The organism is Paenibacillus mesophilus (genome assembly GCF_005938385.1).
GTDB classification, from domain to species: Bacteria; Bacillota; Bacilli; order Paenibacillales; family NBRC-103111; genus Paenibacillus_AB; species Paenibacillus_AB mesophilus.
This window is the reverse complement of sequence record NZ_VCRA01000005.1, coordinates 345,369-402,620: the sequence shown is the minus strand read 5'-3', so window position 1 is coordinate 402,620 and position 57,252 is coordinate 345,369. Positions and strand designations below refer to the sequence as shown.

The 57,252-nt window shown below is 54.3% G+C and carries 60 protein-coding genes, 1 pseudogene and 1 riboswitch (2 of these 62 running past the window's edge); of the genes and pseudogenes, 51 read left to right on the top strand and 10 right to left on the bottom strand.

Features of this window, described 5'->3' with window-relative positions; translation table 11 throughout:
- Positions 1-522, top strand: the 3' portion of a protein-coding gene (locus FE783_RS11820) for a GDSL-type esterase/lipase family protein (RefSeq protein WP_138879547.1). 129 nt of this gene lie to the left of the window's left edge; 522 of the gene's 651 nt are visible here — the last part of the coding sequence; its start codon lies beyond the left edge, outside the window; its stop codon occupies positions 520-522.
- Here FE783_RS11820 and FE783_RS11815 read toward each other — a convergent pair.
- Entirely contained in the window at positions 497-1,492 is a 996-nt protein-coding gene (locus FE783_RS11815; RefSeq protein WP_138879546.1) for an electron transfer flavoprotein subunit alpha/FixB family protein, read from the bottom strand. The genes FE783_RS11820 and FE783_RS11815 overlap by 26 nt on opposite strands.
- A 130-nt stretch (positions 1,493-1,622) precedes the next feature.
- Positions 1,623-2,393, bottom strand: coding sequence for an electron transfer flavoprotein subunit beta/FixA family protein (locus tag FE783_RS11810; protein WP_138879545.1), 771 nt, complete (start codon positions 2,391-2,393; stop codon positions 1,623-1,625).
- Between the two features lie 218 nt (positions 2,394-2,611).
- Between FE783_RS11810 and FE783_RS11805 the strand changes: the two genes are divergently transcribed.
- The 22 genes and pseudogenes from FE783_RS11805 (at position 2,612) to FE783_RS11710 (ending at position 26,049) form a co-directional block, all read left to right on the top strand.
- Positions 2,612-4,801 (top strand): heterodisulfide reductase-related iron-sulfur binding cluster, encoded by a 2,190-nt coding sequence (locus FE783_RS11805; protein WP_238402996.1) that lies wholly within the window; start codon positions 2,612-2,614, stop codon positions 4,799-4,801.
- Positions 4,798-7,191, top strand: coding sequence for a 3-hydroxyacyl-CoA dehydrogenase/enoyl-CoA hydratase family protein (locus FE783_RS11800; RefSeq protein ID WP_138879544.1), 2,394 nt, complete (start codon positions 4,798-4,800; stop codon positions 7,189-7,191). The genes FE783_RS11805 and FE783_RS11800 overlap by 4 nt, the downstream gene beginning before the upstream one ends.
- A gap of 13 nt (positions 7,192-7,204) precedes the next feature.
- Positions 7,205-8,389, top strand: a complete 1,185-nt coding sequence (locus FE783_RS11795; protein ID WP_138879543.1) for an acetyl-CoA C-acyltransferase — start codon at positions 7,205-7,207, stop codon at positions 8,387-8,389.
- Between the two features lie 15 nt (positions 8,390-8,404).
- On the top strand, positions 8,405-10,180 hold the full coding sequence (locus tag FE783_RS11790) for an acyl-CoA dehydrogenase family protein (protein ID WP_138879542.1): 1,776 nt from the start codon (positions 8,405-8,407) through the stop codon (positions 10,178-10,180).
- A 57-nt stretch (positions 10,181-10,237) separates the two neighbouring features.
- A complete protein-coding gene (locus FE783_RS11785; protein ID WP_138879541.1) occupies positions 10,238-10,654 on the top strand; it encodes a PaaI family thioesterase in 417 nt (138 codons plus the stop codon).
- Between the two features lie 90 nt (positions 10,655-10,744).
- Entirely contained in the window at positions 10,745-11,086 is a 342-nt protein-coding gene (locus FE783_RS11780) for a hypothetical protein (RefSeq protein ID WP_138879540.1), read from the top strand.
- 374 nt (positions 11,087-11,460) lie between these two features.
- The gene (yhfH, locus tag FE783_RS38815) at positions 11,461-11,643 is read left to right on the top strand and encodes a protein YhfH (RefSeq protein ID WP_338015841.1); all 183 of its coding nucleotides are present in this window, start codon (positions 11,461-11,463) and stop codon (positions 11,641-11,643) included.
- A 229-nt stretch (positions 11,644-11,872) separates the two neighbouring features.
- Positions 11,873-13,570, top strand: a complete 1,698-nt coding sequence (locus FE783_RS11770; protein ID WP_138879539.1) for a polysaccharide deacetylase family protein — start codon at positions 11,873-11,875, stop codon at positions 13,568-13,570.
- A gap of 170 nt (positions 13,571-13,740) precedes the next feature.
- On the top strand, positions 13,741-14,706 hold the full coding sequence (locus FE783_RS11765; protein WP_338015840.1) for an ABC transporter permease: 966 nt from the start codon (positions 13,741-13,743) through the stop codon (positions 14,704-14,706).
- A 12-nt stretch (positions 14,707-14,718) separates the two neighbouring features.
- Positions 14,719-15,606: a carbohydrate ABC transporter permease gene (locus FE783_RS11760; protein WP_138879538.1), complete on the top strand. Its 888-nt coding sequence runs from the start codon at positions 14,719-14,721 to the stop codon at positions 15,604-15,606.
- 239 nt (positions 15,607-15,845) lie between these two features.
- Positions 15,846-16,937, top strand: a complete 1,092-nt coding sequence (locus FE783_RS11755) for an alanine racemase (RefSeq protein WP_138879537.1) — start codon at positions 15,846-15,848, stop codon at positions 16,935-16,937.
- Positions 16,938-16,962: 25 nt separating this feature from the next.
- Positions 16,963-17,355, top strand: a complete 393-nt coding sequence (locus tag FE783_RS11750) for a RidA family protein (protein WP_138879536.1) — start codon at positions 16,963-16,965, stop codon at positions 17,353-17,355.
- Positions 17,355-18,668 carry a M20 family metallopeptidase gene (locus FE783_RS11745; RefSeq protein ID WP_138879535.1) on the top strand — a complete coding sequence of 438 codons (1,314 nt, stop codon included), beginning with the start codon at positions 17,355-17,357 and terminating at the stop codon, positions 18,666-18,668. Before FE783_RS11750 ends, FE783_RS11745 begins: the two co-directional genes overlap by 1 nt.
- Before the next feature lie 4 nt (positions 18,669-18,672).
- Positions 18,673-20,157 (top strand): M81 family metallopeptidase, encoded by a 1,485-nt coding sequence (locus FE783_RS11740; protein WP_138879534.1) that lies wholly within the window; start codon positions 18,673-18,675, stop codon positions 20,155-20,157.
- Between the two features lie 24 nt (positions 20,158-20,181).
- Entirely contained in the window at positions 20,182-21,501 is a 1,320-nt protein-coding gene (locus FE783_RS11735) for an aspartate aminotransferase family protein (RefSeq protein ID WP_138879533.1), read from the top strand.
- A complete protein-coding gene (locus FE783_RS11730; RefSeq protein WP_138879532.1) occupies positions 21,502-22,260 on the top strand; it encodes an SDR family NAD(P)-dependent oxidoreductase in 759 nt (252 codons plus the stop codon).
- A gap of 76 nt (positions 22,261-22,336) precedes the next feature.
- On the top strand, positions 22,337-23,116 hold the full coding sequence (locus FE783_RS11725) for an IclR family transcriptional regulator (RefSeq protein WP_138879531.1): 780 nt from the start codon (positions 22,337-22,339) through the stop codon (positions 23,114-23,116).
- 129 nt (positions 23,117-23,245) lie between these two features.
- Positions 23,246-23,989, top strand: coding sequence for an amidohydrolase family protein (locus FE783_RS11720; RefSeq protein ID WP_138879530.1), 744 nt, complete (start codon positions 23,246-23,248; stop codon positions 23,987-23,989).
- 75 nt (positions 23,990-24,064) lie between these two features.
- On the top strand, positions 24,065-24,958 hold the full coding sequence (locus tag FE783_RS11715; protein WP_138879529.1) for a fumarylacetoacetate hydrolase family protein: 894 nt from the start codon (positions 24,065-24,067) through the stop codon (positions 24,956-24,958).
- A gap of 186 nt (positions 24,959-25,144) precedes the next feature.
- The gene (locus FE783_RS37485; protein ID WP_158301753.1) at positions 25,145-25,303 is read left to right on the top strand and encodes a hypothetical protein; all 159 of its coding nucleotides are present in this window, start codon (positions 25,145-25,147) and stop codon (positions 25,301-25,303) included.
- A 191-nt stretch (positions 25,304-25,494) separates the two neighbouring features.
- A pseudogene (locus FE783_RS38960) lies at positions 25,495-25,623 on the top strand (zinc ribbon domain-containing protein); the annotation flags it as partial.
- 39 nt (positions 25,624-25,662) lie between these two features.
- A complete protein-coding gene (locus tag FE783_RS11710; RefSeq protein ID WP_274381441.1) occupies positions 25,663-26,049 on the top strand; it encodes an NUDIX hydrolase in 387 nt (128 codons plus the stop codon).
- 91 nt (positions 26,050-26,140) lie between these two features.
- Here the strand turns inward: FE783_RS11710 and trhA are convergent, their stop codons facing one another.
- Positions 26,141-26,788 carry a PAQR family membrane homeostasis protein TrhA gene (gene trhA / locus FE783_RS11705; RefSeq protein ID WP_138879527.1) on the bottom strand — a complete coding sequence of 216 codons (648 nt, stop codon included), beginning with the start codon at positions 26,786-26,788 and terminating at the stop codon, positions 26,141-26,143.
- A gap of 82 nt (positions 26,789-26,870) precedes the next feature.
- On the opposite strand from trhA, the gene FE783_RS11700 reads away from it, so the two are divergent.
- Positions 26,871-27,809, top strand: a complete 939-nt coding sequence (locus FE783_RS11700; protein ID WP_238402995.1) for an MBL fold metallo-hydrolase — start codon at positions 26,871-26,873, stop codon at positions 27,807-27,809.
- A 64-nt stretch (positions 27,810-27,873) separates the two neighbouring features.
- On the opposite strand, the gene FE783_RS11695 is transcribed toward FE783_RS11700, so the two are convergent.
- Entirely contained in the window at positions 27,874-30,090 is a 2,217-nt protein-coding gene (locus tag FE783_RS11695) for a HelD family protein (RefSeq protein ID WP_138879681.1), read from the bottom strand.
- A gap of 147 nt (positions 30,091-30,237) precedes the next feature.
- Here FE783_RS11695 and FE783_RS11690 point away from each other — a divergent pair, with 147 nt between their 5' ends.
- The 3 genes from FE783_RS11690 to FE783_RS11680 all read left to right on the top strand — a co-directional run bounded on the left by FE783_RS11690 (position 30,238) and on the right by FE783_RS11680 (position 33,316).
- A complete protein-coding gene (locus FE783_RS11690; RefSeq protein WP_238402994.1) occupies positions 30,238-31,482 on the top strand; it encodes an MFS transporter in 1,245 nt (414 codons plus the stop codon).
- A gap of 85 nt (positions 31,483-31,567) precedes the next feature.
- Positions 31,568-32,431, top strand: a complete 864-nt coding sequence (locus tag FE783_RS11685) for a sugar phosphate isomerase/epimerase family protein (protein WP_138879525.1) — start codon at positions 31,568-31,570, stop codon at positions 32,429-32,431.
- 18 nt (positions 32,432-32,449) lie between these two features.
- Positions 32,450-33,316 (top strand): MurR/RpiR family transcriptional regulator, encoded by an 867-nt coding sequence (locus FE783_RS11680; RefSeq protein WP_138879524.1) that lies wholly within the window; start codon positions 32,450-32,452, stop codon positions 33,314-33,316.
- A 72-nt stretch (positions 33,317-33,388) separates the two neighbouring features.
- Here FE783_RS11680 and FE783_RS11675 read toward each other — a convergent pair whose 3' ends face one another.
- Positions 33,389-34,288: an AraC family transcriptional regulator gene (locus FE783_RS11675; RefSeq protein WP_158301751.1), complete on the bottom strand. Its 900-nt coding sequence runs from the start codon at positions 34,286-34,288 to the stop codon at positions 33,389-33,391.
- Positions 34,289-34,491: 203 nt separating this feature from the next.
- Here FE783_RS11675 and FE783_RS11670 point away from each other — a divergent pair, with 203 nt between their 5' ends.
- From FE783_RS11670 to FE783_RS38660, 4 genes are all read left to right on the top strand, one after another.
- A complete protein-coding gene (locus FE783_RS11670; RefSeq protein WP_158301750.1) occupies positions 34,492-35,316 on the top strand; it encodes a M55 family metallopeptidase in 825 nt (274 codons plus the stop codon).
- A 33-nt stretch (positions 35,317-35,349) separates the two neighbouring features.
- On the top strand, positions 35,350-36,684 hold the full coding sequence (locus FE783_RS11665; protein ID WP_138879521.1) for a DegT/DnrJ/EryC1/StrS family aminotransferase: 1,335 nt from the start codon (positions 35,350-35,352) through the stop codon (positions 36,682-36,684).
- 137 nt (positions 36,685-36,821) lie between these two features.
- On the top strand, positions 36,822-36,947 hold the full coding sequence (locus FE783_RS11660; RefSeq protein ID WP_138879520.1) for a DUF4023 domain-containing protein: 126 nt from the start codon (positions 36,822-36,824) through the stop codon (positions 36,945-36,947).
- Between the two features lie 31 nt (positions 36,948-36,978).
- Positions 36,979-37,113 carry a hypothetical protein gene (locus tag FE783_RS38660; protein ID WP_274381440.1) on the top strand — a complete coding sequence of 45 codons (135 nt, stop codon included), beginning with the start codon at positions 36,979-36,981 and terminating at the stop codon, positions 37,111-37,113.
- A 91-nt stretch (positions 37,114-37,204) separates the two neighbouring features.
- Here the strand turns inward: FE783_RS38660 and FE783_RS38290 are convergent, their stop codons facing one another.
- On the bottom strand, positions 37,205-37,321 hold the full coding sequence (locus FE783_RS38290; protein WP_238402993.1) for a DUF6254 family protein: 117 nt from the start codon (positions 37,319-37,321) through the stop codon (positions 37,205-37,207).
- Between the two features lie 98 nt (positions 37,322-37,419).
- Here FE783_RS38290 and FE783_RS11655 point away from each other — a divergent pair, with 98 nt between their 5' ends.
- The 11 genes from FE783_RS11655 (at position 37,420) to FE783_RS11605 (ending at position 48,200) form a co-directional block, all read left to right on the top strand.
- Entirely contained in the window at positions 37,420-38,103 is a 684-nt protein-coding gene (locus tag FE783_RS11655) for a metal-dependent hydrolase (protein WP_138879519.1), read from the top strand.
- A gap of 152 nt (positions 38,104-38,255) precedes the next feature.
- The gene (locus tag FE783_RS11650; RefSeq protein ID WP_138879518.1) at positions 38,256-39,821 is read left to right on the top strand and encodes a copper amine oxidase N-terminal domain-containing protein; all 1,566 of its coding nucleotides are present in this window, start codon (positions 38,256-38,258) and stop codon (positions 39,819-39,821) included.
- Positions 39,822-39,923: 102 nt separating this feature from the next.
- On the top strand, positions 39,924-40,655 hold the full coding sequence (locus FE783_RS11645; protein WP_138879517.1) for a phosphonate ABC transporter ATP-binding protein: 732 nt from the start codon (positions 39,924-39,926) through the stop codon (positions 40,653-40,655).
- Between the two features lie 28 nt (positions 40,656-40,683).
- The gene (locus FE783_RS11640) at positions 40,684-41,472 is read left to right on the top strand and encodes an SDR family oxidoreductase (protein ID WP_138879516.1); all 789 of its coding nucleotides are present in this window, start codon (positions 40,684-40,686) and stop codon (positions 41,470-41,472) included.
- Positions 41,473-41,605: 133 nt separating this feature from the next.
- Positions 41,606-42,211, top strand: coding sequence for a hypothetical protein (locus FE783_RS11635; protein WP_138879515.1), 606 nt, complete (start codon positions 41,606-41,608; stop codon positions 42,209-42,211).
- A gap of 76 nt (positions 42,212-42,287) precedes the next feature.
- The gene (locus FE783_RS11630) at positions 42,288-42,782 is read left to right on the top strand and encodes a cysteine dioxygenase (protein ID WP_138879514.1); all 495 of its coding nucleotides are present in this window, start codon (positions 42,288-42,290) and stop codon (positions 42,780-42,782) included.
- 306 nt (positions 42,783-43,088) lie between these two features.
- Positions 43,089-43,289, top strand: a riboswitch (cobalamin riboswitch).
- A gap of 144 nt (positions 43,290-43,433) precedes the next feature.
- The gene (nrdI, locus tag FE783_RS11625; protein WP_138879513.1) at positions 43,434-43,793 is read left to right on the top strand and encodes a class Ib ribonucleoside-diphosphate reductase assembly flavoprotein NrdI; all 360 of its coding nucleotides are present in this window, start codon (positions 43,434-43,436) and stop codon (positions 43,791-43,793) included.
- Positions 43,780-45,864, top strand: coding sequence for a class 1b ribonucleoside-diphosphate reductase subunit alpha (gene nrdE / locus FE783_RS11620; RefSeq protein ID WP_138879512.1), 2,085 nt, complete (start codon positions 43,780-43,782; stop codon positions 45,862-45,864). The genes nrdI and nrdE overlap by 14 nt, the downstream gene beginning before the upstream one ends.
- Before the next feature lie 57 nt (positions 45,865-45,921).
- On the top strand, positions 45,922-46,872 hold the full coding sequence (gene nrdF, locus FE783_RS11615) for a class 1b ribonucleoside-diphosphate reductase subunit beta (protein WP_138879680.1): 951 nt from the start codon (positions 45,922-45,924) through the stop codon (positions 46,870-46,872).
- 198 nt (positions 46,873-47,070) lie between these two features.
- Positions 47,071-47,592 (top strand): GNAT family N-acetyltransferase, encoded by a 522-nt coding sequence (locus FE783_RS11610; protein WP_138879511.1) that lies wholly within the window; start codon positions 47,071-47,073, stop codon positions 47,590-47,592.
- Between the two features lie 182 nt (positions 47,593-47,774).
- Entirely contained in the window at positions 47,775-48,200 is a 426-nt protein-coding gene (locus FE783_RS11605; RefSeq protein ID WP_138879679.1) for a VOC family protein, read from the top strand.
- A gap of 51 nt (positions 48,201-48,251) precedes the next feature.
- Here the strand turns inward: FE783_RS11605 and FE783_RS11600 are convergent, their stop codons facing one another.
- A complete protein-coding gene (locus FE783_RS11600) occupies positions 48,252-48,671 on the bottom strand; it encodes a CBS domain-containing protein (RefSeq protein ID WP_138879510.1) in 420 nt (139 codons plus the stop codon).
- A 173-nt stretch (positions 48,672-48,844) separates the two neighbouring features.
- Here FE783_RS11600 and FE783_RS11595 point away from each other — a divergent pair, with 173 nt between their 5' ends.
- From FE783_RS11595 to FE783_RS11560, 8 genes are all read left to right on the top strand, one after another.
- Complete coding sequence (locus FE783_RS11595) at positions 48,845-49,135, top strand: alpha/beta-type small acid-soluble spore protein (RefSeq protein WP_138879509.1); 291 nt, start codon at positions 48,845-48,847, stop codon at positions 49,133-49,135.
- A 172-nt stretch (positions 49,136-49,307) separates the two neighbouring features.
- Positions 49,308-50,510, top strand: a complete 1,203-nt coding sequence (locus FE783_RS11590; RefSeq protein ID WP_138879508.1) for a DegT/DnrJ/EryC1/StrS family aminotransferase — start codon at positions 49,308-49,310, stop codon at positions 50,508-50,510.
- A gap of 146 nt (positions 50,511-50,656) precedes the next feature.
- On the top strand, positions 50,657-51,550 hold the full coding sequence (locus FE783_RS11585) for a sugar phosphate isomerase/epimerase family protein (RefSeq protein ID WP_138879507.1): 894 nt from the start codon (positions 50,657-50,659) through the stop codon (positions 51,548-51,550).
- Positions 51,551-51,721: 171 nt separating this feature from the next.
- Positions 51,722-51,952: an FAD-dependent thymidylate synthase gene (locus tag FE783_RS11580; RefSeq protein WP_420799732.1), complete on the top strand. Its 231-nt coding sequence runs from the start codon at positions 51,722-51,724 to the stop codon at positions 51,950-51,952.
- A 282-nt stretch (positions 51,953-52,234) separates the two neighbouring features.
- Positions 52,235-52,711, top strand: a complete 477-nt coding sequence (locus tag FE783_RS11575; RefSeq protein WP_138879506.1) for an FAD-dependent thymidylate synthase — start codon at positions 52,235-52,237, stop codon at positions 52,709-52,711.
- 144 nt (positions 52,712-52,855) lie between these two features.
- Entirely contained in the window at positions 52,856-53,038 is a 183-nt protein-coding gene (locus tag FE783_RS11570) for a hypothetical protein (protein ID WP_138879505.1), read from the top strand.
- A 114-nt stretch (positions 53,039-53,152) separates the two neighbouring features.
- Entirely contained in the window at positions 53,153-53,650 is a 498-nt protein-coding gene (locus FE783_RS11565) for an NUDIX domain-containing protein (protein WP_138879504.1), read from the top strand.
- A gap of 55 nt (positions 53,651-53,705) precedes the next feature.
- Positions 53,706-54,014 carry a hypothetical protein gene (locus tag FE783_RS11560; RefSeq protein WP_138879503.1) on the top strand — a complete coding sequence of 103 codons (309 nt, stop codon included), beginning with the start codon at positions 53,706-53,708 and terminating at the stop codon, positions 54,012-54,014.
- Positions 54,015-54,128: 114 nt separating this feature from the next.
- Here FE783_RS11560 and FE783_RS11555 read toward each other — a convergent pair whose 3' ends face one another.
- The 3 genes from FE783_RS11555 to FE783_RS11545 form a co-directional block, all read right to left on the bottom strand.
- Positions 54,129-55,799 carry an ABC1 kinase family protein gene (locus tag FE783_RS11555; protein WP_138879502.1) on the bottom strand — a complete coding sequence of 557 codons (1,671 nt, stop codon included), beginning with the start codon at positions 55,797-55,799 and terminating at the stop codon, positions 54,129-54,131.
- A gap of 22 nt (positions 55,800-55,821) precedes the next feature.
- On the bottom strand, positions 55,822-56,124 hold the full coding sequence (locus FE783_RS11550) for a phasin family protein (RefSeq protein ID WP_138879501.1): 303 nt from the start codon (positions 56,122-56,124) through the stop codon (positions 55,822-55,824).
- 182 nt (positions 56,125-56,306) lie between these two features.
- On the bottom strand, positions 56,307-56,771 hold the full coding sequence (locus FE783_RS11545) for a PilZ domain-containing protein (protein WP_158301749.1): 465 nt from the start codon (positions 56,769-56,771) through the stop codon (positions 56,307-56,309).
- Positions 56,772-56,922: 151 nt separating this feature from the next.
- Between FE783_RS11545 and hrpB the strand changes: the two genes are divergently transcribed.
- On the top strand, positions 56,923-57,252 hold the beginning of the coding sequence (gene hrpB, locus FE783_RS11540) for an ATP-dependent helicase HrpB (RefSeq protein ID WP_138879499.1). 2,178 nt of this gene lie beyond the right edge of the window; 330 of the gene's 2,508 nt are visible here — the first part of the coding sequence; the start codon lies at positions 56,923-56,925; its stop codon lies beyond the right edge, outside the window.

The window sequence follows — 57,252 nt, the reverse complement described above, 5'->3', positions numbered from 1 at the left end:
GTGAGCAATGCTGGGAGGAGCGGGGCGACAACCGAGCAAATCCTGCAAGTGATCCGCAAGGACGGAAAGGTGCGGGAGGCTGCCGAACGGTCCGCCGTAATAACGCTTACAGCGGGCGGCAACGATTTGATCCAAGCGGCGAAAAAGTTTTATTTCAACCATGACCACCGCCTGCTGATGTCCGCACTGAGGCAATATCAACGCAATATGGGACATATTCTCGATGAGATACAACGGCTGAAGTCCGGGAGCGGCATGTACGCCGTCAGAGTGCTCGGTCTGTACAATCCGCTCCCCGAGTTCGAGGAAGCCGTCTTTTGGGTGAACAAATTCAATGAGCATCTGCGTTCGTTCCAATCCGGATGCATTCAGATCGTCAATGTGTACGACGATTTTCTGGGCAAGGAAGACGATTATTTATCCGACGACCGGTTCCACCCGAACGCCGAAGGGTACCGCGTCATCGCGGAGCGCGTCCATTCGGCGGGATTCGATCCTATTGAACCGGCGGCAGACGTTTGATTTCCTCAGTCAATAACGGCACGATCTCGAACAAATCCCCTACCAATCCGTAATCCGCGATTTTGAAAATAGGGGCCTCCGGGTCTTTGTTGATCGCTACGATGACCCGCGAGCCGCTCATGCCGGCCAAATGCTGAATGGCGCCGCTGATGCCGCAGGCGATATACAGCTCCGGTGTCACGACTTTGCCTGTTTGGCCGATTTGCATCGAATAATCGCAATAACCGGCATCGCATGCTCCGCGCGAAGCTCCTACCGCGCCTCCTAACGCTTCGGCCAGCTCGGCAAGCGGCTTGAAGCCGTCCGCGCTACGGACTCCGCGACCGCCGGAGACGATGATCTTAGCTTCGGACAAGTCGGTCTTTCCCGCCGCCCTCTTGACGACATCTTTCACGATAGAGCGTAAATCGGGCTGTTCATGCGGTATGGATTGCATGACGGAGGAATCGAGCGTCCGGATGGCGGCGGCATCGCCGGCAAACGGCTGGAAATTGTTCGGGCGGATCGTAATGACCCAAGTCTCCCGGCGGAACAGCCGTTTCTCGAACGCTTTGCCGGCGTAAATCGGGCGGGTGAACGCGAATGAATCTCCATAAGGCTCAATGGCGATTACATCGGAAATTTGTCCCGTATCCATCTTCACGGCCAGTCTCGGAGCGATATCTTTGCCGAAAGCGGTATGGCCCAGTACGACGGCAGCAGGCTGCTCCCGCGCAATAACGGCGGAAACGGTTTGGAATACGGTTTCAGAATCCGTCCTGATCGCTTGTTCCGATTCGGCGGATAGTATACGGTCCGCTCCCGAAGCAAGAAGTCTCGCGGCGTGCTGCTCATTGTCGGTGCCGGATAAGAAAGCGGCGACGGTTCCTGCATCACCGGCGAGCAATCTTGCCGCCGCGATCGCTTCCAACGATACTTGACGTAACATTCCATCGCGCTGTTCGGTTATGACCAGTATGTATCGGTTCATCGGTTGCCTCCTTCAATGATTAATGGGGTTAAATAACTTTAACGGAATAACGTACCTGCGCTTTGACGGCCGGGACATGCCGGTCCACAACGCCCGGTCGTCAGTCAGGGCGGTAATCCCGCTAAAGTTCCTAAATAAGTTTGGCTTCTTCGCGAAGCGCGCGAACAAGCTCCCGGGCTTTGGCGGCGGCGTCTCCATCGATAAGACGCCCGGCTTGCCGCGGCGGCGGGGGAGATAAAGAGATCGCTTCCGTATCCGGTGCCAGCTGTGCGTCGGACAAGCCAAGACCGGCCGAACTGATGCGGGAGAACGGCTTTTTCTTGGCCTTCATAATACCCGGCAGCGTAGGATAGCGGGGTTCGTTCAGCCCTTGCTGAGCTGTGAAACAAGCGGGAAGAGACGCTTCGACGGTCACCTCGTCCCCTTCCGCATCCCGGACCGCGACTGCCGTTCCGCCTGCCGGATCGACCGTCAGCCGCGTAACGGCTCCAACATGTGGGATGTCGAGCAGCTGGGCGATTCGGAGCGCGACTTGACCGGAGCCGCGGTCGACGGAGAAGTGGCCTCCGAGCAAGACGTCGAACGGTTTGCCTTTCAAATAAGCCGCCAACAATTTGGCGAGTACGCCTTCGTCCGCTTGAGCCGGCTCCTCGATCAAAACCGCTTCGTCCGCCCCCATCGCCAGGGCGGTGCGCAGTGCCTCCGAGCTCCGCTCCGTACCGACGGTTACGGCCGTCACCTGGCCGCCGTGTCGTTCCCGAAGCCTGAGCGCTTCCTCCACGGCGTATTCGTCATATGGATTGATAACCAGCTTCGCGCCTTCCTCGTCGATTTTCCCGTCGTGAATTCTTATTTTTTCCTCCGTATCGAACGTTTGCTTCATCAATACGAACATATTCATAGGCGCTTACTCCTTTCAAGAATCAGCGTGTTGGATGGTCTTAGTCATATCTGCGGCATGTTCCTGACGAGCATTTTTGTCATGGGACCACCCTTATCGTTAATACAATGCAAGTAACACGAATAAGCTTGCTGCGGTTACGGCTGTATAGATGTATATGACGCGACTCGCCGGATTATCCGGCGGGCGGAGCTTGAGGCGGAAAGGAGCGGGCGGCTTTGAGCTGGAAAATCGTCCATATCGTTCTGTTTCTATGTGCGGTTGGCTGCGGCGCGTTCTGGTTCTGGAAAGCGGTCAGCCATCGTGCCGCGTATGTCATGCTCGGACAAAGCGAACGACCGGCGGGGTTCGACCGTCATCGTCTGCGCGAATGGTCCGGGCAGCTGTTCGGGCATAAGAAGCTGCTCAAGGACCGGAGGAGCGGCATTATGCATTTGGCGATTTTCTACGGCTTCATCGTGCTTCAGTTGGGTGCGCTGGACATTGTGCTGAAAGGGTTGTTCGGAATCCGGATTCCGGTGCCGGCTTACGAATGGTTCGTTTTATCGCAGGAAATCGCCGTAACGGTCGTATTACTGGCCGTCTTGTATGCCGGTTTTCGCCGGTATGTCGAGAAGCTGCGTAGATTGAAGCGGGATTGGAAGCCAAGCATCGTTTTGTTTTTTATCGGTGGATTAATGATCTCGGTGCTGTTCGTATCCGCATTCGAGCGCATTTGGAAGGAAGAGCCGTTTTCCGCATTGTCGCCGATCGGATCGGCGATGGCCCGGGCTATGGAAGGGTTTGTTGGCATTGCAGCGGGGGAAGCGTTATATTATGCCGCTTGGTGGGCGCACCTGCTTATATTGCTCGCGTTCCTCGTATATGTGCCGCAATCCAAACATTTTCACCTTCTGACCGCTCCCGTTAATTTGGCCCTGGCGCGCAGCGGTCCTCCCGGAAAGCTCCGCACGCTCGATCTGGAGGATGAGGACGCGGAATCGTTCGGAGTGGGCGAGGTCGAGCAATTTACGCGAAAGCAGCTCCTTGATCTGTACGCCTGCGTCGAATGTGGACGGTGCACGAACGTTTGCCCGGCGGCCGGAACCGGCAAGCTGCTGTCGCCGATGCATCTGATCGTCAAGCTGCGCGATCATTTGACCGAGAAAGGTGCGGCCGTTACGTCCAAAACGCCGTGGGTGCCCGCATTCGCATTCCCAGGAGCTGGAAAGGCGGTATCCGTTTTCCGGCCGGATGACGAGCATTCCCGTTCTTCATGGCAAGGGGAGGGCATCACCGACATCGGTCCTACGATGAAACGGCAGAAGGACAGCTGGGTCCGCGCGGATGGGAACGATGAGGCTGGGATTACGGAGGAAACGAATCTAATCGGCGATGTGATGACCCCGGAGGAGCTGTGGGCTTGTACGACCTGCCGTAACTGCGAGGATCAATGTCCGGTCGGCAACGAGCACGTTGATAAAATTATCGACATGCGCCGGTATTTGGTATTGACCGAAGGGAATGTGCCGGCCGACGGCCAGCGCGCGCTGCAGAACATCGAACGGCAAGGTAATCCTTGGGGGATCAGCCGGAGCGACCGCGCGAAATGGCTGGACGATCTTGAGGGGGTATGGGTGCCGACCGTACGCGAGCAGCCGGATTTTGACTATTTGTTTTTCGTTGGGTCTATGGGCTCCTACGATATCAGAACCCGAAAGGTAACGATCGCGACCGTCAAGCTGATGGCACACGCCGGCGTCCGCTTCGCCATTCTCGGCACGGAGGAGAAAAATTCAGGCGACACGCCGCGGCGAATGGGCAATGAGCTGCTGTTTCGCGAGTGCTGCGACGAGAATATAGCGCTGTTCCGCAAATACAATGTCCGCAAAATCGTAACCGCTTGTCCGCATACGTACAATACGCTCAAAAACGAATATCCCGAATTCGGACTGAAAGCGGAAGTCGTTCACCATACCGAGCTGCTGGCGGAGCTGCTGCGGGAGCGGAAGCTCGTGCCGGCTTATCCGGTCCGGGAGAAGGCCACGTACCACGATTCATGCTATTTGGGCCGGTACAACGGAGGCTATGATGCTCCGCGGGCGATTCTCCAAGCGATACCGGAACTGGCGCTAGCGGAGATGGAACGGTCCGGCGCCAATGCGATGTGCTGCGGAGCGGGAGGCGGCCTGATGTGGCTGGAGGAATCAGCGGGAAAAAGAATCAACGTGGCCCGAGTGGAGCAAGCGATGGCGACGGCACCGACCGTAATCGCGAGCGCCTGCCCGTATTGTCTGACGATGATGGAGGACGGGACGAAGATGCTCGGGAGCGATGACCGGATATCTGCCAAAGACGTAGCGGAGCTGCTCGCGGCGTCAGTGTTCGGACCGCACGCGGCCGATGTGAAGGAGGGAGCTGCTCGATGAAAACGATCCGAACGGCGGCAGTGATCGGTTCCGGAGTCATGGGGGCCGGAATAGCCGCGCTTCTGGCGAACGCCGGCATTCGAGTCCGATTGCTGGACAGAGTGCCGGACCGATTGACGCCGCAGGAAGAAGCGGCCGGGAAAAGCCTCGACCAGCCGGATGTCCGGAACCGGCTCGCGTCCGATGCTTTGATCAGGCTGAAGAAAACGAACCCGGCTCCATTTTACGACGATAGGTATGCCGAGCGGATTATTCCCGGAAATGTAGAGGATGATTTCGCGCGGCTCGGGGAAGCCGATTGGATCATCGAAGCGATCACCGAGCGGCTCGATTGGAAGAAGGAGCTGCTGACCCGCATTGCAGCCGTATGGTCTCCCGGTACGGTCGTAAGCTCCAATACGTCCGGCATTTCGATCGCGGCCATGGCGGAAGCGATCGGTGCTCCGATGAAGGAATCCTTTCTCGGAACGCATTTTTTCAATCCTCCCCGCTATATGCCTCTCGTGGAGCTGATACCGGGCCTGTTCACGAGTTCCTCCGTCGTCTCGGGTATGCGACATGTGCTGGAACGCCGACTCGGGAAAGGGGTCGTAGTCGCCAAAGATACGCCGAACTTCATAGCGAACCGGATCGGCACCTACGGACTGCTCGTCACCCTGAAGCTGATGGAGGAGCATGGGTATACGGTGGAAGATATCGATGCGGTTACCGGACCCGCGCTTGGGAGGCCGAAAAGCGCCACGTTCCGTACTCTGGATCTTGTCGGACTCGATACGTTCGTTCATGTGGCGAACAACGTTTTCGAGCATGTGGAAGATCCCGAGGAAAAGGAAGCTTTCGCGGTTCCCGGGATGTTGACGGACATGGTGCGGCGCGGCTGGCTCGGCGAGAAGAGCGGGCAAGGGTTTTACAAAAAAATCAAAACGGATCAAGGCAGCCGTATTTTGGCTTTAAATATCGGGACGATGGACTATGCAGCCTCGGGTACCGTCAAATCGGCATCGCTGGATGCAGCTAGATCGGCCAAAGGGGCAGCCGGAAAGTGCAGAGCGCTCCTATCCGGAGAAGACAAATATTCCGAAATGGCATGGAGGGTGCTCAAGCCCGTACTTTTATACGCGGCGAATAAAGCATTCGAAATCGCGGATACGGTTGCCGATGTAGACAAGGCGATGCGGCTCGGCTTCAATTGGGAGCTCGGGCCATTCGAGATATGGGACGCCATCGGGCTGGCGAACTCCGCGGCAAGGATGGAAGCCGAAGGACACGTACTGCCGGAATGGGTCCGCGAGTGGATCGCGTCGGGCAACGAATCGTTCTATAAGCGCCAGGATTCCACTACGTTTCATGTTCACCATGGGCGTTTTATCGAACAGGCGGTGCCCCCCGACCATATTTCGCTCAAAGCGTTGAAAGCGGCGGGCCGAACGATTGTATCGAACAGCGGGGCCAGTTTGATCGATATCGGCGAAGAGGTGGCCTGCCTCGAATTCCATTCACCGAACAATGCGATCGCCGCCGACATATTAACGATGATACGCAAAAGCGCGGAGGAGGTTCGCCGCAACTACAGAGGCCTTGTCATCGCGAACGAAGGACGCAACTTCTGCGTCGGCGCCAACCTGATGCTGCTGCTCATGGAAGCCCAGGAGGAAGAGTGGGATGAAGTCGACCGGATTATCCGGATGTTCCAAAATGCGATGCTCGAGCTGAAATGGCTGGAGAAGCCCGTTGTAGCGGCCCCGCACCGGATGACGTTAGGCGGCGGAGTGGAAGTATGTATGGCGGCGGACATGGTGTGCGCGTACGCCGAGACGTATTACGGGCTGGTCGAAGCCGGAGTGGGGTTAATCCCAGCAGGCGGGGGCTCCAAGGAAATGGCATCCCGTGCCGCCGATTCGGTTGAAGATCCGGACGGCGATCTGCAGCCAGCGTTGAACCGGGCGTTCGAAACGATCGGGATGGCGAAAGTGTCGGGCAGCGCGCCTGAAGCCGTCAGGCTGGGCCTGATGAGGAGTTCGGACCGTATGGTCATGAATCGGGAGCTGCATCTGTTCGAAGCGAGACTTGCCGTTGTCGAGCTGGAACGCAACGGTATCATCGCACACGGCGGGAAGCCGGTCAAAGTCGCAGGCCGTAACGCAAAAGTGGTCATGCAGCTTGGAGCGCGCACGATGCTGGAAGGAGGATACATTTCGCCGCACGACTATAAAATCGCCTCCAAGCTGGCCCACGTGTTGTCCGGAGGCGACGTTCCCGCCGGAACGCTCGTATCGGAGCAATATTTGCTCGACCTGGAGCGCGAAGCGTTTCTCAGCTTATGCGGCGAGCCGAAGACGAGGGCGAGAATGCAGCATATGCTGGCAACCGGGAAACCGCTGCGAAATTAAGGAGGTGATCCGTATGGAAGAGGCGGTCATCGTTTCGGCCGTCCGCACCGCTGTCGGCAGGGGCCGCAAAGGCGCGCTCGCGCAAGTCCGGGCGGAGGATTTGGGGAAGACGGTGCTGCAGGCAGCCGTTGACCGGGCTCCGGGCTTGACCAAGGAACAAGTCGACGACATCATTATCGGCTGCGCTATGCCCGAAGGGGAGCAAGGACTCAACTTCGCACGGGCTATGGCGCTGTATGCCGGTTTCCCGGTATCCGTTCCGGCGGTAACCGTCAACCGGTTCTGCTCCTCCGGCCTGCAGGCGATTGCGTTTGCAGCGGAGCGCATTATGTTGGGATATGCCGATACCGTTATCGCGGGAGGGGTCGAGAGTATGAGCCACGTCCCGATGACGGGCTTCAAGCTATCGCCTCATCCGGACATTTTCGAGCAAAGGCCGGAAGCTTATATGAGCATGGGACATACGGCGGAGAAAGTGGCGGCACGGTACGGCATAACGCGCGAGGAGCAGGATCGGTTCGCGCTTGGGAGTCATCGGAAAGCGGCCGAGGCGCAGTCGTCCGGCAAATTTGCCGATGAAATCGTTCCGGTCCGCACATCTATACACGGATACGATCCGGATAAAGGAGCATGGAGCAAACCGATCGAGTTCGATACCGACGAGTGCGTCAGAGCCGATACGACGCTGGAAGCTCTGTCCAAGCTGAAACCCGCCTTCTCGGCCGGAGGCACGGTGACGGCCGGCAACGCCTCGCCTGTCAGCGACGGTGCCGCCGCAGTTGCCGTTATGAGCCGCACCGAAGCGGAGCGGCTCGGGTTGAAGCCGCTCGCGGCATTCCGCGCATTCGCCGTCGCGGGGGTTGAGCCGGAAGTGATGGGTATAGGTCCCGTCGAGGCGATCCCGAAAGCTCTGCGTATGGCGGGCTTGAGCAAAGAGGACATCGCCTTATTCGAAATCAATGAGGCTTTTGCATCGCAGTGCATTCAAGTCATACGGGCGCTCGAGCTGGACGAAGCGAAGGTGAACGTGAACGGCGGAGCGATCGCGCTGGGACATCCGCTCGGCTGCACGGGAGCGAAGCTGACGGCTACGCTCATTCGGGAGCTCGGACGCCGGGGCGGCGGACACGGAATCGTATCGATGTGCATCGGAGGCGGTATGGGTGCCGCAGCAGTGTTCGAAGTTTATGCCGATTGAAGGGAGGCGGATGGAATGGCGGCGATTGTGAAGGGCGGCAGCTTCGTTATCGAATCGGCTTCCTGGGAGAGCGTTACGACACCGGAGGATTTGACGGAGGAGCAGACGCTTATTGCGGAAGCGGCGGAGCATTTTATCGAGCACGAGGTGCTTCCTCACGATGGGGAGCTGGAGAAGCTGGATTACGAGCTTACGGTGCAGTTGATCCGCAAGGCGGGGGAGCTCGGCCTGCTTGGAGTCGACGTTCCGGAAAGGTACGGAGGGCTCGGGCTGGATAAAATCAGCTCGACGCTGATCAGCGAGAAGCTGGCCAAAGGGTCTTCGTTCGCCTTGTCGGTCGGCGCCCATGTCGGAATCGGCACGCTGCCGATCGTCTTCTTCGGCACGCCGGAGCAGAAACGCAAATATTTGCCCGACTTGGCGGACGGATCGAAAATCGCCGCATATTGCTTGACCGAACCTTCCTCGGGCTCAGACGCGCTAGGCGCGAAGACGACGGCTAAGCTGTCCGATGACAGGACTCATTATGTTTTGAACGGAGCGAAGCAATTTATTACGAATGCGGGGTTCGCCGATCTGTTCATCGTTTATGCGAAAATCGACGGCAAGCATTTCTCGGCCTTTATCGTGGAGCGGACGATGGAAGGGGTGAGCATCGGACCGGAAGAAAAGAAAATGGGCATTAAAGGTTCCTCTACATGTCCGCTCATCCTGGATCAAGTCCGGGTTCCCGCCGACAATTTGTTGGGCGAGCCGGGGAAAGGGCATGTGATCGCCTTCAACATTTTGAACATCGGTCGGTTCAAGCTCGGCGCGGGCTGCGTCGGAGGGGCCAAGGAGGCGATATCGCTAAGCGCGGCTTACGCCAAGCAGCGAAGCCAGTTCGGCAAACCGATTGCTTCGTTTCCGCTTATCGGCGAGAAGCTTGCCGACATGAATATTGCGACGTTCGTTCTCGAAAGCATGGTGTACCGGACAGGTGGACTGATCGACAACGTTTTGCGAAATATCGATCACGGGAGCGAACAGGCCGGCGTACAATCGGCGAAAGGAATAGCGGAATACGCGCTGGAATGTTCGATCAATAAAGTGTTCGGTACGGAAGCGCTCGATTACGTAGCCGACGAAGGCGTCCAAATTCACGGCGGTTACGGCTTTATCCAGGAATATAAAATCGAGCGCATTTATCGCGATTCCCGGATCAACCGGATTTTCGAAGGGACGAATGAAATCAATCGGCTGCTCATCCCCGGAACGCTGCTGAAGAAAGCGATGAAGGGCGAGCTTCCGCTTATGGAGCATGCGCAAAGCGTACAGGAAAAGATGCTGGAGCCTGCGGAGCGGGGCGATTCCGACGAACGATTCGCCCAGGAGAAACGGCTGCTCGCCACCGCAAAGCAAATCTTTTTGCTGGTCGGAGGGCAGGCTGTCCAAACGTACGGTCTCGAGCTGGAAGAGCAGCAGGAGGTGCTGTCGCGGCTGGCCGATATGATGATCGGCATATACGCTATGGAAAGCGCGCTGCTGCGGGCGGAGAAAATTACGGCAAAGTCCGGAGAGTCGCGCGGAGAGCTGGCTTCCGCCATGGCATCCGTTTATACGTACGAGGCGTTCGCCCGTATCGAGCTCGCGGCCAAACAGTCGATTGCGGCAATGGCGTCGGGCGACCTGTTGTCGCTGCAGCTGTCGGTGCTCCGCAAATGGACCCGTCATACTCCGCCGGATACGATCCGACTGAAGCGGCAAATAGCCGAGAAAGTAAAAGATGCGGAGCGTTATGTCGTCTTTTGATTGGAAAGGGCTTGGGTCCGCTCGCGATGGTGAATAAGCATTGGAGGTATTCGACTCTTGGACGGCAACCTGGAACAGATCGTTCGCAAGCTGGAGGAAGCGGCCAAAGGAACGTTTTGGGAACAGCTGGGCTGCGTATTGGAACATGCGGAGCTTGGCAAAACGATTGTAACGCTTGAGGTGGAGGAACGTCATCTGAATGGAATCGGCATATTGCATGGCGGCGTTCATGCCTCTTTGCTGGACAACGCGATGGGAATTACCGCGATGGTTGCAAGACCCGGCGACAAGGTCGTAACGACGAACCTGAACGTACACTACTTGTCGTCCTTGAAAAAGGGGAAGGTAACGGTGACGGCGGAGCTGATCCATCAGTCGCGCAAGATGATAACCGTATACGGTAAAATCGAAGACGACCAAGGAATACTAGGCTCATGGGGGAGCGGATCGTTTCGGATATTGACGGATAATTAAGAATTAAATACCATAATTTAACAATTGTGTTATTCCTTCGCGGCGCCTGCTATGGTACAATCATTCCATAGTGAGGGTAGGTGTATCGCGGTGGAAGAAACATTAAATCTTATATTGGCAGAGTTGCGATCGATTAAATCCGAATTGAAAGAGTTCAAGACGGAAATAACAGGGTTTAAGAGTGAAATGTATGACTTTAAATCCTCGACCGAAAGCCGTTTTGACCGACTGGAGAAACAAATGTCGGATCTTAGCTCCAAACTCGACTCCTACCAAGCCGAAAACATCTCGGCGGACGAGAAGCTGCTGGAGGAAATTAAAGCGACCGGTGGCCGAGTGGAACATTTGAGACAAGATATCGAGTATTCGGTTCGCGAACAGTCCATATTTAAGCTTGAATTGGATCGGATGAAGCGTCAAGCTTTCGAATAGGCTGTATACCAAAATGATCAACCCAATCGTACCGTTCCGGTACGATTTTTTGTTGCTTGGATACTCGCACTCGGATGTACGCGCATAAGTGCATCTAGAAATGGTTGAGTTGTCCGGTGTTTTTTGCGGCTCACGTGCATTTGTGCAGATAGATTTCCTAGTTTTCCGCCATGTTCAACAGGTATGGCGGAATGTAACTGCGCTTTCTTTTGTACGTAAACCGAGCAATTACCGATACAGACTACTACAGATTTTCATTCCAGCTTTTAAAAAAGGTGACGTACAATAAAAAAACAGCTCGCAAACCATTCAATTGTGTTATATAATAATGATACAAATAATAATCTGTAATAGTACAAATTGAGGCGAAAGGTGTGGAATTCCGAATGTTGCACCCGGTCAACCAATTTTTCGATTCGCTCCCCAAGAAACAATGCTCCAAATGCGGTTCCGTAATGGAGGAGCAATCCGAATGCTACACGCACGTCTGCGATGAATGCAGCGGGAAATCCGTATACCCGCTCACATTCAAGCCCGATCCGAAGTACCAGCCCTGATTCAACTAACTTCATTTAGCGGTCAACCCGGCAGTGGAAGAGCGGACTACTCTTCCGCTGTTTTCGTTTTTCCGACCTCTCTCCCAAAACTTCTGCATTGCCGATCTTTAAGCAATGTGGTACCATCGGAGTTGTTCTTCTTTGCATACATGTATAATACAGATTCGCTTTGTGCGGTTTGGAAATAGGGTCCGAAGCGCGCGGTGAAATCGAAGAGGAGAGGATTTGGATGACGAGTTTAGCGAAGATTGCCGTATTGCGTGACCGGAAAGCCGCATTATTACGCCAATCATACGGGTTGAATGCGTTTGGACTGTATGCCGGGGAAGTGCTTGCTCATGCGGGAATAAGCTACGAAGAGCTGCACGATGCCGACGATATAGGTACTAGCGGATGCGATGTCATTATTGCGGCGGCATATGCCGAAGACGACCGGACAGCCAAGCAATTGACCGCATTCATGGAACGAGGCGGCATCGTAATCAATTGCGCGGGGTTAAATAAGCTCGGAGCAAAGCTCGGCTATGCAAAAGCGGAGGATATCCAGGTCGGCTACGCCGAGTTGAACCGTTCCGGCGATGAGAATACGCCATTGCGTTTTTTGGGGGCGACTCCATGGCGGCTTTACCAGGATAGTGCTGTCGCTCCATTGGAAGAGAAAGGCTCGATCGCTCGCGATCGTCCGGACGGGACTAAGGAAGGCCCTGCGCTTCAAGTGTTTTCTGTCGGGGACGGACGCTTGTATCGTTGGACTGTCGATATTTGGAGCACGATCGTTATGCTTCAGCAAGGAAAAGGACCGGTATTGGAAGACGGTGCTCCGGCTCCCGACGGAACGGGGGCGTTGAACGACAACATCTTGAAGGCCGACGATCAGGCCGCCGTCGACTGGGAACTCGACCGCAAAATTACGGAAACCGGCATGCCTTATTTCGCTTATCCTTACGCGGACCTGTGGCGGGAAGCCTTTATCGGCACGCTGCTTGAGGCGATCGTTGCAAATGGCAAAACGCTGCCGTTCATCGGCTATTATCCGGACGGAGTATCCCATGTGCTGATGGTGTCGCATGACAGCGACCAGAATAAGGACGCATACGCGGAAGCTACGCTTGAGCTGCTGGCCGAAGTCGGACTGAACACGACTTGGTGCATGCTGGAACCCGGTTATGGAAAGCCTATTTATGAAAAGGTTAAAGCTGCCGGCCACGAGCTTGCCTTCCATTACAACGGTCTGGAAAGCCAAAAAGGAATTTGGTCGGAAGAGGAGTTCGCCCGGCAGCTGCAATGGCTGAAGGATGCAGCCGACTTAGAGTCGGTTACCTCGAACAAAAACCACTATACCCGCTTCGAAGGATGGGGCGAGCTGTTCGAGTGGTGCGAGCGAAATGGAATCGCGGCCGATCAGACGCGGGGTCCGAGCAAGAAGGGGAACGTCGGTATGCTTTTCGGCACGTGCCACCCGTACTTTCCGATCGCTTGGGCAGGTGACGGGAACCGGATGTATGACGTTCTCGAAACGAGCTTCCTTACACAGGATTTGGAACTTTCGACATTATCCGACAATAGCGTAATACGTCCGTTTCTCGAGCAAGTGAAAAGAGTGCGCGGCGTAGCTCATTTTCTATATCACCAGGTTCACATTCACAACTGGGAAGCCGTGCGGAATTCGATCCGGAAATTGGTGGCCGAAGCGCGTCAACTCGGTTTCGAATTTTGGACAGGAAAAAAAGTGAACGACTGGGAGCGATATCGCAGAACGTTGAAAGCAGGTGTTGCCGAAGATGGAAATATTCGTTTGGAAGGTCCTTCATCCTCATATGACATCGTCGTGTATACACCCGTAGTTTCAAGCGGCACAAGCGATTTCGGTTCCGAGACGGTAGAGGTGTTCGGGATCGCCTGCTACAGAAAGACATTGCGTATTTGAATTCGATGCGTTCGTTAACGATTGCGTAATAAAGACCTTTTAAAGACATAATTTGCGTCATGCAAGCCTTGTATTCGGAAATCATTACGAATATGATGGAGGTATGGGGTAGTCTTGTAAACGCTTTACCGTTTCGACATGGAACGCATCAAAACAGGAGGAGTGCAAGAGTGAAGACAGATCATGTTGCGAAAGGGAGCGTAGACGAATCAACCGGCATCAAGCAAAGGTTCCAATTGCTCGGAAGAGCGCTTGTCCGCTACAAGTATTTTTACTTGATGATGCTGCCAGGCGTGCTGTACTACATCATTTATCATTACATTCCGATGGGCGGCTTGATGATCGCGTTCCAGAAATACAGCCTGAGTAAAGGGATTTTCGGCAGTGATTGGGTAGGTTTCGACAATTTCCGCACCGTATTCACTTCGCCGGATTTTCCAGACTTGATTCGCAATACGCTACTGATCAGCATGTACAGGATCCTTTTCAATATGATTCCCGACGTTCTGCTCGCGCTCATATTGAACGAGATCCGGCTTCAATGGTTCAAGCGCATCATTCAAACGGTTACTTACGGTCCGTACTTCCTTTCCTGGATTATCGTGTACGGTCTCGTTTTCTCGTTCCTGGCACCTGACGCGGGCTTGATCAGCACTTGGTGGCGGGATAATACGGGAGAAACGCTCAACCTGCTCACCGACAAAGACTGGTTCCGTCCGATCCTCATTCTGACAGACATTTGGAAGAGCACCGGCTACGGCGCCATTATTTACTTGGCGGCGCTTGCGACGATCAACAACGAGCTGTACGAGGCTGCGGTTGTTGACGGGGCCGGGCGATGGAGACAAATGTGGCACATTACGCTGCCGGGCATCCGAGAAGTATTTATCCTGCTGCTCATTTTGCGTATCGGTCATATTTTGGACGCAGGCTTCGAGCAAGTTTACATTTTCTTGAACGCACGTGTGTATGAGGTCGGGGACATTATCGATACTTGGGTTTTCCGGCGAGGGATCGAAAGCTTGGATTTCAGCGTCGCCTCCGCGGTCGGTTTCTTCAAATCGGTCATCGGATTTTTGCTGGTCGTAGCTGCGAACAAGGTTTCGAAAAAACTCGGCGGGTCCGGGATCTGGTAGGAGGTCGCATCGATGTCATTCATACTCAAAAGGACCAAATCCGATTATGTTATCGACTTTTTCATTTACTTGTCCATGACATTGTTCGGTTTTGCCACATTGTTCCCTTTATACTACGTCATTGTCATGTCCATCACGCCAATCGCGGAAGTGCTGCGTAACGGCGGATTCGTCATATGGCCGAACGATATCACAATGGATGCGTACAAATACATTTTCAGCAGCAACCGGATCCCGAACGCGTTATGGGTGACGATCAGGGTCACGGTAATAGGTACGTTCTGCAACCTGCTGATTACGACATTTTTGGCGTATCCGCTCTCCAAACGGTTTTTGCCGGGACGCAATATCGTGCTTATGGGCATCGTCTTTACGATGCTGTTCTCCGGAGGCTTGATCCCGCTGTATATCGTCGTCAAGGCGACGGGGCTGCTGAACTCGATATGGGCGCTGATCATTCCGGGCCTCGTGTCATCGTTTAACTTGCTGATCATGAAAACATATTTCGAGAACTTGCCCGGCGAGATCGAGGAAGCGGCCAAGGTGGACGGCTGCAGCGATATGCAGACGCTGTTCCGGATCGTGCTGCCGCTCTCGATGCCGATTATGGCGACGCTCGGCTTGTTCTACGGTGTAGGCCACTGGAACGCGTACTTCGGCGGTATTATGTACTTGACCGATAAGGACTTGATGCCGATACAAGTCGTACTGCGAAATATGATCGTTTCGCCGAGCGTCAGCTCGGAGCTCAATGTCAATGCCAGCGATTTGCAGACGCTGCCGCCCGAGACGATCAAGATGGCGACGGTCGTCGTCGCGATCATACCGATTTTGATCGTTTATCCGTTTTTGCAAAAATATTTTGTTAAAGGGATGCTGCTCGGCTCCATCAAAGGGTGACCGCTGCAAGCATGTCCGGAGGAAGGAGCAGCCGCTCCTTTTTTCCGTTTCGCCGACGAACATCGTAAAGGGAAGACCTGTTGTGAAACGATCCGTTTCGCAGCGGGTCTTTTTTTCTATTTAGAAAAAGTTTTTCTTGATGTGAAAGTTGGCCTGTGTTACGATGATCGCGAAAAGCGTTTAGCGGCTCGCGCGAGTCCGGGAAACGCGGGAAACCATTCGGGGAGTGGATCGAAGCCATGGAGCAGTGGGATACTCCATCCGTCCAGATCGATTTGGACGTCTTGGACCGGAATTTACGGGAAACGGCGAATGCCGCAGCCAGAGCGGGAGTGAAGCTGCGACCGCACACGAAGACGCACAAAAGCGTCTGGATCGCCAAGGAACAGCTCCGGTACGGGGCGTCCGGCATTACCGTGGCGAAGCTCGGCGAAGCGGAAGTAATGGCGGAAGCGGGTATTGACGATATATTGATCGCGTTTCCCGTTATTGGAGCGCCGAAGCTGGAACGGCTCGGGAAGCTGATGGAGAAAGCGAAGATTACGCTCAGCACGGACGATCTCGAAGTGGCGCGCCAATGGTCGTCGTTCGGCAGAAGCTTGAATCGGGAAATACCGCTGTATATCGATGTGAATACGGGATTGAACCGTTGCGGCAAGGAACCGGGAGAAGAAACGGCGGAGCTGGTGAAACGGATATCCGAGCTTCCGCATATTCGGGTAACCGGATTGATGACGCATTCCGGCCACGCATACGGCTTCAACAACAGCGATGCGGTCAGGGAAATTGCCAAGCAGGAAGCCGAAAGCCTGCTGATGACGAATCGGAAGCTCGAGGAATCGGGAATTTCCATCCAAGAAATTAGCGTCGGTTCGACACCTACATCGAAATTTGTCGCCGACATCGCCGGTCTCGGCGTGACGGAAATGCGTCCGGGGGCTTACGTATTCGGTGATGGAGGGCAGTGGGCAATGGGGCTGATCGGCCAAGAGCAGCTTGCGATGACGATCGTAGCGACTGTCGTTGGCCGTCCGAGACCGGGCACGATCATTATAGACGCCGGCTCCAAGACGCTCAGCAGCGACGTAAGCAAATACCATCCCGGCTATGGCATCATTTTGGGCCATTCCGGAGCAGTGATCGAACGACTCAGTGAAGAGCACGGCATCGTAAAAGTTGCTGACAGCAATACGTTCGAGATCGGCCAGCAAATCAGAATCGTACCCAACCATTGCTGCGTCGTGACGAATCTTCAGGACCGGCTGACCGGAGTACGCAACGGACGTTTCGAGAAGTGGCTCCCTGTCGATACAAGAGGACAAATCCGTTAATCTTACTAATGAGAGGATGTTAACCATGTCTATCGAAATTAAAGCACCTAACGCTCCACAGTTTCCGCTTCCATTCTCCCATGCGCTTCGCGCGGGCGATTTCGTGTACGTATCCGGACAAGTCGGCGTCGACCCGGAGACGCGCATCGTCGCAGGTGATACGATCGAAGCGCAAACCGAGCAGTGCGTGCGCAATCTCGAGACGATTTTGAAGGCGGCAGGCTTGACGCTTGATCATGTCATTAAAGTTAACACGCATGTGACCAACCTGACCGACATCCCGGCCTATAATAAAGTATACGAAAACTTGTTCAGCAAGCCTTACCCGACCAGAACGACCGTTCAGAGCGGTCTCGGCAACTACTTGATCGAGATCGACGTGATCGCGTACGCTCCGACCCGCAGAGGAGAAGGCTGATGGACAGAAACGCGATATCGGCGCGCATCGCGCAATGGATCGAAGGACATAAGGCGGAATCGGCCGCCTTGGCCTCGGAGCTGGTCCGCATACCGAGCGTGAACCATCCGCCAAATGGAAATGAAGCCGCTTACCAGTCGTTTTTTGCCGATCAGCTCCGATCGCTCGGTGCCGAAGTGACGATGTACGAGCTGGACACCGTCCCGGGACTGAAGGAGCACCCGGCTTATATGAACACCCGCAACTATGCCGGCCGCCCCAATGTGCACGGCTTGTTCCCGGGATCTGGCCAAGGCCGCTCGCTCGTATTCTCTGGTCATGCCGATACGGTTTATGAGGGCGTCGAGCCATGGCAGGACGGACCTTTTACGGGAACGATCCGGGACGGCAAACTGTTTGGCCGCGGTTCCTACGACATGAAAGGCGGAATGGCAGCCGCGCTCGAAGCCGTCAGATGTTTGCAGCAATCGGGTATACGGTTGGCAGGTAATGTATATATCGAAAGCGTCGTCGATGAAGAGCATGGCGGTGCGAACGGGACGCTCGCCGGCAGGCTAATGGGCGTGAACCCGGATATGGCGATTATTCCCGAACCGACCAATCTCGTTCCTTATCCCGGGCATTTGGGCGGCGGCATTTGGAAGGCGGAGTTTTCCGGCAAGAGCGGCATCGGCTTCAATGGAGAAGAGTTGATCAGCGCGTTGGATGCCACGGTGGCGTTCGCGACTCTGCTGCAAAAATTCAAAGTACGCCTGAACGAGCTCGTGAAGCCGCATCCGCTCTGGAGCCATACGGACCGCGGGATTGATGTGGTAGTCCTGTCCATCCTGTCCGGCGACACGAAGCGAGAGCTGCAGGAGAAGCTGCCGGCCGACGGCAAGCTGAACTTCTGGATCGAAGGATATCCGGGCATGACGGCCGAACAAATACTCGCCATGCTCGACGATTTCTATGAGAGCGAGCTGCCGAACTTCCCGATTCTCGGCAAATGCAGGCCTCGCATCACTCCGCTGATCCGGTATTTGTCAGGCAGCGTGATGCCGGAAGGCGAACAGACCGACCGTTTCCTGGCAAACGTACATAGTGCGGGAACGATTGCGCTGGGGCAAAAGCCGGCTCCCGATCAAGGTTCTCCATTCGCCTGCGACGGGTTTATGTTCAACCTGCACAGCCCGACGCCTGCGCTCGTGCTCGGACCGTCCGGCGCGAACGCGCACGCCGCCGATGAAAACATGGATTTGGACAGCTATTATACATTAATCCGCTGGTATGCCGAGATCATGGTCGATTGGTGCGGAGCGGAAGGGGAATGAATCGATGGAACAAGCGGTAACGAACCGTCCGAAAAAAATCGGGGTAGTCGGAGTGATCCACGAGACGAATACGTTCGCTCCGGGATTGACGGGTCTCGAGGCTTTCAAAAACGAATGGATCGTCGGAACGGATGCTTTTCTCGAACGGTATACCGGAACCAAGACGTCTATGGGCGGCGTGATCGATGCGGCGAACGAGCTCGGTTTGGAGCTGCGTCCCGGCTTCTACACCCAAGCGACTCCAAGCGGGATGGTGACGGACGAAGCTTTCAACGCAATTGCCGACGGAATTGCCGATTCCGCCGATTCGGATATCGACGGGCTTGTCGTCATCTTGCATGGCGCAATGGTAGCCGTCTCGTATCCCGACGCCGAAGGAGACATTTTACGCAGACTGCGGGCGAAGCTCGGTCCGAATTTGCCGGTGGCCGTCACACTCGATCTGCACGGCAATATCAGCCCGGAAATGGTCGATCTGTCTAATATTATCGTCGCCTACGATACGTACCCGCATGTCGATACATACGACAGGGCGGTCGAGGCGGTTCACTTGCTGAACAGCCAACTGAACGGCCATATCAAGCCGGTCCAACGGCTTGTCCACACGCGGATGCTCGTAGCTCCTCAAGCGATGCTGACCGCATCCGGGGTTATGAAGGAAATAATGGACCTCGCGTTCGAGCTGGAGAAGCGGCCGGGTGTACTCAATATATCCGTCGCGGGAGGCTTTCCGTATAGCGATGTCGAGGATGCGGGCATGACGTTCGTTGTGACAGTAGATAATGACCCGGCTCTCGCCGAACGCTGCTGCGAACAGCTTCGCGCGGCCACATGGGAGCGCCGGGAAAGGTTCGCCGTACGGCAGCTCGAGCCGGCGGAAGCGGTCGCGACGGCGGTTCGTCATCCGGAAGGCCCGGTTATTTTGATCGAGAGCTCCGACAACGTCGGAGGAGGCTCTCCAGCCGATGCGACGCATATTTTACCGCATCTGCTTGCCGCCCCGAAGAAAAGCTTGATCGTCATCCGCGATCCGGAGGCGGTCCGTATGGCGGCCAAGCTCGGAATCGGGGAGGTGTTGCGCTTCGCGATCGGCGGCAAGAGCGATAATCTGCACGGAGAACCGGTCCCGGTAGAAGGAAAAATTCGTACGCTTTTTGACGGAAATTACCGCCATATAGGTGCCTATATGACCGGTCAATACGCCAAGATGGGGCTGACCGCCGTAATCGAATGCGGCAACGTAACGGTTATTTTGACGGAAGAACGGGTTGCGCCTTGGGATCCGGGACATGTCAAATTTGTCGGTCTCATTCCCGAACAATTCCATATGATCGTAGTCAAGGCGGCCATCGCCTGGAGAACCGCTTTCGGCGATGTCGCGAAGCTGATCATCGAGGTAGATACCCCAGGATGCTGTACGGCCAATATGCACCGGTTTCACTACAAAGCGGTGAAGAGACCGATTTATCCGCTCGATTCGATTGAGTAAGGCCAACCGGAGAGGAGAATGAAGATGAGAACTTTCGAGAAATCCCGCGCCAAGCTGGCGGAAGCGAAGCAAGTATTGGCAGGAGGAGTCGCAAGCACGCTTCGCGGCTCGATGAAACCGACGCCGCTTTATGTCGAATCGGCTTCGGGCGTTACCGTGAGAGACGTTGACGGCAACGAATATATCGATTACCAGTTGGCCTATGGGCCGCTTATTTTGGGTCATGCTCATCCGGGCTTTAACGAGAAGGTGAGCAAGGCGATGGCCAAAGGGATTACGTACGGTCTGCAGCACGATGGAGAGATCGAGCTGGCGCGCCGTCTGACGGAAGTATTGCCGTGCGCCGACAAGGTCGTACTGAGCGGGTCCGGCACGGAAGCGGTCATGCTTGCACTTCGGCTGTCTCGCGCCTACACGGGCAAACGCAAAGTCGTCCGCTTCCACGGACATTATCACGGCTGGTCCGATTCGATCTTTACATCGTTCCCTAGTCCGGATATGATGCAGAAAGCAACATCCGCCGCTGCCGACAGTGTGCCGCCCGGGACGAAAGGACAAAGCGAGCTGAGTCTGCAGGACATCATCCTGCTCCCATGGAACGAGCCCGAGACGCTTGAGGCGACGCTTCGCGCACATGCGCACGAAATCGCCGTCGTCATTTCCGAGCCGGTTATGTGCAACTCCGGCTGCATTATGCCGCTGCCCGGCTATTTGGAGAAAATTCGCGAGCTGACCCGCGAGTTGAATATCGTATTCATTATGGATGAAGTGATAACCGGCTTCCGGTTAAGCCCCGGCGGCGCGCACGGACGTTTCGGCATTAACCCGGATCTCGTAACGGTCGGGAAGGCGCTTGGCGGCGGTATCGCGGTCAGCGCAGTCGGCGGACGCAAGGAACTGTTCGAGCTGATCGATTCGGAGCAGGTAAGCCATCTCGGGACGCTGAACGGCAACGGAGTCGCAACTTCCGCAGGTCTCGCCGTACTGGAGCTGCTGACTGAAAACGATGGAGCGGTTTATGGTAAAATGGAGGGTAATGCGATCAAGCTGGCGGAAGGGATCCGCTCCTTGTTCGAGAAGCACGGCCATCGCGGCGTCGTCAATCAAATCGGCCCGGTATTCCATTTCATGTTCATCGACGAAGATGAAGTAGCCCATTTCGATACGTTCCAAAAGCGCAATTCGGCCAAATATGCCAAATTCGCCGAGCTGATGCTGGATGAAGGCGTGCTTGTGCGCCCGAACGGGCTGTGGTATATTTCGACCGTCCATGAGGCGGAGCATATCGAGACGACGCTTCAAGCGATCGACCGCGTGTTCGTTCGGCTGACGGAGGGGAATTAAATGAGGCTCTCCGGCAAAGTAGCGCTTGTAACAGGCGGTTCTCACGGAATCGGTCAAGCGGTCGTGGTCCGTTTTGCACGAGAAGGGGCGAAAGTGGCGCTGTGCGGCAGAGGGAAAGCGGCTCTGGACGAGACGGTCGCATTGATCCGGGAGCAGGGCGGAGAGGCGCTTGCCTTCGAAACCGACGTGTCCGACAAATCGCATGTCGATCGCATGATCGACAGCATCGTGGAGCAATGGGGCCGGATCGATATTGTAGTCAACAACGCCGGAATTTGCGAAGTCTCCTCGTTTCTCGACATTACCGAGGATCAATGGGACCGCCATATGAACATTAACCTGAAGGGTGCGTTCCTCGTCAGCCAACGTACGGCCCGTGAGATGGTGAGGCTGGGGAACGGGGGCTCGATTATCCAAATGTCGAGCGTAAACGGCATCCAGGCGGAAGCCGATCAGGTTCATTACAATACGACAAAGGGCGGCATGATCAACCTGTCCATGTCCATGGCGCTGGAGCTTGCCGTACACGGCATTCGTGTAAACGCGCTTTGCCCGGGCTTTATCGAGACACGGCTGACGAAGCCGCTGATCGACAATCCTCCGGCGATCGCCGATTATTTGCGCACGGTACCGATGAAGCGAATCGGACAACCGGAAGAGATCGCGTCCGCCGCTCTGTTCCTCGCTTCGGATGAATCGTCCTATGTGACCGGTACTTCCATGGTCGTCGACGGCGGACAATTGATCAAACTGTCGTAAACGCGCATCATTGTGCAAGGAAGGCTGCGTTCCGTTTCGGGAACATACCGCCCAGCCACGCCGGAAAGGGGTACTTATGAAAGAAACCGAGAAACAAGCGACCACCGTAAAATCCGCCGCCCGGGTGTTGGATATATTCGAACTGTTCGCCGAACGGCACGAGCCGATCAATCTGACGGAGCTGTCGAGAGAGCTGGATATGCCGGCCAGCAGCGCCTACAAGTTGCTGCAAAACTTGCTTGCGCGAGGGTATTTGGAGTCCGACAAGCAGGGGAAGACGTTCCGTCTCGGCTATAAGCTGTTCGAAATCGGCAGCAAATACGCCCAGCGGACCGATCTGGCCGGCGAATTCCAATTCGCCGCCCAAAAAATGATCGACGACATCAACGAATCGGTGTTCCTTACGATCCGCAACGGCGAAATGGCGCTCTATATCGCGGAAAAGCAAAGCACTCACCCGGTTCGGTTCGTCTCGCATCTGGGGATGCAGCTGCCGCTTCATGCTACGGCGATGGGCAAAGTGCTGCTCAGCGGAATGACGGAAGAGGAAATCGCCAAGCTGTATCCCGACAAGCAGCTTGGCAGGCTAACGGATACTACGATTACCGATTTCGGCGAGCTGATGAAGCAGATCGAACGGATCCGCGCCGAAGGGCTCGGATACAGTATGGGCGAATCGGTGCACGGCATTCGCTGCGTCGCTGCTCCGATCATCGGCGCTTCCGGGCAGATCGTATCCTCGCTGGGGGTATCGATGCCGGAGTCGAGATGGGAGCCGGGCGTTTGGGAGCGCATCGGCCGTTCGGTCTTGCAAGGCGCCAAAGAAATCAGCACCCGGCTGTATTATATGTCTTAGGTAAATATCAGATCATCTGATCAATTTGACACAGAAAATACTTGAAAACGTGTTTACACATCGCTCCCGTTCCGCTACCATAGAGAATGACGGAGCGATCCGACGTTTGGCCGGGAGGCTGGATGACCGATGATCATCGATATGCATACGCACGTTTGGGGCGGCAGATACGAACTGCATACCCGGGAATTGATTGCAAATTGCGAACGGTACGGAATCGGCAAAATCATCGTTTCCGGAATCGCGCGGCAATATCCGGACGAGACGGATATCGATCGGCATAACCGCGACATCGTACGTTTCCGCAAGGAACGTCCGGGGCTGGTCGAAGGATACGTGTATGTCAATCCTCGCCACGCGAATGCGGTGGACGTGCTGCGGCGGGGCATTGAAGAAGACGGCATGGTCGGCTTGAAGCTCTGGATCGCTACATATTGCGACGATCCGCTCGTTTATCCGCTAGTGGAGCGCTGCATTCGGTTAGATGTGCCGATCTTGCTTCACGCTTTTCATAAAGCGGTCAATCAACTGCCTGACGAAACGACAGGCGTACACATTGCAAAGCTCGCCGACCGGTACCCCGAGGCGAAGCTGATCATGGCTCATTTGGGCGGCAATGCATACCACGGCATTAAGGCGATCCGCGATAAGCCGAATGTGTGGACCGATTTCTCCGGTTCCTTGTTCGGGAGGGAAGACATCGATTATGCGGTGAGCCAGCTCGGGTCCGACCGGGTGTTGTTCGGTTCGGATATGCCCGGCTGTTCGTTCATAACGAATTATGCCCAAGTTCAGGAAGCGGACTTGAGCCCGCAGCAGAGGGAAGACATTTATTCGAACAATGCAAGGAAGCTGTTCCGGCTGATCAGCTGACGTACCGGAGCGCGGCCGGACAAGCGGCGGATGAACGGAATAGACTGACGATTGCCATACGGGGAGGACTTAATCGTGAAACTCGTCACCATTCAAACGAAAAATGAGAACCATTTAGGCGTCAAAACAGATCGCGGCATTTTGGACGTAACGGCTGCCGCCCGTTCTGGCAAAGGGAGCTCGCTTCCTTTAACGGTACATGAATTGATCGAAGGCGGAGCGGCTGCCCGCCAAGCGGTAGAATCGCTCGTGCGCGAAGCGGAAACGGACGCCGCAGCATGGTTGAACGCCGATTCGGTCGTATACGGTCCGTGCGTGACCCGTCCGGAGAAGCTGATTTGCGTCGGCTTGAACTATCGCAAGCATGCCGAAGAAACGAATGCGAAAATTCCGGAGTACCCGATTCTGTTCAACAAATTCAACAACACGCTGACCGGTCACGGCCACGACGTCGAATTGCCGGTTACTTCCAAAGAGGTGGATTACGAGGCGGAGCTCGCCATCGTCATCGGTCGCCGCACGAAGCATGTAAGCGAAGAGCAAGCGCTTGACAGCGTATTCGGCTACTGCACCGCCAACGACTTGTCGGCGCGGGATCTTCAATTGCGCACGAACCAATGGATGCTCGGCAAAGTGTGCGACGGCTTCTCGCCGCTCGGACCGGAGCTTGTAACCGCGGACGAAATTCCCGATCCGAACAATTTGCAAATCAGCTGTCACGTCAACGGCGAGCAGCGTCAAAACTCCAATACGTCCGACATGATCTTCAACTGCAAACAAATTATAAGCTACTTGTCCCGCCATCTTACGTTGGAGCCGGGCGACGTTATCTTGACGGGAACGCCGGAAGGCGTCGTACTCGGGTATCCGCCGGAGAAACGGGTCTATTTGCAGCCCGGCGACGTCGTCACCGTGTCGATCGAGAAGCTCGGAAGCATCACGAACAAGATGGTTGCGGAGAAAGTATAATCATCCAGGCCGGCCTTCAAGCCGCTTGCAGTGAAAAAGCACCTTCATACGAGGGTGCTTTTTTTGCCGTTTTAGCACATAAATGTTTCGGGGACTCCACATTGAGGGGATTTTTGTTTTGTTTTGGGGAGGAGCTTCATATGATAGTATGCAAGCGGTTACAACCGGAAGGGAGTCGATGTTCCGATGGGCATGTTTCTGGTTTGCATGACGGGCTGCCTAGCGTTTTTCGCCGCCATCTTCGTGACTATTTTTCGTTTCCTTGAGACCGACACGTATGCGTACGATATGCAATTTATCTGGGATCGGTATCCGGTTACGCTGGAGCAGATGGAGTTCAAGTAGAATGGGGATTATGGAAAGCTGAAGAAGGCTGACGGGAGCAAGCGCCGGCGGCCTGTTTTTGCTTTTGTCCGCGATTGGAAAATGGTCTTGATCTTACAAATAATGGGTGATAACATGATATCGCGGGACTAAATAAGTCCTATAGGGATGAAAAATGTCCCTATTAATCGAGGAGCAGGAGTGTATCGACCATGATGTCATACCCTGAACTTGTATTGCCGCGTTTGAGATATCAGTTTTGTCCGATGTGTCGTACGGAGCTTGTGAAAAAAGTACTCAATGATGACGAAATTGATCGCGTAAGCTGCGCTTCTTGCGGGTGGGTACATTACCCGACAAATGCGATGGGAGTCATCATCTTGGTAACGGTGGACACCCGAATCGTTGCCATTATGCCGCCCGATGCCCCCGAACAATTCCCGGCTGCTCTACCTGGCGGTCATGGAGAATACGGCGAATCGCCCGAAGAAGCGGCTATACGGGAAGCTTACGAGGAGACAGGGTATCATGTTGCCATTACAGAACTGCTGGGGTGGGGGTTCAACAAAACGGTAGGCTACCCCGGACCTATGATCCACTTTTACTATGAAGCGCGGGCAATCGGAGGGAACGCCAGGGACAGCGAGGAAGGCCGAGTGCAGCTATTCGGGTTTGAGCAATTTCCGGCGATTTCCCCGCAGCGCGGAGGCAGCAGGAGGACGATGGAGCTGTACGCGGAGAAAATGAAACAGCGTTCGAGCCGCTGAATGAGGCATGACCATTTACCGGCCGAATTCAGATTCGGCCGGCAGCTGGCGAGCAGTATTAGTTGAGGGTGGGACGATAGTCGACTTAGCTTTAACCGGCCGCTCCCGGCATAGGCAGGACGTAGAACAGGATCGCGATGAAATGACAGACGCTTCCGCCGATGACGAACGTATGCCAGACCGCGTGATGATACGGAATTTTGCGCCAAATGTAGAATACCGTTCCGACGGTGTACAAGATCCCTCCGCCTACAAGCCAGAGCAGTCCGTTCCAAGGCAGCTGCTCATAAAGCGGTTTAATGGCAAATACGATCAGCCACCCCATAATAATGTAGAACAACGTGGACAGCAGAATGAATCTGCTGACGAAGTACGCCTTGAATACGATGCCGGCGACGGCTAGTCCCCACACGATGCCGAAGATCGTCCAACCGACAGGCCCGCGGAGCGTAACTAGCAGGAAAGGCGTATAAGTGCCGGCGATCAGCAAATAAATGGCGGAATGATCGAGTATTTCGAAAATATCCTTCGCTTTTCCTTCGCGAAAGCTGTGAAGCAGTGTGGAGCACGTGTACAACAAAACGAGCGTCGTGCCAAAGATGCTGAAGCTGACAATATGCCAGACGTCGCCGTGCAGGCAGGCGAATACGACCAGTATCGCCAGAGCGGCGGCACTAAGCATCGCGCCGATCCCGTGGCTGATCGCATTGGCGATTTCTTCGCGAACCGAATACCTCATTCGAATCTCCTCGCTTGCTATCGTTTGCTAACTATTTTAACCTATAGGAGTGCAGAAGGAAAGAAAGGGGAGAAGCAGGCCAGTGACCCGCTACAACAATATGGACGGCGCGCCGAAGAGCCCGACGTTTCGCGATCTTCAAGCTTGGCGTAAGGAACGCAAAGCAAAGGTGAAAGATTTATCGTTCGAAATTCCACGCGCGCCGCTTGATCCGAAGCAACTGGCAGTCTCGCCGGAGGCATGCCGCTTCGCTTGGATCGGGCACTCCACTTTTTTGCTGCAAATGGGCGGAATGAACGTTTTGACCGACCCCGTATGGGCGAACCGGATGGGCTTCGAGCGAAGGCTGTCCCCGCCCGGAATTGCGATCGATCATATGCCGGACGTCGATGTCGTGCTCCTTTCACACAGTCATTACGACCATCTGCATATTCCGTCGCTGCGAAAGCTTAAAGGAAGCCCGCTCCATCTCGTACCTGCTGGCGTTGCCGCCTTGCTTAAGCGTAAAGGCGTAACAAACGTGCAAGAGTTCAGTTGGTGGGAAAGCCGCAAGATCGGCATGCTCACCTTTACGTTCGTTCCGGCCGAGCACTGGACCCGAAGATCGCTATGGGACATGAATCGTTCCCATTGGGGCGGCTGGATGATCGAATCGGACGGGCCGGTCGGCATCGGGCATTCGAAGAAGACCGTTTATTTTGCCGGCGATTCCGGGTATTTTCGCGGTTTTGCGGAAATCGGGAGCAAGTTCCGGGATATCGATATCGCGCTGATGCCGATCGGAGCGTACGAACCGGAATGGTTCATGTCCCCCCAGCACGTCTCGCCGGAAGAAGCGGTTCAAGCGTTCAAGGACGTCGGAGCCAAGACGTTCGTTCCGATGCATTACGGCGCGTTTCGGCTTGCCGATGATACGCCGAAGGAGGCGCTGGACCGGCTGCACGAAGCATGGCAAGCGAGCGGATTGCAGGAGGGCAGGCTTTTGATTCCCAAGCTGGGAGAGCTGGTCGGAATAAACTGAATGGATGAAGCAAAAGGCTTTGGGGCCTGTCGATCGCCCAAAGCCTATTTTTGTCGCTGAGAAGTCAAGCCTCGATTTGTTTGACAAACTCGTCGTCCGCCCCTTCGATCAACGGAGACGGCCGTCCGGCGTACAGCACCCACAGGTCGTGAAGCGCACGGGTGCATCCTACATACAACAGCTTGGCGTCGTGTTCGTTGGCGCCGTAATGCTCTTCGTCAGCATCGATCAGGATGACGGCGTCGAATTCCAATCCTTTGGCGAGATGAACCGGGACGACGGATAGTCCGCCTTCGTACTTTTGCCGTTGAGCGTCGATCAGCGTCGCCGAGATGTCTTCGTGGAGCAGCGCGGTATGCAGCTGCTTGCACTCCTGCTCCGTCCGTCCGATCACCGCGATCGTGGAAGCGGGACCGCCCGCCAACTTGCGAATCGCCCGAACGATCGTATCGGTTCGTTTCGCCGGGTCATGCCGGAGAGCCTTCACCTTATCGCCGCTGCGAAAGACGGGCACCGCTTGCATCGCGCCCGGAATGCCGTTCTCCAATATCACATTGGCGAATCGGATAATTTCCATCGTAGACCGGTAGCTGCGCTCCATCGTGAAATAGGCGCGGTCGCCTTCGCCGAATAAATGCATAAATTCGTCCCACGATCTAATGCCTTTGTAAGCGTGGATGCCCTGGGACAAGTCTCCAAGTATCGTAAACGATCCGCTCTTGACATGGCGGTTAAGCAGCGCAACTTGAAACGGCGAGAAGTCTTGCGCTTCGTCGATGACGACATGGTCGAATGTCCGCTCACCGTCGATTCCGTACATGAAGTCATAGATCAGCATCAGAGGAGCAAGATCTTCCGGGAACAGCTTGTTTTTGCGGAAAGCATTCGCGGACTCTTCCGCAACCGGTCCGGGAATGGTCAGGCCGGCAATCGTTCTTGCCGGTTCATCGTCTCCGCCGGCCGCACTCGGAAAGAGCGATCTGTAGAAAGTAAAGGGCGAATCGTCCGGCCATGTTTTCCAGAAAGCTTTCAGCTTCTGGGCCGCTTTCTTCTTCCGGTCTTTCCTTACGTTAGGGTCCCGCGTCTCGTTCAGCTCCATCTCGAGCCAACGCTTGATTCTTCCTTCGACCCGCTCCTTCCGTTTCATTAACGGATAGTGCCGGTATTCCCCGTAGAACCATTCCCGTATTTTCGAGGCGGAGCATCTCGCACCCGGCCATGGCTCGAAGCTCTCATCGGGAACGAAGGAGCCTTCGTATTCAACCAGCGCCGATTGGACGGCGTCCATGAAACGAATCGATCCTTTGAAGCGGCCGGGAGCCTCGTCATCGATAGCGGGCTTGTTCCCGCCGTAAGCGAACCAGCGTGCTCTGCGCTCCGTTTCGTCGGCCAACGCCACTTTGTCCTCCAAAGTACCGAGCGCCCAATCCTCGAAAGTCGTTTGTTGGATATGGCCGACTCCGAGCTCCGGCAATACGGAGGAAATATAGTCCAGGAACATCCGGTTCGGTGCGAGAATGATCATTTTTTCAGCGCGAATCTGTTCCCGGTACTGGTACAGCAGGAAGGCGAGACGATGCAGCGCTACGGTCGTCTTGCCGCTCCCGGCCACCCCCTGGATGACGAGCGCCGTGTTTTTGGCCGAACGTATAATTTTGTCCTGTTCGGCTTGAATGGTGGAGACGATATCGCGCAGCTTGTTGTCTTTGTTCTCGCCGAGACGGTACAGCAAAAACTCGTCGGTAACGGCAGGACTGTCGCTGTTGCGGTCATAAGTGTCGACGACACGCTGCAAAATTTGTTTGCGGATGACGAGATTCCGCTTTAAATAGACGAGACCTTCGATAAGGCCGTCCGGAGCCTCATAGGAAGCGGGACCTTCGCCGCCCGTGAACGAATAGAACAGGCTCGCTACGGGCGCCCGCCAGTCGATCACGAGCGGTTCGCCGGTCGAATCGTTCTCTACGCCGAATTTGCCGATGTAGAGAGGCCGTGCAGTGCCTTCCTTCTGCTCCTGAAAGTCGAGCCGTCCGAAATAAGGCTCATCCGTGGCGCCGGACAAGTTGCGACGCGCACTCTCGCGAATCGATTCGAGCACTTGTTCGGTCAAATTATCTCCGAAATATCGCGGAACCGCCCGCAGGTCATTCAGCTTTCGGTCGATCCAGCCGGACGTCCGCTCCAGCTTCTCCAATTCCTCTTGATAGGCACTTTGAATCTCCAATTCAGTTACCTCCAAATTTATGCGGCTTGACGTACCTTGCAAAAAATAGACCTTCATACTACCATACGGACAAGCAAAAAGAAAATCCAACTTCATGTATAGCCGATTTTTCCGGGTGACGGCTCGGACTTTTCACTTGAACATTTCCCTGATTTCTATAGAATGAATGTTATTGTACGAATACTGGATGCGGAGGCGTTTGAATTGAAACGGCTGCTGTGGATGGGATGCCTCTGTTATGTGCTGACCGGGTTCACGCTCGTAATCGTAGGTTCCGTATTGCCCGAGCTTCTGGCTCATTATTCGAAAGGGTATGGGGACGGCGGGAAGCTTGTCCTGATCCAGTTTATCGGCTTGCTCGGCGGAGTGCTCAGCATGCCGTTCATGATCCGGCTGGTCGGGCGGCGATGGACTGTCGGGATCGGACTCGTCGGCATGTCCGTTGAAACATTGTTTATCGTCTCGCCTCCTTGGGGAATGACGATGCCGCTGCTGTTTGTCGCAGGTTTCGGCGCAGGTCTAGTCGAGGCGAGCATCGGATCGCTCATATTGCTTGCCGCGAAGGAACGTCCGGCTGCCGCCATGAGCAAGCTGGAGATTACGTTCGGGGCCGGTGCACTCGCCATGCCTTTCCTCGTCAGCTGGCTGATCGTGAAAGACTCTTGGCTGCTCGCTTTTCCGGTGCTGGGTCTCAGCGCATTGCTGCTCGCAGTCGTATGGGGGTTCCTTTCCTTCGGAGAATTGGATCGGACGCTTGTACGGGGGGCGCTGACGGCTGAAGTTCACACGGACAGCCGGAATACGGACAAGGGAGAAGGGAGCCGGTCCAAGAGCCATAAGGGTGAAAATAAGTACATCTTCGTTTTGTGCGCGTTATTTTTCTTTCTTTACGGCGGCAGCGAGGTGTCCATCATTCATTTTCTGCCATCCGTCTTTATGGAGGACCGGTTTGCCGGCGCTTCCGCCGCATCGCTTGTCGTCAGCGTGTATTGGATCGGGATGGTTGTCGGAAGGACGGCTACGGGTCTGTTGGCCGACCGTTTTGGCTATTACCGGTTTTTGCTCGTATCGGCCGGGGGAGCGGTGGTCGTTCTCGGCGGTCTGGCTGCAGGCGGCGGGCTGCAAACCGGATTCGTTCTAGCATTCCTAGTCGGCCTGTTCATGTCCGGCATGTTTGCGATCGCCCTAATCTACGCCAATATGCAGATGCCCGGCCGGACGGATCGGACGACGAGCCTGCTCATGGCGGTCAACGGTTCCGGAGGGGCGCTTCTGCCGTACTTGTCGGGGTGGACGATGGAAACATTCCCGGCGCAAGCGACCGTATGGCTGCTTGCAGGCTGCATGGGATTGATGCTGCTGTTTCTAATTCTCGTCCGGCAGGCCGGATTGTTTGCCGGGATAAGAAAATGGTACGACGGACGCGGCAAATGGAAGGGAATTTCATGAGTCTCCGGTGAAAATAATGGCAGACAAACCGGCATGGTCCGGTTACAATGATAAAGGAACAAAAACCTATCGGAGGGATTCTCATATGAAACTAGGAGTAAGCACTTATAGCTTGTCAAGGGCGATCGCCGCCAAAGAATTCGATGTGCTGGGCGCTATCCAGTGGATCGCCGACAACGGGGGTCAGCACGTCGAAATCGTGCCGATCGGGTTCTCTTTGGACAATGACAACGATTTGACGGATGCGATCGTGAATAAAGCCGCGGAAGTGGGAATCGACATTTCCAACTACGCGATCGGAGCCAAATTCATCGACCTGGACGAGGCCGGATACCGTGCCGAGATCGAGCGCGTGAAAAAGCATGTGGACGTCGCCAACCGGCTCGGCGTCAAGCGGATGCGCCATGACGTCGCGTCCAGACCGATTCCGGAAACGGGAACCGCGCAATTCGAGAAAGACTTCGATACGATCGTGAAAGCGAGCGTGGAAATCGCCGATTATGCGAGTCAGTACGGCATCGTCACCAGTATCGAGAACCATGGCTTCCTCGTTCAGGCCACCGAGCGCGTCCATCGGATCATCGAGGCTGTCAACCGCCCGAACTTCCGCCATACGATCGATATCGGCAACTTCCTGTGCGTAGACGAGAATCCGGTTGCAGCCGTCAAGAAAAGCGTATCGTACGCTTCGATGGTTCACTTGAAGGATTTCTACGTTCGTCCGTCGTACCGCAATCCGGGAGAAGGCTGGTTCCGTTCCACGAGCGGCAACTATTTGCGCGGAGCCATCGTCGGACAAGGCGATATCGACATGTACGAAGTCATTCGCGTCGTGAAAGCGTCCGGCTATGACGGCTATATCTCGATCGAATTCGAAGGCAAAGAGGAATGCAAATGGGGGACGAAAGCGGCTCTTGACAATGCGCTCCGTATATGGAACGAAGTATAAGCCGTTCGTGAAACTTGTATGAAACATGCAAAAATACCGGACTTGAACAATACGCTGCTGAAAATATCGAGCATCTACACTTCCTTGACGAAATCGGAGCAGAAGGTCGCCGATGTCGTCATGAAGGAGCCCGAAGCAGCCGTCTTTTATACGATAACCGATCTTTCTGAGAAGGCCGGCGTCGGGGAGACGTCGGTCATCCGATTTTGCCGGAAGCTGGGGTTTAAAGGGTATCAGGAATTCAAGCTGTCCGTCGCCCAAAACTTGTCAACCCCGTCGCAAAATATACATGGCGACATTCAGGACGAGGACGAGCTGTCGGTTGTCGTGAAAAAAATTAGCGCGATGAATCGGCAAAATATCGAAAATACGACGACGCTGCTCGATGAAGAGAACTTGCGCAAAGCGATCTCGATTATCCGTGAGGCGAAGAAGCTGTATTTCTTCGGTGTCGGTTCTTCCGGAATTACCGCGATCGACGGCAAATACCGGTTCATGAGGCTCGGGTACGACTGCTCGGCCGAGAATGACGCCCATATTATCGCCATGAATGCGGCGCTGCTGAAGAAAGGCGACGTTGTCATCGGAGTATCGACGTCGGGCAGTACGAAGGATCTCGTGGATGCGCTGGAAATCGCGAAACGGAAAGGGGCTCGCATCTTATGCTTGACGAGCCATGCCCGTTCCCCGGTTACCCAGTTTGCGGATGTCGTGCTGTTGACCGCTTCCAAGGAAAGCCCGCTTCAAGGAGGCTCGTTTTCCTCCAAAATGTCGCAAATCCATGCGCTGGACGTACTGTCCACCGCCGTGGCGCTCGGCCAGAAGGAGCGTACCTACGAGGCTCTGGAGATGACGGCCAAGGCAGTGCTGGACAAGCTGTACTAATCAAGACGAATAAAGGGATTCCACTTTGACCTCTGCGGTCGAAATGGAATCCCTTTGTTTGTTGCACGATGGTTACGGTGCTGCTCCGCCTGATTCTCTCATTAGACTGCGGAATTCGCTTGCCGTCCGACCCTTCATGTCCCGAAACGCGCGGGCGAACGTTCGGAATGAATCGAAGCCTACCGCTGCGGCGATATCGGTTACGGACATGTTGGTGTGAAGAAGCATCGTAATCGCGCTCTCGATGCGAAGCTGGCGGACGTAATCGTGAAACCGCTTTCCCGTATGCTCCTTGAACGACCGGCTTATATGGGGGACGCTGTAGCGGAACTGCCGCGACAAATCTTCCAGCGTCAGCTTATCCGTATAGTGCAGGTGTACGTATTGCAGCAGCGGCGACATTTTGACGGTTTCATCGCGTTCGTCCGCCGGCGGTACGGAGCATTTTCCGTTGCCGGCGCGAATGAACAGCAGGATCGCTTCGCTCAGCTTCAGCCGGATCATATGGCGTCTGCCCGGACTGTCGGGCATGGCATATTCCTCGTGCAACTGCTCCATAGTCGCCGTCATCCGCTCCGCCCCAGCTCCATCGAAATCCGCGAACGACGGCGATGTCGTACCGATGCCGTACAGCAGCCGCGAAAACTCGGAGTCCTCATGCTCACCGAACAGCAGCGGCAAATCGAACATACACCGGTATTTGCGCATCGTCAAGCCAGGGTCGCTCTCCAGCTTATGCATATGGTGGGGGAGAAGAAACGAGGCGGTACCCGGACGAATACGGTGAGCTACGCCGTTGATGGACTCCGAACCCGTTCCTTCCACGTAGTAGGAAAGCTCGGCGTAATCATGATGGTGCAGAGCCGACTGCGTGACGGTACCGACGTTTATAAAAAATCGTTGCTTGCCGTCAGCGGTCATTTTCAGTCCGCCGATATGCTCCTGGTATTCCGGATATATCGTTTTCGGCATAATCTTTCCCCCTTGGTCATAACGACTGCCGTGGAATATTGATTCTATGTTAAAAAGTGACATATCGCATCGACGGTTCTGTCATGTTCTTCATTTACTTTTATTATATAGTTACATACGAGAAAAGGAAGCCCCTTGTGCGCTGCGGAAACTGCCTGTCCGGCGGCCGCTCGGGCGAATCATTGCGAGGAGGATCGGCCGGCATGAAATTGCTCGTCATGACCGACATGGAAGGCTCTGCGGGAATGATTAACCACGACGATTGGGTCGTGCCCGGCAGCCGGTATTACGAGGAAGGCAAAAAGCTGCTGACGCTGGAAACGAACGCCGCGATCGAAGGCTTTGCCGCCGGAGGCGCCACGGAGTTCTTGGTCGTGGACGGGCACGGTTACGGCGGGATCAATCATCTGCTGCTGGACCCACGGGCCCAATTCATGCGCGGACCTTATCACGGCAACTACTACTCGATGCTGGACGCTTCTTTCGATGCGATAGCTTGGGTCGGTCAGCACGCCAAAGCGGGAACGCCTTTTGCCCAGATGGCGCATACGGGCTGGTTTAACGTAATCGATTACAGAATGAACGGGGTATCCGTGGGCGAATTCGGCCAACTGGCGATGTGCGGCGCTTTTCTCGGCATCCGCTCGATCTTCGGAGCGGGAGACGAGGCTTTCGCGAAGGAAGCTTCGGCTTTGATCGAAGGAATCGAAACGGTTGCGGTCAAACGTGGACTGATGCCGGGAAGCGGTGACGAATTCGGCACGGAAGGGTACAAGGAGCGCAATAACGGCGCGATTCATCTTCATCCCGAGCTGGCGCGGACCCGTATTCGGGAAGGCGCGGAGCGGGCGGCGCGGCGGTTTGCCGAGAACCGGGAACAGTTCGCGCTGCTGCGGGTAGAAGCGCCGTTTCGGCGGGAAATTCGTTACCGCAGCGACGGAACGAAGGCGGCCTATACCCACCGAGACGAGCATCCCGACAGCATCATTCGTTTGTTGGGCGGCAAGTCATTGAATGCGGATTCATAGAAATTATCCTATCGACTAAAGGAGCGATCTCCCATGATCGGAACTGAAAAGCTGGCATTGCTAGGCGGCACGAAAGCGGTCAAACAATCTCATGAGGATTTGTTCAAGTGGCCGATCATTACCCAAGAGGACGAAGCGGCCGCCGTGCAAGTTTTGCGTGACGGAGCGATGTCCGGAACGGATATTACGAGAAAATTCGAGCGTGAATTCGCCGACTGGCTGGACATGAAATATGCGCTCGCTTTCAACAACGGCACCAATTCTTTGCTGGGCGCGTTTTACGGCTGCGGCGTGGGTGTCGGCGACGAAGTTATATGTCCCAGCGTAACCTACTGGGCGTCGGCGTTGCCGGCTTATTCGCTCGGCGCGTCCGTCGTATTCGCGGAAATCGACCCGGTCTCGCTCTGTCTGGACCCGAACGATATCGAGCACCGGATTACGCCCAAGACGAAAGCGATCGTCGTCGTCCACTACTTGGGTCATCCGGCCGATATGGATCCGATCATGGAGATTGCCAGAAAGCATAATATTAAAGTGATCGAAGACGTATCCCATGCCCAGGGCGGCTATTATAAAGGGCGCAGAGTCGGCACGATCGGGGACGTAGGCGCCATGTCGCTGATGGCCGGCAAATCGTTCGCCATCGGGGAAGGCGGCATTTTCGTCACGAACGACCTGGAAATTTATGAGCGCGCTATCGCTCTGGGCCATTACGAGCGGTACAATCAGGAAATCCAAACTCCTTACTTGCAGCCGCATGCAGGCTTGCCGCTCGGCGGCTACAAGTTCCGGATGCATCAAGTCAGCTCCGCGGTAGGCCGTGTGCAATTGAAATATTACGACGAACGTATCGGCGAAATCGACAAGGCGATGAACTATTTCTGGGATCGGCTTGAAGGCGTTCCCGGGCTGCGCGCGCACCGTCCGGCGAAAGATTCCGGCAGCACGATGGGGGGCTGGTACGCCACTCACGGCCATTACGTTCCCGAAGAGCTCGGCGGCTTGTCGGTAACGAGATTTTGCGAAGCGGTCCGTGCCGAAGGCGTGTCGATCGGACCGGGCTGCAACTTGCCGCTGCATCTGCATTCGCTGCAGCATGACGCCGATGTATACGGACACGGCAAACCGACCATTATCGCCAACGCTTCCCGCGATTTGCGTCAACCGAAGGGAAGCTTGCCGGTCTCCGAAGGCATCGCGGCGCGCGTGTACTCGATTCCATGGTTCAAGCATTTCCGTCCGGAGCTGATCGACCAGTACGTGGAGGCGTTCCGCAAAGCGGCGCTGCAATTCGATGCATTGCTGGAAGATGATAAAGGCAATCCGGAAAGGCTCGGCGGCTGGAACTTCTTCCGCCAAAAAGCTTAATCACGTTAAACAAGCTTCCTCCGATACCGGGGGGAGCTTCTCTTTTTGCAGAAATTTCACAAGAGAACCCGCCGCAATTGCAGCCGAACCTGGACATACTATGGTCGAAGTCTTTCCGTAAGGGAGGAGGAGCCGCCATGGATAGTACTCAATCCTACTTGAACAAGCTTCACGATACGCAGGCGAAGGATGAGAAAAACCGGAGAACCCACGGAAAGGGCGACCCGGACCGCAAGCTGCCGGGCAAGCAGAAAGAACGGTAATCATAACGAATTATTACACGGAGGTGCCCACATGCCCCACCATCGCCGCAAAGCTTATAAAGAACAGCAGAACATGTCCAGGATGAAGGAAGAGGCCCGGACCATGCATGCCGACAAGTCGAAAGCTTTCCCTCCATCGGCTAATGGGATAAGCAAGAACGTCTGAGGTAACGGCAAATCGTAACAAGAACCCCTTGGCAAGGATAAACCGGACGGTTTGTTTCTTGCCTGGGGTTCTTGTGGCGTTGAAGAGGCAACTAACCTTGATCCGCGGAATCGGACAATTCCTTGAGCGACGTAATTTTTCCGTGCGGCTGCTGATTTTGTTTGCGCATTTTCCACGCGTTTTCTTTCCGGCGCTTGGATGTTGTCATGGGCAGTCCCACCTCCATTCGTATCGTTGGCTTCACGAAGCGAATTTATGTAAAATGAAGGGGTACCCAACATTTGGATAATGGAAAGGGTGAGAGGCGTGAACATTACATATTTCGGACATTCGTGCCTGTATGTGGAGAACGGCGGCAAAAAGGTGATAATCGATCCGTTTTTGTCCGGTAACCCGGCATCCGGGGTATCCCCGCATGATGTGGAAGCGGATGCGGTGCTGCTGACCCATGCGCATGACGATCATTTCGGTGACAGTATCGAAATTGCCAAGCGGAACGGCTGTCCGATCGTCGCGGTGTTCGAACTCGCGATGCACTGCATCCGGTTAGGGGCTCGGGCTCATGCGATGAATATCGGAGGCTCCTACTCGTTCGACGGCTTCCGGGTTAAATTCACGCAGGCGTTCCACGGTTCTTCGCTTCGGGAGGGCGATCAATATTTGTACGCCGGTCAGCCTGCGGGCATACTGCTGACCATGGGGGACAAGACGATTTATCATGCCGGCGACACGTCGTTGTTCAGCGACATGAAGCTGATCGGGGAAATGAACACGATCGCGCTGGCGGCGCTGCCGATCGGGGACAACTATACGATGGGACCGGAGGAAGCCGTATACGCCGCGCGTTGGCTTCAGACGAAGCAGGTCATTCCGCTTCATTACGATACGTTTCCGGTCATCCGGCAAGATACGGGCAAGTTCGCCGCTATGCTGGGCGAGTACGATATTGAATGCTATCCGCTGAAGAGCAAGCAGATGATCACAATATAGCAGGCGTTTCTTCAAACCGCTCGATTCCTTCTTGGACGGGCGGTTTTTCTACGGTACACCTATTGCATATTTTTCTAGGCAAGCGTTAGTATGGGAGTTGGAGCTTATATTTGGTAAGGCTGTCGAATTTGCATAGAAAGCAGGAACTTATTATGAATAAACGTAAAACCGTTAGCTTGGTTTTGGCATTCGGTTTGTTGATCGGGGGGAGTCCGGCATATGCGGAAGATGGACAAAAAACAGCGGCCATACAAGCGGTTTCATCCGTGAAAATGATATTGAACAGCAAAACGGCAATATTGAACGGGAAGGAAATGTTGCTGCCTGTCGAACCGACGCTGATCGGAGAAACAACGATGGTACCGATACGCGCCGTATCCGAGGCGTTGGGCGCTGAAGTTAAATGGTTCGGCGACGAGAGCGCTATCGCGATCCAAGCCGGAGAGTACAAGCTGCGACTGGTCATCGGAAGCAAGACGGCGATCGTTGGCGAGCGCTCCGAGTCGTTGGATCAGCCGGCTCAAATCGTAAATGAAACTACGATGGTACCGCTGCGGTTTATAGCGGAAAGCTTAAATCAAGTCGTAGCCTTCGATGCGGCTACCGGCACGATTACGATAACCCCCAAACGGCCGGAGGTCCCTCCGAAGGAAGAGGCGCCGGCGAAGGTGCCCGTGCAACGGACGAAACTGGAGACTGTTGCGATGGAACAGCTGCTCGGGAGCAAAAATTTGAGAGAATTGCTGAATTTTTCGGCCCCTATTCAAAGTATCGTAACCGACAAAGACGGAAACGTGTATGTCTTGTTCGCGAAAAGCCCGACGAGCATTGCTCTGCTCAAATACGATTCAAAAACGAAAAAAGCGGATCTGGTGCTGGACTCGTTCGACAGCCGTTTCAACTTTAGCTACACGGAACCGTTGGGCAGCAAAAAAGAGATGCACTACAGTGATCTGGCATCTGGTTCGTTGTACTATGACGAGCAAAGCGGCCATGTATACTTGTTGGCCTACAACACGAATGCGAATTACAATAAAACCGGGGAATCGCTTCAAAAAAGCAGCATATCTTGTATCGTTTATCGGATTAAGCCGGACATCCAAATGATCACCTATGCAACGGCAGGGGACGCGAGTTCCTTTCTGGGTAATTTCCTGTTAGCTATAGACGGCAAACAATTCTATTTCAGCGATATCATACATAGCCAAATTTATACGTCTGCCGCGGGCGGAAGTGCGGATCCGATCGCTTCAATCAATAAAAGCTCAGGAGGCGCCAAACTGACGGCCACCGTCAATGACGGAAAAATTTATATATTTAACATATTTTCTCAGTCTCTTACCGAACTGGAACCGAGCAGCGGCGCTACCCGTCAAGTAGCGAAAACGAATGTGGAAACGCTGCGTCAAGCGACGGCCAGAGACGGCATATTTTATTTGGCAAATTACGAACAAATCTATAAGCTTGATACGAGCGGACGGTTGACGCCTTACGTTTCGTTGAAAGAGATCCAACAGCCTGACGAGAACGGGCAGCGCTCTGTAATTACAAATCAGAACGGCTCCGTGATGACGGTCCCGGCCAGTGAAGGCCTTCCGAAGGTGAAGGAATTCGGGCCATTTGCGGTGGATACAGAGGGGAATATCATTATGTGGTCTCAATCCGAGGGAAGATCGATTCGCAAAATCAGACTGTTCGACACCGTCGTGAAGCCCTGATTCGTCCCGACTGCCCGGCTGCGAAAATCATGGTATAATAAGTTGGATATGCCATCCGGCAAACGAACAGCCGCCGCCGGCAAAAGGAGCCATGATACTGGAATGATCATCGTACGCAACTTATCGAAAACGTTGACCGACGGCCAAACGATACTGTCCAAAGTCAGCTTTCAGGTCGACAGAGGCGAATTCGTCGTCGTCATCGGCGCCAGCGGAAGCGGGAAATCGACTTTGCTCAGCTGTATGGCGCTGCGGCAAAAATGGACGGAAGGCCAATTCATCATCGACGGCAAGGAGCTGTCGAACACGAAATGGATGGACAAGCTTCAACTGCGAAAAGATTGGGCGTTTCTCGAGGAACGGCCGGCGCTGCACCCGAAAAAGAACGCGCTGAAAAACGTATTCAGCGGCCGTTTCTACCAGCTTCCGTTATGGCGCAAGCTCACGGGTACGATATCCACGGAAGAACATATCCGGGCGATGGATTATTTGGAACGGGTCGGCCTGCTGGATAAAGCGAAAATGCTGCCTGCCGAGAAGCTTAGCGGAGGCGAGCAGCAGCGTGTCGCCATAGCGAGAGCGCTGGCGCAAGGCGCGAAAGTCATTTTGGCGGACGAGCCTACGAAAGGACTTGACCCGGAATCGGCTACGAAGGTGCTTCAGGATCTCCGGGCGCTCTGCAAAGATCAGAATATGATCGTTATCGCCGCCATGCAGAATCTGGAGATGGCCGAGCGTAACGCTTCGCGTCTGTGGGGATTGGCCGGAGGCAAGCTGGTGCTCGATATTCCGGCGCGCAAATTGACCCAGAGCGAGAAAAATACGATTCTTTAATCGGACATCGGAAATGGAGCGATGAGCTATGGATATGCGTTTGGACAACAAGACGGTGCTTGTAACGGCCGGCAGCAAAGGTTTGGGAAAAGCAAGCGCGATCGAGTTCGCGCGAGAAGGAGCGAGTGTCGTCATTTCGAGCCGCAATGCCGATAACTTGAACCAGGCCAAGGCGGACATCGAGCGGCTTACGGGCCGGGAAGTGTTGGCCTTACAAGCGGATGTGAACGGCAAAGAAGATATACAGCGCACGGTTCAGGCCGCTATAGATTGGACCGGCCGTCTGGATGTGCTTGTCACGAACGCGGGCGGACCTCCCGGAGGCGGCTTTGACCAGTTCGACGATACGGCATGGGAAGCGGCCTTCCAGCAAAACTTGATGAGTGTCGTCCGTTTGATCCGGGAAGCGCTGCCGCATATGCGGAAACAAGGCGGCGGACGAATCGTCAATTTGACCTCGGTGTCCATCAAGCAGCCGATCCCCGACCTGATCCTGTCGAATGTGTTCCGGGCGGGCGTATACGCTTTGACCAAAAGCTTGTCGGCCGAGCTGGGCAAAGATTCGATTCTCGTCAACACGGTCGGCCCGGGACGGATCGAGACGGACCGGATCTTGGAGCTGGATCGCCGGGCTGCCGAAGCAAGAGGAGCGACGGAGGAGCAAGTGCGCTCGCAATCGATGAGTCAAATTCCGCTCGGACGTTACGGCACGCCGGAGGAATTCGCGAAAACGATCGTATATCTCGGCTCGTTCGCCAACACCTACGTAACCGGACAAGCCGTTCTCGTCGACGGCGGCATGGTGCGGGCGCTGTAGGCGGACATTGCGATAATAGGGCGGTACTCCTAGAAGGGAGTGCCGTCCTATTTCGGCTTTCGACATAGGTGTCCGGCGGCAGGGCGGCAGTATGGTATACTTAGGCAAACGGGATTCCAGGGAGGGATTGGGCATGATAGACTTGGTACAGCGGCTGGCCGGACGGAAGCCGATTCAATCGTTGAAGCCGGTAACCGTATGGGATGCGGAGCTGGACGACACAATCAAGATGGTCGTAGGGGAATGGGCCGAACGGAAGGAAGCAGGGAACCATTCGCACGCATTGTCTGTTCTCTCGGGCATGCATCTTTGGAATGACAGCTTGGATGCTTCTCATACGATTTCGCAGAACCTTCATACTCCGTCGGGTAGTTATTGGCATGCGATCATGCACCGGATGGAGGGCGACTATTGGAACTCGAAGTATTGGTATAACCGGGTGGGCAAGCATCCGGTTTTTAGCGAGCTTTCCGGGTATGTTAAGGAGCTGCTGGCGGAAGAGAAGTCCGGCCGTGTTCGAGCGGAGCTGGAAGCGCTTGTTCGTACGGTAGAGTGGGACCCTAACCGATTTGTGGATGCGGTGGAAAGACAGGTGGAGAAGGAGCGGGATGAAGCGGTAATCGCCGTATTGGAGAGGGTTCAATGGTGCGAGACTGCTTTGCTGCTCCGTTATTGTTATCGTGCTGCGGGGGAGGGAGCGGATATAGATCTCAACGACATCGAAAGTGAGCTTGTATAGGCCGAACCGACCGGGACGTTCGCTCATATAGATGAGTAAGGCGGAATATCGCCCCACTTACAGGGGAGGGTGTCCCATGCTTTTGATCAAACGGCTCAGCGACATGCTGTCGGAGCTCAAACGCCCGGATGTGCGCGAGTTGAAAGAAATAATGACGGCGCTCGATTGTACACCTGAACTCATCGCACCCTACGTATCGGAGCCCGATGGGCTGCCATACGGACGGAACGTTCTATTTCGCTCCGACGTAGTCGAAGCTATAGTCGTACACATTCCCGCCCGCAGCGAAACGTACATCCACGACCACGGCTGCTCGGCCGGCTGTGCCTTGGTGGTGGAGGGCATCCTGCTGAACACGATCTATAAAGCGGATGAGCGCGGAGAAGCGGTTTATGCCGCCCAATTCCGCGTAAAGGAAGGGCAAACGCTGCCGGCGCCGAAGGGCCAAATTCATCAGATGAGCAATCCGGGAGCCAGACGAACCGTATCGCTGCATTTGTACTCCCCACCGCTGTCAGGCGCGAAGACGTACACACGGTCGGAGCAATACGTATTGGACTATGTGATTTAAACATGCGCCGCTTCAGACGACTCCTTCTCGGACACGAGGAGGAGTTGTTTGTTCTAGTCACTTGCAATTATTTCCCAATATTCCGCTAGTAAATAACAGTACGAGAAATTCATTATATTGATGTAGAAAATTACCTCTAAAAATGATAGAGCGCTTTTTGATAGAGTGAATTTGAGACTCTTTTTTGTTATCCCGAGAATGCAGGCCAGTGGCGGATTCCTCAAAAGTCAACCCTTTCCGCTACAAAAATAGAAGGCTTGTCCGATTGACATGCACAATATATTGATATAAATTATTAAATACAAACTACATATTGTTGTAACGGGTGCTTTTCCGTCCATAAGACGGAACGAGCTTAATAGGGAAGTCCGGTGCGAAGCCGGCACGGTCCCGCCACTGTATGGGAGTAGATTCGGTCCGAATTGCCACTGGCTGTCAACAGCCGGGAAGGCGGACGAGAATCGCCGATCCCCGAGTCAGGAGACCTGCCCGTTCGACGACACAAGCCCTACGGTCGATAGGAAGGTGTCCGCTACGTCGTTATTACTGCTGTCATGCTATGACTTGCAAGTATTCGGCGCATCCGGCCGATCTGTCGCTGATGCGCTTTTTTCATGCGCCGGGGATACGGGAAAGGGGATTCTCTACTAGATGCTGATCGTATACGATTCCAAAACCGGAAATGTAAAAAGATTTGTCGGCAAGCTGGGTATGCCGGCCGTACCGATCGAGAATGAGTTGACCGTCGACGAGCCTTTCGTGCTCGTTACCTATACGACCGGCTTCGGACAGGCGCCCGAAAAGACGCTTTCGTTTCTGAAGCGCAACCATCGTCAATTGGTCGGCGTGTCCGCGAGCGGCAACCGGAATTGGGGAGAAGGCTTCGCCCGCAGCGCCGACCGGATCGCGGATCTGTATAACGTGCCGGTCTTGAGCAAGTTCGAATTGGCGGGAACGACGAAAGACGTGGAACGATTCATGCAGGAGGTGAGCGCAGTTGCGTCATATTGAGTTGAACAACATGCTGATGCAGCGGAGCGAGGACGGGTTTTTCCAATTGGACAAAGATCGGGAAGCGGTGGAAGCGTTCATGGAGGAGGTTGCCCGCAAAAGCGTCCGCTTCGCGAACACGGCCGAGAAAATCCGCTATATGATCGATCAGGACTTTTACGAAAATGTGTTCGATACATATACAATGGAGCAGGTTGAGGAGATTTACGGGATTACGCACGCTTACAAGTTCGAGTTCCCTTCCTATATGGCGGCTTCGAAATTTTATACGGACTATGCGGTGAAGAGCGACGACCGTTCGCTTTACTTGGAGCATTATCCCGACCGGGTTGCCATCGTCGCTCTGCATTTGGCGAGAGGCGATATGAGCGCGGCGCGCGCCTTGGCCGAATCGATGATGGAGCGGCGTCTGCAGCCCGCTACCCCGACGTTTCTGAATGCGGGCAAGAGCAGAAGAGGCGAGATGGTTTCGTGCTTCCTGCTCGAGCTGGACGATTCGCTCAACTCGATCAATTACGGCATCGGCACATGCATGCAGCTATCCAAAATCGGCGGCGGCGTTGCCGTAAACTTGTCCAAGCTTCGCGGCCGGGGCGAGCCGATCAAAGGCGTCGAAGGCGCGGCCAAAGGCATTATGCCGGTGCTGAAGCTGATGGAGGATGCTTTCTCCTATGCGGATCAGATGGGGCAGCGCAAAGGCTCGGGAGCCGGTTATTATAATATTTTCGGCTGGGACGTAATGGAGTTTCTCGACAGCAAAAAAATTAACGCCGACGAGAAAAGCCGCCTGAAGACGCTGTCGATCGGACTAATCGTTCCGAACAAGTTTTATGAGCTTGCCGAGCGCAACGAGCCGCTGCACGTATTCGCTCCTTACTCCGTTTACCGCGCTTATGGCATACATATGGATGACATGGACATGGACGAGATGTACGATCAGCTGATCGCGAACGACGGCGTCCGCAAGAAAGTAGTGATGAGCGCCCGCGATATGCTCGTCAAAATCGCAACGATCCAGCTCGAATCGGGATATCCTTACATGATGAACCGAAGCAATGCGAACAGCGCCCACGCGCTTAAAGATATCGGCACGATCAAGATGTCGAACCTGTGCACCGAAATATTCCAGCTGCAGGAAACGTCGGAAATCGGCGATTACGGACAGGCGGATACGATCAGACGGGATATTAGCTGCAACTTGGCTTCTCTCAATATCGCCAACGTCATGGAGCGGAAGAAGATTAAGGAATCGGTGCACGAAGGAATGATCGGCTTGACCGCCGTCAGCGACATGACGCACATCTCGAACGCCCCGGGCGTGGCGAAGGCGAACAGCGAGCTGCACTCGGTAGGGCTTGGCGCTATGAACCTGCACGGATATTTGGCGAAGAACAGCATCGCTTACGACAGCGATGACGCGATCCAGTTCGCGCGTGCTTTTTTCATGGCGATGAATTATTATTCGATTGAGAAAAGCATGGATATCGCGCGTTCGCGCGGCGTCACGTTCCACGGCTTCGAGAAGTCCGAATACGCCAAGGGCACTTATTTCGAGCGTTATGAACGCACGGATTACCGCCCGACATCGGATAAAGCCAAAGCGCTGTTCGACGGGATCGAGCTTCCGTCCCCGCAAGACTGGCAGAAGCTTAAAGGACTGGTGCAGCAGCACGGCCTGTATCACGCATACCGTCTCGCCATTGCGCCGACCCAGAGCATCTCGTATATCCAGAACGCCACCTCGAGCGTAATGCCGGTCGTGGAACAAATCGAGACGCGCACGTATGCGAATTCGACGACTTATTATCCGATGCCGTACTTGAGCCGGGACAATTTCTTCTACTATAAGTCGGCATACAACATGGATCAGTTCAAAGTGCTCGATCTGATCGCCGAAATCCAGACGCATGTCGACCAAGGCATCTCTACCGTCCTGCACGTGAACAGCGACGTGACGACAAGACAGCTTGCCCGCTATTACGTATATGCGGCCAAGAAAGGGCTGAAGTCGCTTTATTATACGCGGACGAACCGGCTGTCCGTGGAAGAGTGCATCAGCTGCTCGGTTTGATTTTCCGGCAAGACGACAAAGGAGAACCTTATCATGGACAAAATCAACAAAGGGCCGATGAAGGCTGTCAACTGGAACCGTCCGGACGACGACTTCTCGAATACGTTCTGGAATCAAAACATTATGCAGTTTTGGACCGATGAGGAAATTCCGTTGTCCGACGACAAAATGTCGTGGATGACGTTAAACGATAGCGAACGCGAGCTGTACATGAAGGTGCTGGGCGGGCTTACGCTGCTGGATACGGTGCAGGGCGGCGTGGGCATGCCGAAAATTATGGAGCATGTGGAAGGGCTGCAGCGCAAGGCGGTGCTCGGCTTCATGGGCATGATGGAGCAGATCCACGCCAAATCGTACAGCAGCATCTTCACGACGCTGGCGACAACCGAAGAAATCGACGGCGTATTCCGTTGGGTCGAAAACAACCGCTGTTTGCAGACGAAAGCGGAAACGATTTCCCAGTATTACCGCGGCATCGAGACGCGCAAAGACTTGTACTTGGCTATGGCCGCTTCGGTATTGCTGGAGAGTTACTTGTTCTACAGCGGTTTCTTCTATCCGCTATACTTGGCCGGTCAAGGCAAGATGACGAGCAGCGGCGAGATTATCGACCTTATCCTGCGCGACGAAAGCATTCACGGCTTGTACGTAGGCGTGCTGGCTCAGGAGCTGTTCGCCGAGCTGGACACCGACGAGCGTCAGGATGCGCTTGAAACGTTCAACGGGCTGCTTCACTACCTCCATCGGAACGAGGAACAATACACCGAAGAGCTGTACGGTTCCGTCGGGCTTGTGGACGAAGTGAAGAAATTTGTGCGGTACAACGCCAATAAAGCGTTGATGAACTTGGGCCTCGACCCGGCGTTCCCGGAGGAAGAAGTCAACCCGATCGTGTTCAACGGAATCAGCACGCGGACGAAGCAGCACGACTTTTTCTCCAAGAAGGGCAACGGGTATGTGCGCACGATTCACGTCGAGCCGTTGACGGACGACGATTTCCGGTTTTAGTAGACGAAGAAGTCGCGATTTTCGAATCGCGGCTTTTTTTGCAATTGCGGCAGCTAATGCGCTATGCTCGAGAATACTACTAATAAGAAGGATTGGTTCTCAAGTATGTAAGCATGAATGGTTTGCTGGCAAGACCACGTTCATATGGTGTTACGGAATGAAAAGTTGGAATGACCGGAAAGAGAGGAGTGTGAAAGGATGATTACGATCCGTCCTGTTTCCAAGGCTGATGCGGAGCAATTTTGGAGCATGCGGCTGGCGGCACTGAAAAACCACCCCGAAGCTTTTTCCTCGGATTATGAAGAGTCGTTGAAGAAGCCGCTGGAAGCCATTGCCGAAGGAATCCAAAACAATGAAGACGATTTTATTCTGGGAGCATTTACAGAGCAAAGCAAGCTAGCGGGCATCGTCGGCTTCCATCGCGAGCAGAAGAAGAAGCTGCGCCATAAGGGCAGCGTCTGGGGCGTATACGTAGATCCGCAATACCGGGGACGCGATATCGCCAAAACCTTAATGAAGGAACTGATCGCGAGGGCCGGCCGGATTGAGGGACTCAAGCAAATCAATCTAGGCGTCAATGCCGCTAACGTAAGCGCGAAACGAGTGTATGCGGCTATCGGATTTCAGGTATATGGGGTCGAGAAGAAGTCGCTGTATTGCGAAGGGGCTTACTACGACGAAGAATTGATGGTTTACCGTTTGGCGGATGAGAAGAATTAGTGGAGCTGCCACAGAGTGATTTTACAAAATATTAAATTGCAAACATATGTTCTGTATTGTATAGTTACAGTATGGCAATAATGGGAGGTGGTGCACGCTACATCGACCAATGTCTAAACGAATGCTTGGACGATCGATTCAAGGTGAATACGAAAAAATGAAACCTAAGGAGCTGAATCATGATGGCAATGAGATTGTCCCCTTACTTGATGATGAATGGAAACGCACAGGAAGCTATAGATTTTTATGTGAAAGCATTGAATGCCGAACTTTTATTTAAGCAAACTTTCGGAGAAATGCCGGAAAACCCCGAATCACCGTTGCCGGAGGCTGCCAAACAGTTAATCGGGCATGCGATGCTGAAAGTCGGCGAAACGGACCTGATGTTCTCCGATATATTTCCGGGGCAGCCGCATCAGATCGGCAACCAAGTGACGATCTGTATTTCTACGGACGACGTACATAAATCGAATCAAATCTTTGAGGCGCTGAAGCAAGACGGTCAAGTGCAGATGCCGATGCAGGATACTTTTTTCAGCCCTGCCTACGGCATTGTAACGGACAAATTCGGCGTCACCTTCCAAATTTACACGGAAGGCCGTATGTAAAAATATTAGAACGGCTCTGTTCGCAAAGTCAGCGACGGAGCCGTTCTTCTTTTATTGTTTGGCAGCGGCGGTGAATAACTGGGCCGCGCAATATTCGATTATGTCGCTTCTTCGAACGATACCGATAAAATGCTTCCGGTCATCTGTAACCGGAACGAAATTTTGCGCCTTCGCTTTCGAAATCAGGTCGTTCATGTTCGCGTCGATATGAACCGGAGCGTTCTGCATTCTCATCGGAACGGAAGAAAGATGATGGCGGTGGGCGTTCTCGAACGTGACACCCGGAGTATTTTTAAAATACCAGAGCAGGTCGCCTTCTGTAATCGTTCCGATATAGTGGCCCTCGTCGGAAAGAACCGGCACAGCCGTATAACGGTGGTATTCCATGCGTTCCAAAGCTTGGCGAAGCGTCGATTGGGCGGTCAAGCAAATGACCTCATGTTTCGGCACTAGAAAAAAGGCTATATTCATCCGGTTACCCCTTACCCGTAGTTATGGTCTCTCTCCTATTATACTAGGAAATTATACTGATGCCTAATGAACACCCAGAAGTTAACAGAAGATCCTCGCAATGCCGGAACCGGTGCTAAACGTCCGAATAGGTTAGTTGAGGTTGGACACGCTAGTAGATGAGGTGATCCAATATGGCCAGAAGACGAAGCAGAAATACACCGGTCGTACCCGGAGCCGGGCGCAGCCTAGATTCGTTCAAGGCGGCGGTTATGCAGAAGGAAGGGTATACGGTTAATCATGCCGAGCCGAACAACGTCAAATTCGAGGTGGCGAAGTCGCTGGGCATTCCGTTATCGCCCGGCAACAACGGCCAGCTTACGACCGAAGATGCAGGCAAAATCGGAGGACAAATCGGCGGAAAGATGGTCCGCGAAATGATTCGTATGGCCCAGCAGCAGCTGGTGAACCGCTCCAATCCGTAAACCATTTGAACCGCCTTGGCACAGATTGCTTACACGCAATGTGCAACGGCGGTTTTTTCCACTACATAAAATGTCCGGTGAGGGATAAGAAATGGCATGCGGTCTCCATTCAATTATTTTAAACTGATGTTGTAAATCGTCCGGATCGGGCGACAACACGGGAGGGATTGACATGGAGAAACTGGCAGTTAACGGAGGTACTCCGGCTCGCACGACTCCGTTCGCGGCGTGGCCGGTCGTCGGGGAGATAGAGCTGCAGCTGTTGAAGGAAGTGCTTGAATCCGGCAAATGGGGCGGCGCGGGCGGCGCGGCCAAGCCGAACTACGAGCCGAAGCTTCCGCAGATGGAACGGAAATTCGCCGAGCTTCAGAACGCCCAGTATGCGGTCAGCGTCGTCAACGGGACTGTAGCGATTACGGTCGCACTGCAGGCGGCTGGAGTGAAGCCGGGCGATGAAGTGATCGTCCCGCCTTATACGTTTATTGCTACCGCTTCCGCAGCACTGGCGTATGGGATTATTCCCGTATTTGCCGATATCGAAGAAGATACGCTGCTGATCGATCCGGAGAAGATCGAACCGCTCATTACGCCCAAAACGAAGGCGATCATTGCCGTTCATATCGCCGGTACGCCGGCCAACATGACCCGATTGAAGGAAATTGCAGCGAAACACGGACTCGCTCTCATCGAGGATGCGGCGCAAGCGGTAGGAGCTTCCTGGGAAGGTCAGGGCGTAGGATCGATAGGGGATCTTGGGACGTTCAGCCTGCAATCGAGCAAAAACTTGAACGCGGGAGAAGGCGGTATCATTACGACGAACAACCGCGATTATTGGGAAAACGCCTGGTCGGTATGCAACGTCGGACGGATTCCGAACGGCGGTTGGTATCAGCACGAGCGGTTTGGCCAAAACTATCGGATGACCGAATTTCAGGCCGCTGTCGTTTTGGCGCAAATGACTCGGCTTGAAGAGCAAATGCGTAAGCGCGAGGGCAATGCGAAGCTGCTCGACGAGCTTCTGACAGGGGTGGAGGGCATTCGCTTGTTGAAGCAGGATGCGAGAATAACCCGGCACGCTTACCATCTCTATATGTTCAAGCTGGATCCGGCTATGGCCGAGAAAGACGATTTTATCAAAAAAGTGAATGCGGAAGGCGTGCCGCTCGCAGCAGGCTACATCCCGCTCAACCGCAATAAATCGATCATCGAGACGACCGCCATGTGGACCGGCGAAGAGCGCATATACGACTGCCCGGTCTGCGAACGGTTATGCGAGAAAGAAGCGGTATGGCTGACCCAAAATATTTTATTATCCGATGAACAAGCGATTCGTGAAGTTGCCCATGCGCTGCAGAAGGTCGCTCGATCTTACTGACCTCTACGCTGTGGATCGTTGCAGGAAGGGCTGGTATTCTCCATGGCAAATCTAGTACAATGGAGATTAGGTTCTACATCTGCGAAGATTGTGGAGGCTTTTGCCGCAAGGAAACACCGGAACCCGTTTCGGCGGCAAAATATAAGATGAGGGAGAGATTTCGTTTGAAACTGGATAACAAAATCGGCGTTATCGTGGACAGCTTCGGCATTGGTGTTCGCGAAGGGCTGAAGAAGGCGAAGGAAGTAGGCGCACAAGGCGTTCAAATTTATGCGGTTAAAGGCGAAATGGATCCCGAGAATTTGTCTCCGGCAGCACGCCGCGAGCTGAAAGCTTATATCGAATCGCTTGGCTTGGAAATTTCCGCGCTGTGCGGCGACTTGGGCGGTCACGGCTTCCAGGATAAATCGGCCAATGCGGCGAAAGTGGAAAAGTCCAAGCGAATTCTAGACTTGGCCAAAGATTTGGGCACCAACATCGTTACGACCCACATCGGCATTGTCCCGCACGACAAGAATAACGAAGTATTCGAAACGATGCAGAAAGCTTGCGAGGAGCTGAGCCAATACGCCAGCAGCATGGAAGGTTTTTTCGCGATCGAAACCGGTCCTGAGACGTCCGCGCATCTGAAAAGCTTCCTCGACACGCTGTCGAGCAAAGGCGTATCTGTCAACTTCGACCCGGCCAATATGGTTATGGTAACCGGCGACGATCCGGTCCAAGGCGTACATACCTTGAAGGACTATATCGTCCATACGCATGTGAAGGATGGTATCCGCTACAAGGAAGTGGACCCTCGGGAAATATATGGCGCACTTGGCTACGAGCCGATGGATCACGGCAAAATCGCCGAAATGGTACGTTCGGGCGAAGTGTTCAAAGAAGTGCCGCTCGGCGAAGGGAAAGTGGACTTTGACGCTTACTTCCAGGCGCTCGTCGATATCGGCTACAAAGGCTACTTGACGATCGAACGGGAAGTCGGCGACCAGCCGGAGATCGACATCCGCAAAGCGGTCGATTTCATTAATCGTTACAAGTAAGAGCACTTGCGAAGAGGCAGCTTCCGGAACGCCGGCGAGCATGCCTCTTTCTTTTCGCCCGGAAATGTTCGGCATCGAGCAGGAATTCAGCGGTCGTTCGTGGAAAAATGGTGTTGCAACTAAATATCATAGGCACCTTATATGAATTGCTAAGGAGAGATCGGATTGTCCATGCTGAACGTGTTGGATAAAGGCTATGTCAGGCTTGTCAATCATATGGGATCGGATTTGACGGTTGTGAACGCCGCCAGAGTCTCGTATGCGAAGGAATCCAAAGAGTTGTCGGACAAAGACATCAAGTTGATCAAGTTCCTCGCCCGGGAGGGGCACACATCTCCGTTTCGTCATGTTATGCTTCAGTTCGAGATTTATGCGCCGCTTATGGTTGCGCGCCAATGGTGAACTTAATTAGCCCCAACGGTTAGCGATAATCGTTTGGAACCGTGTGAATTCAGGGAACGTCTAAGGCCACCAAAAGGCTAAGATAATCCTGAGCCAAGCCCTATAGATGCGGTTTCGACTGCCGGTAGGGAAGGTGCAACGACTATCCCGTTAGGGAGTAGAGCTCAAGGGAGCTCGAAGCGCACGGCATCCCGCGTGGATGATGATATAGTCTGTCCTTATGGGAAACCATAAGAGGCTTTCCGGAACCGGGATAGCCGCAACACAAGAGGGAAATACGTTATTGGCTCCGCCCAGCTCGAGGCGACCGGAGACAGTCTGGAGGCGTGGAACGAATCCAGCCGCCGCTACATCACGGAGGAACCGGCCTTTTATGTGCCTTCACCCGATCAATGGAGGAGCAAGCCGGAGAACTCCAAGCAGGGGAGCGGCGAACTGCTGGAATGGGAAATCGGCCGGAAGCATACCGACGAGCTGATGGGCTACATCGAGGCCGGCATGACGAAGTATGAAGCGGCACTGGCGGACGGGGTATGCGCGGAGCAGGCGAGGCTGTTTTTGCCGGCTTATGGCATGTATGTCCGCTGGTACTGGACATCTTCGCTGCAAGCGGTATGCCATTTCCTGAATCAGCGTCTCGAGCATGACGCCCAGCAGGAAATACAGTTGTATGCGAAAGCGATTTTGGAGCTCAGCAAGCCGCTGTTTCCATATTCGCTTGGCGAGCTTGTCGAGCGGGAGAAGCGCTCGGAGGCTTAGCCATCTACATAGATACAATTTTGCAATCTCTCATAACGGGGCTTTCTCCATGCAAACGATTTGCAGGGGATGGCCCTATTTATTATCGAACGATTCGGCGCGTAAGAACCAATAACCTATATCAGGTCAAGAAAGTGGGAGTCTATGGAGGAGGAGTTAATTGAATATGTAAGACGATTCGTCGCGGGAGACGCGAGCTGCTTTGAGGAAATATACAATGGAACGATAAGCCGGGTTTACCGGACCGCTTACTTTCTGAGCGACCGGGAGTCCGAAGAATATGAAGCTGCGGTGATGAGGGACGTCAGCGCCATCGCTCAGCAATAATAGGCAACTTCCTTGTCTGTCTATTCCCGCTCGATTGTCACGTTGCAGAGCCTTCGCTTCTCATCCGGATGAAAATACCCTAGAATGAGAGTAAAGCGAAAGGCTGGTGCCGCAATGTTTATTATGAATGCCAGAGCGTTTCTGGAGAGAGAGAATGACGGACAGACGGAGCTTGTGCTCCAAACCCGCAACAAACCGAATGAGCCGAAAACGTTGGAGCTGCCCGGAGGCCGGATGGAGCTGTATGAACCGGTCTTGGACGCCTTGCGGCGCGAGGTCATGGAGGAGACGGGATTAACGGTTACGGAGGTGCTGGGCGAATCGAACCGGATCGACACGGAGAGCATCAGTCCACAATTCGCTGTCGAGTGCGTTCAGCCGTTTTGCGCTTATCAAACGATACATGGACCCTTCGATTCGATCGGACTGTATTTTCTGTGCAGAACGGAAGGAGAGCTGCTTGCGAGCGGAGACGAAGCGAAGGGCGCCGCGTGGGTACCCGTTGCCGAAATCAGGCGGATGATGGAGCGCGACCCTCTGCAGTTTTCCAACGTCGACCGGGCCCGGCTGATGTATTATTTGCGTCATCGCGGCTTGGAGGGGAAGGAGTAAAGGGGATCGGCGTCGAACTTTTCTATTGTACATATAGAAAGGATGAATGACGGCGATGGGAAACGTATTTCACGCTTTTGACCACCAATACGAGCTATATGTGGAGGAAACCGCGGCACGCCGCTACCATGTCATTATTAACGTATATTCCGAGTCCGAGCCGATCGTGCTGCACGCGTATCCGTTCAAGGATCTGGCGATTGCGGCCGCACAATCGTTCCCGAAATTGTACAGGACCGCACAGCAGCGAGGGTTCCGGTTGTCCAATCAATATTTCGAGCACCCCGACGGAAGGTCGGTCCACGTCTCGTTTGCGATGGAGCCGGGAGTTACTCCCGACCAATTTATGAAAGTGCTGCTGTAACCATCGTCGCTGCGGATCGGATTTACTTATCGTCATCAATTATTTATGGGGTTAATTCATACAAAAGGCCGTCGTTGACGGTCTTTTTGCGTGTTAGTGCGCACGATCGCTCGTTCAGAACCGTCCCGACTTGAAGATGGAATGAATAAGCCAGACGACGAGAAAAATCGCGATAATAAACCCGATCTCGAGCGCCGGAATGTTCCACAGCATGCTGGCCTGCCTGTTTAACGACGAGCCGATAATAAGCCCGGTCATGATGATGCTGAACGAAAGCAGCACGATGCTGAATGAAATCCGGTTAATGATCCGGTCCAGCTTCCGAAGGAATTTGTCGAACTCGGGTACGGCAAATTCGATGCGGCCTCTTTTGAACAGCGCCAATATTTCGGTCAAATGCCTCGGCAGATGAAGCAGCAGATCGCCATATTCGGCCAATTCCTCCTTGAACCAGGCGGATATTTTTCCCGGGCGCAGCTGCTCGAGCAGCAGCCTTCTTCCGAACGGCTCCGCAATCCGGAGAATGCTGATACCGGGGTCGAGCTGCTGGATCAGGCCTTCAATCGTAACGAGCGTTTTGCCTACCAGAATAAAGTCGGTCGGAATGCGGATCTGGTGACGGTATGCCACATCGAACAAATCGTTGACCGCCTCGCCGAGACGGATGTCGCTTAACGGAATCCCGACATATTTATCCCGCAGCCGATCGACATCCCGACGAAGGGTTTGCATGTTCACTTCTTTGGTAACAAGTCCCATGCGAAGGATCGCTTTGATGACTCCCGGCGTGCTCTGGCGCATCAGTGCGATGATCAATGCGGCGAAATGCTGCTTCATGTCCGGCGTAAGTCTGCCGATCAGGCCGAAGTCGAGGAAGGCGATCACTTCGCCCGGAAGCACCATCAGATTGCCCGGATGAGGGTCTGCGTGAAAGAAGCCTTCTATGAAAATCTGATGAAGCACGGCCTGCATCAAACGTTCCGCGATGCTCCTGGGGTCGTAGCCATTGGCACGCAGCTGCTCGGGCTGGTTCAACTTGGTTCCTTCCAGAAACTCCATCGTCATCATTTTTTTCGAGCAATAAGCTCCGTATATTCGAGGAATACGGATACGTGCATCATGCCGGAACTGGTTGTACAACGTTTCCGAATTTTTGGCTTCTATCGTATAGTCGAGCTCTTCCAGCAGCGATTTGCCGAAGTTGTCGATCATGTTCCGGAGCTGAAACCGTTTGGCCCATTCGAAGCGCGCTTCGGCCAGTACGGCCAAATTTTGCAGAATCGACAAATCGGTACGGATCGTCTCTCCGATTCCGGGACGCTGAATTTTGATCGCGACCCGTTCGCCGGTATGAAGAGTGCCGATATGAACTTGACCGATCGAGGCAGCGGCGACTGGTACCGCTTCGAAGGAAGTGAACGCCTGCTTCAGCTCGAAGCCGAGCTCGGCTTCGGCAATTTGACTAACCTCGGGGAAGGTTATCGGGATCACGTTGTCCTGGAGCTTCTCAAGCTCCATCAGAATCGCAGGAGGGATTAGATCGGACCGTGTGCTTGCGATTTGACCCAGCTTGATGAAAGTCGGCCCCAAATCCTCGATAACGTGCCGGATACGCTCTCCTACCGTTTTCCGGTCCGTTTTGGCCGCCTTCCAGCCCATTCGCTCGGGGAGGGAGAGCAGGTGAAAGATGTCCATTTCTTCGACGACAAACCCGAAGCCGTGGCGGGTAAGAGCAAGCGCAATGTCTCTGTACCGATTGATATGGCGAATCCGTCGACCGATCACGCTGGCAATCCCCCTTCATCGATTAGTCGCTCTGCGTATGGACCGCTTCCAGCTGCTCCAGACGCCGCTCCAGCCGTCCGATATCTTCTTTCGTCGCCACGTGAAGCTCGGTGAAAAGCTTTTGCATATTTTCCCGCACGAGCCGTTTGATGTCTTCTTTTTGTTCTTCGCCTTTTTCAATGAGGCGATCGACCATTTCTTTCGATTCCGATGGCGCCAGTTGGCCTTTTTTAACAAGCTCGTCGACGGCCTGTTCGATTTTTTCTTTGCTTGCAACCGTAATTCCGATACCGAATGACAACGCTTTTTGGAATAAATCGTTCATCGCCGATGCTCCATTCGTTAGTTGTATAATGTTGGGATGCCCATATTCAGGCAAAATTATGAACGGAGCGGGGGAGAGGGAGCGCGGTTGTTCGATTGGGATGAATATATTTAGTTAATGGCATTAACTAAATGCGCATCAAAAACGGCCGGTAAAGGCCGCATGTCTGCAACACGCATACACTAGGATTTTAGGACGGGGGCATTGTCGGACGGAGATAGAGAGTAGAATGCATCCCTTTCCTCGTCGGTAGCAAAGCTGCAGCTCGCCAATCGGGGAGTATGGCGCAGCTTGACGTTCAGCATATTGATGCTTTGCAATAGCGCTTGACGCTCGTTCTCGTCCAGGGAAAACACGATGCCGTATTCGTATACTGTATCGGAATGGGCCGATTTTCTCGCGATCGTACCCAAACATTTATGCTCCGTATGAAAAAGAGTGAACCGGAACTCCAGCAGCAGGCTCGGCGTGACAGGGAAGCTATGCTTGGCGTGAATGCGCATCCCGCCCGCCCCAAGATCGTGAATAAGAACGATCGCAATGTTCGAGTCCAGCTTCTTCTCGTTCAAGCCGATTATTTTTAAAGTGCCTGACAACGGGGCCGTCAGCGTTAAGCGGTAAAAGTTGCGTTTGTTATCGGGAGTCATCGGGATCTTTCCCTTTCTTCGGGATGCATCCATTATACAATATACGGGCATGTCCCGTGAACGCTTGAAGCGACCGGATCCGCTTTTGTATACTTGATTTGTTTAAGATCGGCCGGACGCCGACCAGAATGCGATATGGGGGAGAGACGATTTGACCGCACTTCCGATCGATTCCGTACTTCCGGAATTGAAGAAGCAGCTGCACGATCACCGGAGCGCGGTGCTTATTGCCGAGCCGGGAGCAGGTAAAACGACCCGCGTGCCGCTCGCGCTTCTGGATTCGCCTTGGCTTGCCGGGGGACGGATCGTTATGCTGGAACCGAGACGGCTTGCGGCACGTTCCGCAGCCGCTTATATGGCCGCTTCGATCGGCGAGGAAGTCGGCCGTACGGTCGGCTACCGGGTAAGAATGGATTCACGGGTAGGTCCCGCTACCCGGATTGAAGTAATAACCGAGGGTGTCCTGACACGAATGCTGCAA

Excerpts from the sequence above, each read along its gene's own strand:
- FE783_RS11635 (WP_138879515.1), top strand. The coding sequence starts at position 41,606 with ATGATAGACTTGGTACAGCGGCTGGCCGGACGGAAGCCGATTCAATCG.
- FE783_RS11630 (WP_138879514.1), top strand. The coding sequence starts at position 42,288 with ATGCTTTTGATCAAACGGCTCAGCGACATGCTGTCGGAGCTCAAACGC.
- FE783_RS11565 (WP_138879504.1), top strand. The coding sequence starts at position 53,153 with ATGTTTATTATGAATGCCAGAGCGTTTCTGGAGAGAGAGAATGACGGA.
- FE783_RS38660 (WP_274381440.1), top strand. The coding sequence starts at position 36,979 with ATGCCCCACCATCGCCGCAAAGCTTATAAAGAACAGCAGAACATGTCC.
- FE783_RS11680 (WP_138879524.1), top strand. The coding sequence starts at position 32,450 with ATGAAACATGCAAAAATACCGGACTTGAACAATACGCTGCTGAAAATA.
- nrdF (WP_138879680.1), top strand. The coding sequence starts at position 45,922 with ATGAAGGCTGTCAACTGGAACCGTCCGGACGACGACTTCTCGAATACG.
- FE783_RS11740 (WP_138879534.1), top strand. The coding sequence starts at position 18,673 with ATGGAACAAGCGGTAACGAACCGTCCGAAAAAAATCGGGGTAGTCGGA.
- FE783_RS11725 (WP_138879531.1), top strand. The coding sequence starts at position 22,337 with ATGAAAGAAACCGAGAAACAAGCGACCACCGTAAAATCCGCCGCCCGG.
- FE783_RS11745 (WP_138879535.1), top strand. The coding sequence starts at position 17,355 with ATGGACAGAAACGCGATATCGGCGCGCATCGCGCAATGGATCGAAGGA.
- FE783_RS11545 (WP_158301749.1), bottom strand. The coding sequence starts at position 56,771 with ATGACTCCCGATAACAAACGCAACTTTTACCGCTTAACGCTGACGGCC.
- FE783_RS11605 (WP_138879679.1), top strand. The coding sequence starts at position 47,775 with ATGGCAATGAGATTGTCCCCTTACTTGATGATGAATGGAAACGCACAG.
- FE783_RS11795 (WP_138879543.1), top strand. The coding sequence starts at position 7,205 with ATGGAAGAGGCGGTCATCGTTTCGGCCGTCCGCACCGCTGTCGGCAGG.
- FE783_RS11640 (WP_138879516.1), top strand. The coding sequence starts at position 40,684 with ATGGATATGCGTTTGGACAACAAGACGGTGCTTGTAACGGCCGGCAGC.
- FE783_RS11760 (WP_138879538.1), top strand. The coding sequence starts at position 14,719 with ATGTCATTCATACTCAAAAGGACCAAATCCGATTATGTTATCGACTTT.
- FE783_RS11720 (WP_138879530.1), top strand. The coding sequence starts at position 23,246 with ATGATCATCGATATGCATACGCACGTTTGGGGCGGCAGATACGAACTG.
- FE783_RS11610 (WP_138879511.1), top strand. The coding sequence starts at position 47,071 with ATGATTACGATCCGTCCTGTTTCCAAGGCTGATGCGGAGCAATTTTGG.
- FE783_RS11660 (WP_138879520.1), top strand. The coding sequence starts at position 36,822 with ATGGATAGTACTCAATCCTACTTGAACAAGCTTCACGATACGCAGGCG.
- FE783_RS11675 (WP_158301751.1), bottom strand. The coding sequence starts at position 34,288 with ATGCCGAAAACGATATATCCGGAATACCAGGAGCATATCGGCGGACTG.
- FE783_RS11685 (WP_138879525.1), top strand. The coding sequence starts at position 31,568 with ATGAAACTAGGAGTAAGCACTTATAGCTTGTCAAGGGCGATCGCCGCC.
- FE783_RS11585 (WP_138879507.1), top strand. The coding sequence starts at position 50,657 with ATGAGGGAGAGATTTCGTTTGAAACTGGATAACAAAATCGGCGTTATC.
- FE783_RS11650 (WP_138879518.1), top strand. The coding sequence starts at position 38,256 with ATGAATAAACGTAAAACCGTTAGCTTGGTTTTGGCATTCGGTTTGTTG.
- FE783_RS11570 (WP_138879505.1), top strand. The coding sequence starts at position 52,856 with ATGGAGGAGGAGTTAATTGAATATGTAAGACGATTCGTCGCGGGAGAC.
- nrdI (WP_138879513.1), top strand. The coding sequence starts at position 43,434 with ATGCTGATCGTATACGATTCCAAAACCGGAAATGTAAAAAGATTTGTC.
- FE783_RS11560 (WP_138879503.1), top strand. The coding sequence starts at position 53,706 with ATGGGAAACGTATTTCACGCTTTTGACCACCAATACGAGCTATATGTG.
- FE783_RS11550 (WP_138879501.1), bottom strand. The coding sequence starts at position 56,124 with ATGAACGATTTATTCCAAAAAGCGTTGTCATTCGGTATCGGAATTACG.
- FE783_RS11735 (WP_138879533.1), top strand. The coding sequence starts at position 20,182 with ATGAGAACTTTCGAGAAATCCCGCGCCAAGCTGGCGGAAGCGAAGCAA.
- FE783_RS11815 (WP_138879546.1), bottom strand. The coding sequence starts at position 1,492 with ATGAACCGATACATACTGGTCATAACCGAACAGCGCGATGGAATGTTA.
- FE783_RS11670 (WP_158301750.1), top strand. The coding sequence starts at position 34,492 with ATGAAATTGCTCGTCATGACCGACATGGAAGGCTCTGCGGGAATGATT.
- FE783_RS11790 (WP_138879542.1), top strand. The coding sequence starts at position 8,405 with ATGGCGGCGATTGTGAAGGGCGGCAGCTTCGTTATCGAATCGGCTTCC.
- FE783_RS11810 (WP_138879545.1), bottom strand. The coding sequence starts at position 2,393 with ATGAATATGTTCGTATTGATGAAGCAAACGTTCGATACGGAGGAAAAA.
- FE783_RS11695 (WP_138879681.1), bottom strand. The coding sequence starts at position 30,090 with ATGAAGGTCTATTTTTTGCAAGGTACGTCAAGCCGCATAAATTTGGAG.
- FE783_RS11800 (WP_138879544.1), top strand. The coding sequence starts at position 4,798 with ATGAAAACGATCCGAACGGCGGCAGTGATCGGTTCCGGAGTCATGGGG.
- FE783_RS11755 (WP_138879537.1), top strand. The coding sequence starts at position 15,846 with ATGGAGCAGTGGGATACTCCATCCGTCCAGATCGATTTGGACGTCTTG.
- FE783_RS11595 (WP_138879509.1), top strand. The coding sequence starts at position 48,845 with ATGGCCAGAAGACGAAGCAGAAATACACCGGTCGTACCCGGAGCCGGG.
- FE783_RS38290 (WP_238402993.1), bottom strand. The coding sequence starts at position 37,321 with ATGACAACATCCAAGCGCCGGAAAGAAAACGCGTGGAAAATGCGCAAA.
- FE783_RS11645 (WP_138879517.1), top strand. The coding sequence starts at position 39,924 with ATGATCATCGTACGCAACTTATCGAAAACGTTGACCGACGGCCAAACG.
- FE783_RS11665 (WP_138879521.1), top strand. The coding sequence starts at position 35,350 with ATGATCGGAACTGAAAAGCTGGCATTGCTAGGCGGCACGAAAGCGGTC.
- FE783_RS11750 (WP_138879536.1), top strand. The coding sequence starts at position 16,963 with ATGTCTATCGAAATTAAAGCACCTAACGCTCCACAGTTTCCGCTTCCA.
- FE783_RS11730 (WP_138879532.1), top strand. The coding sequence starts at position 21,502 with ATGAGGCTCTCCGGCAAAGTAGCGCTTGTAACAGGCGGTTCTCACGGA.
- FE783_RS11600 (WP_138879510.1), bottom strand. The coding sequence starts at position 48,671 with ATGAATATAGCCTTTTTTCTAGTGCCGAAACATGAGGTCATTTGCTTG.
- FE783_RS11770 (WP_138879539.1), top strand. The coding sequence starts at position 11,873 with ATGACGAGTTTAGCGAAGATTGCCGTATTGCGTGACCGGAAAGCCGCA.
- FE783_RS37485 (WP_158301753.1), top strand. The coding sequence starts at position 25,145 with ATGGGCATGTTTCTGGTTTGCATGACGGGCTGCCTAGCGTTTTTCGCC.
- FE783_RS11590 (WP_138879508.1), top strand. The coding sequence starts at position 49,308 with ATGGAGAAACTGGCAGTTAACGGAGGTACTCCGGCTCGCACGACTCCG.
- FE783_RS11580 (WP_420799732.1), top strand. The coding sequence starts at position 51,722 with ATGCTGAACGTGTTGGATAAAGGCTATGTCAGGCTTGTCAATCATATG.
- trhA (WP_138879527.1), bottom strand. The coding sequence starts at position 26,788 with ATGAGGTATTCGGTTCGCGAAGAAATCGCCAATGCGATCAGCCACGGG.